Genomic DNA, 57,671 nt, shown 5'->3' with positions numbered 1-57,671 from the left:
CTAGAGCCATCATTATTAACCTCTAAGCGTGGCTCGCTGTCCTTAAACCATTTATCACGATAAAAGCTGTCATACTTGTCGCCGACGAAGGCCGCTAGCAAAGTATCAGCATTTTCAGAGCTGGAAATCGACTGGCTTTGTGTGCTTTGCGCATCTTTAGAAATATTAACCGCTGTTAACGGTGGTGGTGTTTGTGCTTTAACATCAAAGAATTGATGTCCACAGTTTGAACAAACGACTGCCTCACTTGCGTTTTCTTGATTACAGCTATTACAAAGCATCTTATCCCTTAATTTTACTGAACACTGATCATTTTATAATTTTACCTACACTTTAATAATAAGAAAACCAATTAAAGTTGGCACTATTATAGTTAATAAAAACAAATGTTCAATAAAAAACTGGGTCATTTTCGAGTGGCTGTTTTTTCGACCAAAAAAAACACCCAACCAAGTTGAGTGTTTTTTGCTATCGCTACGCTAAACCGAACGAATAAAAAATAAACCATATATCAATGCAAAAAATTTGAGTAGCTAGGAAAACGGGTGCTAGCGCTCCAACATTAACCCACTACTTCTTCTTTTCGGCACGTTTTTTCTCGATTAATGCTTGAGCTGTCGCATTTTGCTCCCACCACCCTCCCATTTCTTGCCAGTATAAATATGCCTGCTCTTTACCACCGATTTCTATACCATAACTATTATCAATACCACGTGGTTTAGGATGGCGTTTTTTGAGTATTTCATGAGCCACTTCAGGTAAGTTATCTTGCGCGATAACCCATTCTTTTTCAGCTTTGTCCAGCTTATCTTGATAGCAGTAAGCCAATACTTTTCCAAAAGCAATATTGGCCAGCATATCCTCTGGATAATCGTCACAGATTTGAATGATTTTTTGGTATTGCTTGGTAAGCATATACAGCTCTACCAAGCGTTCGCGTATGCCCAAATTGTCATTAGGGCACACTTGTAATAGCTTTTCGCCCTCTGCGCAGGCCAACTCAAAACTACCATTATCGGCATATACATTGGTTGATTGAAACAGTGCACGCAAAAAGGGACGGTTTTCCATGATGCCCCAAGGCAGCTTACTTTTTTGCCAATTGAATTTTTTGGGAAAGTATTCTAAATAAAGTCGCATACATTCACGGCTACTTAGTAAGGCTAAAAAGCTATCGTCATGCTCCTCACATAAAAAAGCCAAGTTAAAGTAAGCATCAGGGTCATTTATACTTTCTAATACTAGAAATTGCGCAATCTCACGAGCCACTTCATAACCATCACGCTCCAAAGTCATTTGAATAACCTGAAATGAGGTCGGCGGCTGGTCATCAAAGTCTTGCATAATTTCATCTTGAAACTTGGTCATCACTTCGTGCATGATGTCATCAATATCGCGACCTGCTTTTATTTCTGCGTCAACGAAATTTTTTACTTGGTTTTTTAAGTGGCTACTTTCATTATCGTTAGCTGATTTATTTTTAGGAAATTCAATAATCGACTCTTCAAACATCCATTCATCTTGACCGACATGAACTAATTTCATAGCTTATTGCTCCTTTTTGCATCCTATTTTTATATCACATTACAAAGATGTGAGCTATTCCCACTCAATAGTAGCAGGCGGCTTGCTCGACACATCATAAGTCACGCGTGATACTTCGGCAATTTCATTCATAATACGATTCGATACCGTTTCAATCAAATCATACGGCAGATGGGCAAAGCGCGCAGTCATAAAGTCTACCGTTTCAACCGCACGTAGCGCAATCACCCACGCATAGCGGCGACCATCACCGACCACACCGACCGATTTAATCGGTTGGAAGACCGCAAACGCTTGCGCGGTCTTCTCATACCAGCCTGATTTTTCTAACTCTTCCATAAAGATAGCATCGGCAGCACGTAAGATATCGGCAAACTCTTTGGTCACTTCACCAAGGATACGCACGCCTAAACCCGGTCCTGGGAACGGATGGCGGTTGATCATTTTTGCTGGTAAACCAAGGGTAATACCCAGTTTACGCACTTCATCTTTAAACAAATCGCGTAATGGCTCAACCAATTCAAAGGCCAAATCATCTGGCAAACCGCCAACATTATGATGGCTCTTAATCACGTGAGCTTTACCTTGATGCGACTTCGCTGATTCGATAACGTCAGGATAAATAGTGCCTTGTGCTAAAAACTCGATGACTTTGCCATCGCTTTGCTCGCTGACTTCACGCGCACTGTTAGCAAAGACGTCGATAAAGGTTTTACCAATGATTTTACGTTTGGCCTCAGGATCAGACTCGCCAGCCAATGCATTCAAGAATAACTCTTCGGCATCAACGCGGATGACTTTTACACCCATATTTTCGGCGAAGATTTGCATCACCTGATCGCCTTCGTGTAGACGCAGCAACCCAGTATCGACAAACACACAAGTCAGCTGATCGCCGATGGCTTTATGCAATAATGCCGCCACGACGGAGCTATCCACCCCGCCTGAGAGACCGAGCAATACTTGCTTGTCACCGATTTGTTTTTGTAATTGTTCGATACGCATATCGATGATGTTATCAGGCGTCCAGCTGCCCGCGCAGTCACAGATTTGATGGACAAAACGTCCTAGCAATGCCTGACCTTGGGCGGTATGGGTGACTTCAGGATGGAACTGGAGACCATAATATTGCTTGTCATCATTGGCCATAATGGCAATCGGACAGCTTGGTGTACTGGCAACGATGTCGAAGCCTTCAGGCGCATCAATCACTTTATCGCCATGACTCATCCACACATTGAGCTTACCTGCTGCGTCTTCGATACCGTCTATAAGGGTAGATTTGCCGTCGATATTAATGGTCGCTGCACCAAACTCATGGACATTACTGGCGTGAACTTGCCCGCCAAAACGCTCTGCCATTGCTTGCATACCGTAGCAGATACCTAATACCGGTACGCCTAAGTCAAATACGGCGTCATTGATACGTGGGCTGTTTTCTGCATGCACGCTCTCAGGACCACCCGATAAGATGATACCTTTTGCGCCAAAATCTTTGATGCGTTGGGTGTCGATATCAAACGGGAACATCTCACAGAATACGCCTGAATCGCGTACACGGCGGGCGATTAGTTGGCTATATTGTGAGCCAAAATCAAGAATTAAGATGCGATCTTCTTTGATAGTAGGTATTGCAGGAGTGGCAGCGGCAGTGGTCATAAATCGATGTCCATCAAGAAAAAATTAGTGCCCTATTTTAACAAGTTTCGGCAGTCTATTGGTTATAAAAATACGCTAATCTACCAACTAACCCAAAATCGTCTCAATAAATTATTCTAAAAACCTACTTTATTTCACTTTCATCGCTCTTTGTTTTATATTGCTCTCTAAGTGAGAAATATAAACTTGTAAAATTGAGGCAGTACACCAATCGTCGTTGACTAATGTACAGAAAACAGTTACTTATACTGTGATACGTTAAACAAGTAACCCGGTAATTTTGGATACTGCACTGACCATCAAATGGTCGGTATTCAAAGTGTTTCTAGTTCAAGCACAGTTATAATCATAATAAATCGACAGGTATGTCCCTATGAGCAAAATCAAATCTCTTATTCGTAAAAACGCTAAGCCTGCCAATACCAACAATCCTATATTAGATAACGTCGCAAAAAGTGATGCGTCCATTAACATGACCGCCAACACGCCGATAGAGCAAACGCGTTGGAATGGTTGGGGCAATGTCAATATCAATAAAAAAGTGTCGTCACACGGTGCCAAGCTGATTAAATCCCACATTGGTAAAACCAAGAAACTAAACTCTGTCAGCTTGCAAGAGGTACTCAAAACCGTACCCAAGTCACGCTTGCCTGCTGCCATGACTAAGCTAGATACAGTATCTATCGATAATGAGGTCAGACTCAGACATGCGCGTGGACAAAGCTTTCCTGACTGGATAGCCATGCACGGTGGCGACTTTGAAGTCTTCCCTGATGGCGTCGCGCATCCGCAATCGACCGCTGATGTCGAGACCTTATTGAAACTGGCTCACGACCACGACCTTATTGTTATTCCCTTTGGCGGTGGTACTTCAGTAGTTGGTCATATTAATCCACAAAAGGGGTCACGCCCCGTATTAACCATCGCCATGAGCAAGATGGATCAGCTTATTGATTTAGATAACGAGAGCCAAATTGCTACCTTTGGCGCAGGCACACAAGGACCAGCGGTCGAAGCACAATTGGACGCACACGGTTATCGCTTGGGACATTACCCGCAGTCTTGGGAGCTATCGACCCTCGGCGGCTGGATTGCCGCGCGCTCTAGTGGTCAGCAGTCATTAGGCTATGGGCGTATCGAGCAAATGTTTGCTGGTGGGACACTTGTGACGCCAAAAGGTGTCATTACTATCGCTGATATTCCTGCCTCATCAGCAGGCCCTGATTTGCGTGAAATGATGATGGGCACTGAAGGCCGCGCTGGTATTTTTACCGAAGTCAAAATGCGCGTGCAACCGCAGCCTGAAGAAGAGGTTTTCAAAGTGGTGTTTTTACCGAATTGGGAAGCGGGTAAAGAAGTGCTCAGACAAGCGGTGCAGAGTAATATTCGCCTGTCTATGCTACGTTTAAGTAATGCGGTCGAAACCGACGCCCATCTACATTTAGGTACGACGCCTAGTCAGTTTTTAGCGATTAGTACTTATCTTAAAGCGCGCGGACTCAGCTCAGAAAAAGTCATGCTCACTTATGGCGTTTCAGGCGATAAAGCGCAGAATAAATTAGCACTTACCCAGTTTAAAAAACTGTTAAAACAGCAAGGCAGTGTTACTGGTAAGCTGACCGATGTCATGGGCAGTATATGGGCGCACGGGCGTTTTAAATTCCCTTATCTGCGCGGCACCTTATGGGAAAAAGGCATCATGGTCGATACCTTTGAGACTGCGACCAATTGGAATAATATCGACGAGCAGGTGCAGCAGATGCAACAAGCTGTTCAAACGGCTTTGGCAGATGAAAATGAGCACGTCATGGCCTTTACTCACATCTCGCATGTATATAAACAAGGCGCCAGTCTTTATACCACCTACTTCTTTAGAGCCGCAAAAGACCATGCTAGTACCTTAAGCCGCTGGCAAAAAATCAAACATGCCGCCAGTTTAAGTCTGGCTAATGGCAAATCGACAATATCGCATCAGCACGGTGTCGGTCGTGACCATGCGCCTTACCTTGCTGCCGAAAAGGGTCAGCTAGGTATTCAGGTAACCAGCGATATGCTCAAAAGCTTAGACCCTGAACAGCGTATGAATCCGGGTGTTTTAATCGAAGATTAGTTCTAGTAAACAATAGGTTTTAAAGTCAGGGCTTATTTGCAGTCTTAGCTGAGGTATGTTTAATTTAATATAAGTGCTATACAGCGCGGCTGATATTTATTTTGCGCAGCCTCTGTCGGCGTAGGCACAGCACGCAAGGAAAATTAATACCAGCCGCGCGTCATAATAAAACGCAACTATATTTTAAATAACGCCTATAAATTAAGCAGTTTAGATAGTCTACTTAGCTGAAACTAAATAACCATTAAAATGAGTCTTCTATGAATCAAGCCACGCAACGCCAACAAGCCTTAGCACCTTTATCTCGCCGCTCGTCTCAAGAAGTGCCTTGGGATATGCTGATCATCGGTGGCGGTATTACTGGCGCGGGGATTGCTCGTGAAGCAGCAAGGCGCGGCTTAGCGGTATTGTTAATTGAGCAAAAAGACTTTGCTTGGGGAACTTCTAGCCGATCTAGCAAAATGGTACATGGCGGGCTGCGCTATATTGCCTCAGGTGATTATAAAACTACTCTACTTAGCGTCCGCGAGCGTGAGCGCATGCTCAATGAAGCCGGCGGCTTGGTCAATGAGATGCATTACGTCATGCCACATTATAAAGGCAAGTTTCCACCGCCATGGATATTTAATACCTTACTCAGGGTATACGATAAGCTGGCAGGCAAACGCTACTTTAAATACTTTAAAAAAGATGCCTTTCTAAACCTAAATCCTGGTATCAAGCAAGAGAAGTTTTTGGGTGCCAGCCAGTTTAGTGACGCGGTGACTGATGACTCACGCTTAGTGATGCGGGTGCTAGACGAAGCGATCCATGACGGCGCGTGCGCGATTAATTACCTTAAAGCCGAATCATTAATTACCAATGAGCAAGGCTTGGTCGTGGGTGCTCACCTAGCAGATACCGCATCTGATGATAGCAATAATACTTACGATGTTTATGCCAAAGTAGTGGTCAGCGCGACTGGCGCTTGGGCTGACACCTTACGGATGCAAGCTAGCCAACAGACGGAGCGAACCTTTCATAAGCAAATTCGTCCGTCGCGCGGTAGCCATTTGGTGGTTAGTCAAGAGCGTCTGCCTCTGACGCAAGCCTATACCTTTTTGCATCCTGTCGATAAAAGAGCGGTGTTTGTTTTCCCTTGGGAGAACCGCTCAGTTCTGGGAACCACCGATTTGGATAATCCTCCTTTAGGTGAAGAAGAAGTTGGCATTACTAGCGCAGAGGTGGATTATCTATTAGCAGCGACCAACGATCTCTTTAATCATGCCAACCTAAGCCGAGAGGATGTCATCAGTACTTGGGCGGGCGTGCGTCCGCTGATTTCTGAAGGCGGTGATGGTAAACGCGTCAGCCCTAGTAAAGAAAAGCGCGACCATAGCGTTTGGCTCGATAATAATTTGGTCACCGTCAGTGGCGGCAAGCTGACCACCTTTCGCCTGATTGCCCTTGATGTGCTAAAGGTTTGCCAACAAGTGCTTGCGTTTGATGATGTGGATACTAAAGATCTTAGCTCGTTTAATAGCGAAGTTTTTAGCAATCAAACACCAACCAATACCAAGTTTGCTACCCTACCTGCATCGCTACAACAGCGCTTACAAGGGTTTTATGGTTTACAACTTGATGCCTTATTAGCATTAGCACATGACGATGATTTGGCTTATGTGACCGACAGCAATACTATCTGGGCGGAGATTCGCTTTGCCGCACGTTTCGAGCAAGTCATTCATTTAGATGATTTATTATTACGGCGTACGCGCTTGGGATTGATACTGCCGCATGGTGCAATGACGCCGTTGATTAGTGATAGGCTGAAGCAAATCTGCCAGCAGGAACTGGGCTGGGACGAGCAAAAATGGCAGCAAGAAGTCGATCGCTATCAAGAGTTATGGCAACGCTATTATCATTTACCAGCGGCTTAGCGCTTTTTTATAGGATATTAATAACAAGTGCTACTGGGGTGCTTACTTTGAAAATATAAGTTCCGTAGCCCCTGTCTGCGTAGGTACAGCAAGCAAGGAAAACTTATACCAGTAGCACACTATAATTATAGTATTTTTATTGAGCTATATATCTATTTCCACATAGTTAAGGATGACTATGACCCATAACCTTGATGCCCCTATTTATTTCTTAACCATCGATAATGGTACACAAAGCGTCAGGGCGCTTATCTTTGATCAATTTGGCACCGAGATTGCCAAAGCCCGCGTCCCTATCGAGCCGTACTTTTCAACTGAGCCTAATTTTGCTGAGCAGCATGCCGATTACTATTGGCAAAAATTAAGCGAGGCCTGCCAGCAATTATGGCAAACCTGCGACATTACGCCAGCGCAAATCGCTGGTGTCAGTCTCGCTACTCAGCGCTACACCATGATATGTTTGGATAAAAATAAACAGCCGCTACGCCCAGCTATTGTATGGATGGATTTGCGCCGAGGAGAGCCCCATGACATAGGCTTTCTTAATCCACTCACCAAGGTAATTGGCATGGGCGATCTAGTTAATGAAGCGCAGCAAAAAGCACGCTGTAATTGGCTCGCTCATCATGAGCCGGAGATATGGGCTAAAACAGCCTATTACGTCAATTTATCAGCGTACTTAACCTATCAGCTCATTGATGAACTTATCGACTCCTCTGGTCACGCGCTAGGCTACCTGCCTTATGATTATAAGGCGCAAGCGTGGTTTAAGCCCAATAACATCAAATGGCGACTATTTAATTGCCGATTAGAGCAAATGCCCAAACTCATGCCACCTGGGCAGCACCTTGGTCATATTACTGCTGAAGCTGCTGCCGCCACTGGTATTCTTGAAGGCACAGCAATGATTGCTGCTGCCAGCGATAAAGCCTGTGAAGCTTTGGGTTCCGCTGGACTGGCCGCCGATACCGCTTGCTTAAGCTTTGGCACTACCGCGACCATCAATACCACCTCAACAAATTATGTTGAGATACTCAAGCACATGCCCGCTTATACCGCTGCTGCACCGAATTATTATAATCACGAGTATATGATATATCGTGGTTTTTGGATGGTTAGCTGGTTTAAAGAGCAGTTTGCTCAATATGAAGAACAGTTAGCAAAAACGCAGGGTATCGATACCGAAAAGCTCCTCGATCAAGCGGTCAAAGATATTCCAGCAGGCTGTATGGGGCTAATGATGCAGCCATATTGGTCGCCTGGCGTTCGTCATCCGGGTCTTGAAGGCAAGGGCGCGCTCATTGGTTTTGGCGATGTACACACACGGGCGCACGTTTACCGTGCTATCTTAGAGGGACTGGCTTACGAGCTTAAGCTTGGTTTTGATACGATTGAGAAGCGTACGGGAAAAACTATCAAACACTTGCGCATCTCTGGTGGCGGCTCCCAAAGCGACTCCGCGATGCAGCTGACGGCAGATATCTTTGGCATGCCTGCTTATCGCCCGCATACTTATGAAGCCTCAGGATTAGGCGCTGCCATCAACTGCGCGGTGGGGCTCGGCGTTTATCCCGACCATTTAGCCGCTACTGAAGCGATGACCCATTTGGGTGATGAATTCTTGCCTATTGAGGCCAACGTTCAGCTATATAAACGCCTATATAATGAAGTTTATCTTAAGATGTATGAGCGCTTAAAACCTTTATACCAAAGCATTCAAGATATTACCGGTTACCCAGCTAAATAATATAGTCGATTCAATATAAAAGAGGTACTTTAAAAATAGCGTTATGCTGGGATAAACTTTCCTCACTTGCTGTGCACTTCGCACTCCAAAGGCTTCGCAAAATTTATCCCAGCAGCACTTTATTCTTTTTAAATTGAATCGACTGTATTAAAAGTATCGTCATTTAAGGCAGTGTGCATACGATTCAATCCTTCTATCAATATCGTTTTAGGACACGCCACATTAAAGCGCATTTTTAGATGCCCCTCAGTTCCGTATTTAATCCCTGCACTCAGCTCAACCTTAGCAGCTCTAAGCGCATCATAAAGCATTTGATCGTCTTGACCATAGGCTGAGCAATCTAGCCATATTAGATACGAAGCTTCTGGGCGCATAACCTTAATTTTAGGCAGGTGCTCCTCTAAAAACTGTAGCGTTAATTCAATATTGGCTTCGATATAAGCGAGCGCCTGTGCCAACCACTCACCACCTTGCTCATAAGCGCTACGCATCGCCGTATAAGCAAATAAATTGAGCTCATGCTCGTCACTTAAGCGCTGCTGCTGGTCAATTTTACTCAGTAATGCGCTGTCTTTAGCAAATATCATCGAGCCTTTGATACCGGCAATATTAAAAGTTTTGGTCATCGAGGTTAGGCTCACAACTTTATGCTCATAGTCTTTTGCTAGAGTTAAAAAAGGAATGAATTTGTGACCGCTCAAGGTTAAATCTTGATGAATCTCATCACTAACAATCGCTACATTATGCTTTTTGCAGATGAAAAGTAACGCTTTAAGCTCATCTACTGTCCATACACGCCCGCCCGGATTATGCGGATTACACAACAAATACAGCTTAACTTTATGCTCGACAATCTTAGCTTCTATATCAGCTAAATCCAGATGATATTTACCATCTATTTCCTTTAATGCAGAAGTCACAAGCTGACGATTATTATCCAAAACCTTGGTCATAAAAGGCGTATAAATAGGATCGTTGATGAGTACTGCATCCCCTGCTTCGGTAAATACTTTCATCATCAGCACCAAACTTGGCACTACGCCCGGTGAGAAAAGAATATTCTGCTTATCCAGCCACAAGCCATAACGACTGCCATGCCAATCGATAATCGCTTGATACAACGGCTCGGTCGGAACGGTGTAACCCAATATGCCATGCTGCGCTACTTGCTCAATCGCCGCTAAAATAGGCTGAGCGGTCTTAAAGTCCATATCTGCGACCCATAGCGGAATCGTGTCATCGGTATAATGCCATTTAAACGATCCCGTATGTCGTCTGTCTATTATTTCATCAAAGTTATACAGCACTAGTTTTTTCCTAGAAAATGGTTTTGGCTTAATATATTCAATATAACAAAGTCGTTCTTAACTGTGCAATCAGTCAGCAAAACTATATTACAGACAACCTGCATATAAGCTTCGAAAAACCGACTCAGTAAATACGTGAATGTTATTTAATATAAAACAACTGATTACGAACTTATTAAAGAGTTATTTAGAACTCTCTACTGTCCTTTAAATTCAGCTTCCCTTCTTTCAACCATCGCCATCGCACCCTCTTTCGCATCTTCTGAATGAAACAAATGCGGCAGATAGCCATGAATATTGGCGAGAGCTGCTTTTGCGCCATTACGACTGGCATCTTGCGCTGAGGACAGTAATCCTTGCACGCCAAGTGGCGCGGCTTTGCAAATCTGTTGGGCGATAGTTAGCGCGCGCTTATATTCTTCACCATTTGGCACGACTTCACTGACCAGATTTAGCCTATCAGCGGTTTGCGCATCAAAGTTTTTACCCGTTAATAGATACGGCATGGCTTTTTGCCAACCAGCAGCAGCGACAAAGCGTACCGTCGCACCACCAAACGGCATGATACCGCGCTGCACTTCCATTTGTGCAAAGTTGCAATTGCTACTGGCGATAACCACATCACTATTGAGCATCAGCTCAATCCCAGCGGTAAAGCAAGTCCCTTGTACCGCAACGACAACGGGTTTGCTGCGCAATTTTCCACCAATACCCCACGGATCTATTTCGTCGGCAGCGAACTCAAATGCGCCTTTATCCCATTTATCCTGTAGCTCCATTAAATCTAGCCCAGCGGTGAAGTGCTCACCATGAGCGAATATCAGCGCACAGCGAAGATTGGCATCGTTTTCATAATTAGTGAGTGCCTCAGACAGTTGCTTAATCATATGACTGTCAAAGGCATTGCGCTTATCGGCGCGATTCAGTCCGATTAGACAGATATAGCCATCGGTTTTATAAGTAATGCGATTGTTCGTATCACTGTTAATAGCGTTGTCAGTAATATTATTAACCATATTGTGAGCAGTCATAACTTTATCCTTGTTACAGTATTGATTATCAGTCTGCTTTTAATATAGACATCTCCGCTCTATAACACAAGCCGCGACATCGCCACTATTTTCAGTTGACCTCATTTACGATAATGTGCAACTATTATCCAAATCAAGACATCACTCAGAGCACTTTATGGAATTTTGGCACGGTTTTTTGCTTATCACTAGCGTTCATCTACTCGCTGCCGCCTCCCCTGGCCCTGATTTTGTTTTGGTCTCGCAGCAAACGTTAGCAAAAGGCCGACGCACTGGTTTGATCTGTAGTCTCGGTATTACTTTTGGTTTAGCCGTACATATTATCTATTCGGTGCTAGGACTGGCAACGTTGATTGCCCATTCGCAGCCACTACTGACCGCTATTAAATGGTTGGGCGGCAGTTATCTTATTTATCTGGGGTGGCAAGGTATTCAAGCCAAACCTAAAAAACCAGCAGAGCTAGAAATTCCAGCAGAGCCAATAGATTCAAGCGTTAACGTTTCACCAGACATAATTAACGATCGAACCACGAGTGCTGGTAAAAATAGCGCTAATAAAAAGCTGCCTACTGACACTGAATCGACCGCGGCTATTCTGCGCCGTGGCTTTTTTTGCAATGTCTTTAATCCAAAAGCACCAGTATATTTTGTGGCGATATTCACCCTTGTACTATCACCCAGTATTCCGCTTTGGCAGCTGGCGATTTATGGCGTTTGGATGATGGTTTTACAAATGGCCTGGTTCAGCACGGTGGTGATGTTGCTTTCTATCCCTGCCATTCATCGACGATTTCAGCGTTTTGAGCATTGGATAGACCGCGTATTGGGTACAGCAATGATAGTACTGGGATTAAATCTTATTTTACGTAGTCGATAAGACGTTAGTCACTGGTGAAATCTGCTAAACTGGTTGATTATATTCAAACATCAAAGCCCGATACTATGACCAGTAAGCCTATGAACCGTCGCCCGACCGCCAATAATCACAGAAATCGCTCGCCTGAGACTGCCAAAAAACTCGGCCAGCTGCATCCGCGTAATCCGCATCAGGGTCGCTATGACTTTGCGGTATTGACTCGCGCTCTGCCAGAGCTTGCTAAGCATACCATTACCAATCCTAAAGGCGAGTCGACGATTAACTTCTCGGATCATCAAGCGGTACGTGTGCTCAATCAAGCACTACTGGCGCATTATTATGGTATTAAGTTTTGGGATATTCCAGAAGGTTATCTATGTCCACCGATTCCTGGACGTGCTGATTATATTCACTACATTGCCGACTTATTGGCGCAGACCACCCATGTGAATGCCGATAATACCCCGCCAAAAGGTAAAGAAATCCACGCCCTCGATATAGGTACTGGCGCTAGTGCTATTTACCCTATTATTGGCAGCCAAAGCTATGGCTGGCGCTTTACTGCTAGTGACATCGACCCTATTTCTGTCAACACTGCTGCACTTATTTGCGAATCCAATCCCAAGCTAAAAGCTGCGATCAAAGTAAAATTACAACCTGAGCCTAAGCGTATTTTTGCTAATATCATCGGTCGTCAAGATTACTTTGATGTGGTCGTTTGCAACCCACCGTTTCATGCTTCATTAGAAGAAGCGATGGAAGCCAATAGTCGCAAGCAGCATAATCTGCAAAGACATCGCGGTAAGAACGAAAACGAACAAATCAGTCGACGCTCAACCAAGGCTGGTAATGCTGCGCAAAATCTAAACTTCGGTGGTCAGCACAAGGAACTATGGTCTGAGGGTGGCGAGATTGCTTTTTTAACGAAGATGATAAAAGAAAGTCAGGATTTTGCAGAGCACGTCGGCTGGTTTACCAGCTTAGTGTCGAAGTCTGAAAACGTCAAACCGTTGCAACTGCTATTAAAGCAGCTCGATGTCACGCAAATGCGTATTATTGAAATGAGTCAGGGTCAAAAGAACACCCGTGTGTTGGCATGGCGCTTTGATACTGACGAAGAATAATCAATAAAAACCTTATTAATCGAAGTTTCACGTGAAACAAAAAAGCAGCGCTATAACTCTTATAGCGCTGCTTTTTATTAGGAAAATGAGTTGAAATACGGTAGTTATACCATTCACAAAAATTAGAGTATAGTTAAAATACTTTAAAAAACGCTACGATACTGCTGGTATAGTTTTTTTGTAGCCTCTGTCTGCGTAGGCACAGCAAGCTATAAAAAACTGTACTAGCAGTACGTGATGTATCGATTTTACTTTTCACTGACTATAGTAAGGGAAACGAGTGTAAGTACTAAGCCTTGTAGACTAAACGAGTTTGAAGGGTTTAATCTTACTTTTTGGATTTGGTATTCATTAGCTAAAAAACATCACTTTTAAGCCAATCAAAATAAGCACCAAGCCACCTAATGCTTCCGCTTTATCCTCTAACCACGTACCAGAACGCCAGCCCAAATAAACACCAAACAGCCCAAAAATAGCAGTCACTAGCGCGATAATCAAACAAGCCAACCATGCATTAAGCGCCAACAAATTAAGCGTAAAACCTGCTGCCATCGCATCAATACTGGTTGCTATTGCAAGGGTAAATAGGGTGCGATGATTGATATTGTTGTTTCTATTATTTATGGCGTTAACAGCATCATCTGTGTCGGCTTTTAGGTGCAGCGCACTATCTACCGCATCTTCCCCATCAGCAGTAAACACCTCATAAAGCATTTTACCACCGAGGCTGATAAGTATCATGCCGCCAATCCAAGGCGCAGCAGCAGCCAACCAGCCTAACAGTGCTGCGCCCAATAAATATCCAATTAGTGGCATTACACCCTGCGCGATACCAAAATACAAACCAGCATAAATGGCTAAACGTAGCAAATACTGCTTACTCTGTTTTTTCGATTTAGCCCCTAGCCCAATCGCAACAGCAAATGCATCCATTGCCAAAGCTATAGCAAGTAGTATGACTTCGATCATTTCATTCTTCGCTTCTTTTTGCTTATTGTCATAAGTTTCACGTGAAACGCTACATCAATCTAATCGTTTACCTTTTCCCAAAAACTACGCTTTTTACCATGCTTATCTTTAAGCGTAATGACGTATTCGTTATGAGTCGCAAGTTCATTATAAAGCTTAGAGGATTTACTAATAATCGTATCAAGCTTTGTTAGACGATTGAAGTAGCGAGCTGCGTGACCATAAGCCTTGCTGCGAGAGCTGTCTAGAATATCGTTAAGCAAACTGCGATAAATAACAACTTGAAGTAAATCTGTCTCAGCTGGCAAATCCTTTAACATGCCTGCTAGATCTGTATAATGCACATCAGCAAACTGGCAATGACGGGCAACTGCGACCTCATTGGCAAGCTCAATCTCTCCTATCTCTAGCAGTAGCGATGTTGCGATAAATACATTTTCTTGTTGGTCTGCCAGCTCATAAGCTCTTTTTCGCCACTGAGCTTGCAGAGCAGGACTGGCCGCAGCCATGATAGCTTTTAGCCGCGAAGGGGTTGGTTGTAGCTCAAACGCCTCGCCTAGCACCTCCATGAGCGCATCGGTATCTTTTTGCATGTGGTGTAGGTTACTCAGCCAATCCAAGCGTCTGATCTTATCCATCAAACCATCGCTTTGCCACTCTTCATTTAAGTAGTGTAGTGCCTTATCAAAAGCTCTTTGATTTAGCAAAAATGTTAGCAACTCTTCTAATCTTCGAGGATGAACCGGTCTAGTCTCTTGCATCTCAAAAAAGCTGGTTTCAAAAAAACTCACATCACCTAGCGCCCTTGTTAGATTTTTTATGGCGATCTCAATTACCATTTTTTCATAGTTAATTGAAAAAGCATCATCGCTTAAAGGGCTGTTTTGCCTTTCATTGAGTGTATCTTCATTTGCCTTTTTTGTTTGGATAATCCCGCGCTCTTGTTGGTAATCAGCGATCAATCCACGTATCTCAGGCTCAGATAACAGCTGACCAATATTTTCTAATAAATTATCTTTAGTACCATACTCATTATCATCAGCCAGCGCTTTTACTTTCTTTACCCAAGCGTGACTGAGTATATCGCGCTCATCAACAGCGATGTCCTGCTTTTCTTGCTCATAGCAAGTGTTAGCAACTGTCAACCAAGACAAGGTTAACCTTCTATACACGTCACCAATATAACCGTTCGAGTCATCAGCACGTTCTAAGCTAGCATTAGTAGACTCTATAAATAACTCAAGTAACGTCAAGCATTCTTGTGGTTGCTCAGGATAAAGGCTCATTATGTCACTGGCTAAGTGCTGAAGCTCAGTAGCAAATTCGCTAGACTCCCAGTAATCTACAAACTTCCTTCGTCTTCTAAGTCCTTTTAGGGTAGTGGTTAACTTTTTTATGAGCTTAGGCTTATCTGACTGTAATAGCAGACGCTCAATTTTTTTATCTAGCATTTTATCTACACCATACACATCAGCGACAAAATCAACTAAGGCTGTTTTTGGTAGTTGTGATAAATACTTCTTTTGTTCTGTGTTTAGCATGGTATTTTCCTCACTATCTTATTTACTTTGTTTCACATGAAACAAAAAAAGTCATCCTGCTAGCAGGATGACTTTATAGAATAAACAGGCTAATTTCAAATATTAAATATCCAGATTAGATACCGTCAATGCATTCTCTTCGATGAAAATACGGCGCGGCTCGACATGATCGCCCATTAGACAGGTAAACATATGGTCAGCGGCAATCGCGTCTTCAATCGTCACGCGTAGCATACGACGGTTTTCAGGATCCATCGTCGTATCCCAAAGCTGATCCGCGTTCATCTCACCCAGCCCTTTATAACGCTGCACAGATAGACCTCGACGCGCATCCATCATCATCTGCTGCCATAGATAATCAAAATCACGTACTGGAATATCTTTGGTCGTACCCGCCGATGCTTCACGGCGGATAAAGGCATCCTCTGCAAGCAAGGTATTCCACTCGCTCGATAAGCGCAGCAGCTTGCTGTATTCGCCTGAATTAATAAAGCTAGCATCCAACAAATAATGATGGGCCAACTGATGCACATAAACAGTAATACGTGGGAGCCACTGTGCTTTAGTGGTTAACGTTTCACCATCTACCGCTACTTCAGCCTCTACTTCTGGTTTCATACCCAACAAATCAGCAGCGGCGGCATCCATATTTTTTGGCTGCGGCGCATGAATATTAACCAACTCAATCTCAGGGTTTAAGTCACTACCGAAGCGCTCAAGCTGGGTTTGCATGGCTTCTTTCCATGCTTGCATCGCTGACTTGTCATAAGTCATGTCGGTGCTAAGCTTCGGCGTATGCGTCAAGGCATCTAAAACCACCGCCGGAAAACGAATCTGCAAACGTGCTTTTATCAGCTGCGTTTGGTTATAATCATTGAGTAGTGTTTCTAACGCTTGGCCAGTGATGGCAGGCGCGTCAGCACTGATATGTAGCTTAGTGCTATCAATCGTCGATGACAACAAATACGCTTTTAGCGCTTCATCGTCTTTTAGATACAATTCTTGACGGCCTTTTTTTACCTTATAAAGCGGTGGCTGAGCGATATAAATGTAACCGCGCTCAATGAGCTCAGGCGTTTGACGGAAGAAAAACGTCAATAGAAGGGTGCGAATATGTGAACCATCGACGTCCGCATCGGTCATGATGATGATTTTATGATAGCGCACTTTATCAGGATTATATTCATCTGGGCCGATACCGCAGCCAAGTGCGGTAATCAGGTTACCGACTTCAGCAGAAGACAGCATTTTGTCAAAACGGGCACGCTCAACGTTGAGGATTTTACCTTTTAATGGCAAAATCGCTTGGGTCTTACGGCTACGACCTTGCTTAGCACTACCGCCTGCAGAGTCACCCTCCACTATGTATAGCTCGGATAATGCAGGGTCTTTTTCTTGGCAATCTGCTAACTTGCCCGGTAAACCAGCAATATCCAAAGTAGTCTTACGGCGAGTCATCTCACGTGCCTTACGCGCCGCATCACGCGCACGTGCCGCATCGATAATCTTACCGGCGATTGCTTTACCAGCGCTTGGGTTTTCAAGCAGATAATCATTAAACTTATCATGCATCGCTGATTCGACAGCCGATTTCACTTCGCTTGAGACCAGCTTATCTTTAGTCTGACTCGAGAACTTTGGATCTGGGACTTTAACAGAGACAATAGCGGTCAAGCCTTCACGGGCATCATCGCCGGTTGCGACGACTTTTTCTTTTTTGAATAAGTTTTCACGATCCATATAGCTGTTTAAACCACGGGTCAATGCCGAACGGAAGCCAGATAAATGCGTCCCACCATCGCGCTGCGGGATATTATTGGTGAAACAAAGTACTTTTTCGTTATAAGTATCGGTCCATTGCAACGCCACTTCGACACTGATGCCATCATCTTGTTCACTGACAAAATGAAAGACCTCGTTAATGCCATCTTTGCCAGCATTGATGTAACTGACAAATTCTGACAAACCACCTTTATGCTCAAACTCATGACGCTTATCGATACGCTCATCGGTTAGGACGATACGCACACCAGAGTTGAGGAATGATAATTCACGTAAGCGTTTGGCTAAAATATCGTACTCAAAGATGGTGCCAGTAAATACGTCATTACTGGGGTAAAAGCGGATTTGCGTACCAGTTTGCTCGGTCGCTTCCATCTGTTGAATTTCGCTGTCAGGGACACCATCAGTATAAGTCTGATTGTAATGATAACCTTCACGCCAGATATTCATCTCAAGCGTTTTGGATAGCGCATTAACCACCGAAACACCGACACCATGTAAGCCGCCCGAAACTTTATAGCTATTATCATCGAACTTACCACCTGCGTGCAGTACGGTCATAATAACCTGCGCCGCAGACACGCCTTCTTCTGGATGGATATCGACGGGAACACCGCGACCATTATCCATCACACTGACAGATTCGTCTTCATGGATAATGATATCAATTTGATCACAATGACCAGCGAGCGCCTCGTCAATAGAGTTGTCCACCACCTCAAAGACCATATGATGTAGACCCGTACCGTCATCGGTATCACCGATATACATACCAGGGCGCACGCGTACTGCTTCTAACCCACGCAATACACGAATATCTTTGGAGCTATAATCAGACGGTAACCCTTCAGAAACCACATCTGGTGCAGTAGTTGCTGCCACGTGGTCTGTCGTTAATTGCTCGTGGTCGGTAGGTAATGAATCACTCATGTGCATTCCTTAATCTAGCCGTAATCAGCCGTTTGTTATGAGCGCACCACTACGATGACGCTTTATAACGTTATTTTGGACTTAAATACTTGAGACTTAAATATTGTAGTCAAAACCTTTGATATGCATTATTGGTTAAAACAGGGTTAACCAAAAAATTTGAGTGTTGATATCGACTTAAAAGCAACTTAAGTTCCAGCGTTTCACCTGTCTAACATTGGCTTCTTTTTTTTAAACATTATCAAAGCCAATGGAGTAAATGAAACGTATAACTATCAACTACTTATAAAATTACGGACAATAAAAATCATCCATATAATGCCATCAAATAACTTACTGAAAACAGGACAAAAATAAAGCTCTATTTTAGCATTTTTTTGCCTCTAAGTCACTGTTTACTGAGAGCTTTATCAATACTAAGCGCCCTTTTTAAAATAGTGATTGTTTTGATAAAAAGATGAGATGAAGAACCATAGATTTGAAGGTTTTATAGAAAGAGAAGTGAGCAATGAGAATGCTGATGGTAAAAAACTCTATCAAAAAAACAAAGTACTTATAAAGCTAAAATATCACCTTGTTTCACATGAAACACTTTAGGTTCTGACCATAACTGTTGCACCAAAGGCACAATATCATCGGTCAAACTGGTCATGAATACTTGACACGGCAGCCGTGCTAAAGCCGATAGTAGAATCTGTATCGCCCGACCATCTAATTCTGCGGTGATATCGTCTAATAATACGACTGGTGTGGCTTTTAATTTTGAGTCATTGCTCGGTAAACCCGTATCGCTTTCAGCATTAAGTAACAATGGTAACTGTGACAAGCGTAATGCCGTGATGAGTAACTTTTTTTCACCACGAGACAATACATTAGCGGCCTGCTCTTTTAGGATGGGCAACTTAGTACTTACCTCATTTTTTAACGGCGCACTCGTCTGTGTGTGCTCACGACTCATGTCAACTGCCTCATTCGAGCGCCAATGCACATGAACATCAGCACGATGATTGCCGATACGGGTATAGCCCAATTGCAAATCCTGCTCTAGACGCTCGTTGAGCTGTACGTCAAGCGCAACATTGGTATCATAGCCAGCGTTATAGCTCAGACTCAATTGCTCAGCATAAGCTGGCAATAATTGCACAATGCTTTCAGAAAAATAAGGCTGCCACTCTGTAAATATACGCTCACGATAATGATGGATAAGCGCTGCATGATTACTAAGCCCTCTATCCCATGATTTTAGCTCAGCGAGTTGCACTTGGGTTAAATGACGGGTCTTTTTTAGCAAACTATTGCGCTGTTTTAGCAGTCGTTGATACGCTACCCATTGCGGATGAAAGCCTTGTTTCATGTGAAACACCAACCAATCTAATAGCTGGCGACGACTGGCACTACCCTGCTCTAACATATCCATGGTCGATGGATCTATCAGTAGTGTTGGCAGTTGCTCGGTTAGGATGCTTTGGTTATAAACGGTGGTTTGATTAAGACGTAGAATGGTCGTCGCATCGATTTGCTTTTGAATGGCTAAGGTACTGCCATCAATGAGCTTAGCATAGACGATGGCTGCTGGTTGATGATGCTGAACATAGCGCTTTGGTTGACTATGCCGAAAGCTTTTACCACGGGATAATAAGAATATAGCTTCAAGTAACGAGGTTTTCCCACTACCATTGGCACCGATAATGACATTGCAAGCAGCTGATGATAAGTTGACATAGGTTAAGTTGCGAAGATGAGATATTTGCAGACGTTCAATCATAGTACCGACAGCCGCCTAGTGAGATTGCTGTTTTAATAACAGGCAAAAGTTTGATAAACCAGTTAAATATAGAAGGTTATATTATATAATATAGCACTCGATTTAAGAGTGCTTATATTTATATATAGGGCGTGTTTGATCCTTCGGCGATGGCACTAACAGAGACTGCAAAAGATTTATAACCAATACACTGTATCGTCTTTATAGTGAATCTACTATATACGCATCGGCATAATGACATATTGATGAAACTCATCATTCAGTTGATTGACCAAAACGGAAGCATTTGATTGGCTCATGTGCATTTGCAAATCGCCTTGGATGACACCCAATACATCTTGCAGATATGCAGCATTAAACGATAGCTCCATTGGCTCACCTTGATATTTTGCCTGAATCATCTCCACCGCTTCATCTTGCTCAGCGTTGTTGGCACGTACTTCTACCATGCCATCACTGGCAAAATTAAACACCACACCGCGAGATTTTTCATTACTTAAAATTGCTACACGGCGCAGCACATCGGTCATTTTTTCTTGATTGAATAACGCCAGTTTATCCGTATTGCTTGGCATAACGCGGCGATAATCAGGGAATTTGCCATCTATCAAACGCGCGGTAAAGGTCACCATCAGATTTTCACTGACCTGCCCTGCACTATCCACATCGCCGAACGGCAAACTTACTTGCAAAAACTCACGCCCGAAGCTCAGTGTCACTGCGTTGTCTTGATCACCAAGCATTTTACCTAGCTCAGCGGCCAAGCGTTCAAGCTCAATCACCGCTTTACGCGGCAAGATAGCCTGCATATTTAAATCAGCATTCACATCGATAACACTGCGCGCCAAAGCCAATCGGTGCCCATCGGTCGCGACCGTCGTCAATTGCTGCTGTGACACATCAAACAACATACCAGTGAGGTAATAACGCACATCTTGAATCGCCATCGCAAACTGGGTCTTATGAATCAAATCCGTCAGGCGGCTACGACTGATGGTCAAGGGTGTGATGTTTTCAGGATTGCCCAAACTTGGATAGTCTTCGCTAGGTAATGTCCCCAAGGTGAAGCGGCTTTTGCCACTGGTCAGCAAACAGCGTTCATTTTCTTGAGTGGCGAGATTGACTTGCGCTTGAGCAGGCAGCGACTTACAGATATCTTTCAATTTCGTCGCCGGCAAAGTCGTTGTACCCGCTTCGATACAAGCACCCGCAGGCAATTTCAACGTCGATGTCAGCTCTACTTCTAAGTCAGATGCCGTCAAAATAAGCGCTGACTCAGACAGCTGTAACTTAATATTGCCCAAGATGACCATATTGTGGCGCTTATCCGCCGCCTTGGCTATCAAGTTAATGGCTTTTAGTAACGACTCTCGATTAATCGATAATTGCATGCTTAGTTACTCTTGTTTAAAGGGTTTTCTTGTTTAGATGACTTTTTGAATGGTTATTTTTATAAAATTTAAAATAATGGCTTAATAATACCTTGTCTACTCACTATAATCCATCAATGTCTATGCGCTCGATATGGTCAATATTATAAACCATATCGAGCGACTAAAACACAGCCGTAGCAAAGGCTGCTAACCCGCTTGTAACATCAATGCAAGCGTTTTGTAATCCTTGTCAAACGCTGGATCCGCTGCTCGCAACTCATTAACTTTATCACAAGCATGCATCACCGTCGTGTGATCGCGTCCACCAAATGACTGTCCAATCTCAGGAAAACTATCGCCAGTTAGCTCTCGTGAGAGTGTCATTGCTATTTGACGCGGTCTGGCAATACTGCGCGTACGTTTACGACCCATAATATCTTTGACCGTTACATCATAATATTCAGCGACCACCTTACGAATATTATCCATATTAACGGCCTGTACCCGCATCGCTACGATGTCTTTTAGCGCATATTGCACCATCTCTAGTGTAATTTGTGCGCCCGTCAAGTTAGCGTTGGCAAATACTTGATTTAACGCCCCTTCAAGACGCCTGACATTAGAAACCACATTTTGAGCAATGAATAGGGCGCACTCTTTAGGCAATGTCATGCCATACGAAGCCGCTTTTTTCTGCAGAATTTGTACGCGAGTATCAATTTCAGGTGGATCGACAGCGACCGTTAAGCCCCAAGAAAACCGCGATCTAAAACGTTCATCAAACTCCGTCATTTGTGATGGATGACGATCAGAAGCCAAAATCAGCTGTTTGTCACCACTAGTAAAATCAGCAAATAATGTCAAAAACTCATTACTGCTTTTAGTCTTTCCTGCTAATACATGAATATCATCTACAATTAATAAATCTACTTTTTTTATTTTCTTTTTAAAATCTTCTATTTTATTATTTCTTAAAGAATAAACTAATTGATTAATAAATTTTTCAGAAGTGAAATAATAAAAACTTTGATTATTTTTTAAATAGCGATGTGCTACAGAATGCATTAAATGCGTTTTCCCCAACCCAGAAGGCCCGTATATAAATAGTGGATTGTGGCGATTTTTTGATTGGCGCTTACCAAGCTCATAACAGGCTTTGTAGGCCAGGTTATTGGACTTACCAGTGACAAATGTCTCAAAAGTAAAATCAGGGTTTAGATAGCTTAAAGATTTGGCATCAGCAGAGTCGATTAACTCTGCATGCCGCATATTGGCATCAATATCTGCTTTTGCATTGTTATGATGAATGGTTTCAAATTTATGATCAGCAGGGGGAGGGGAGGGCTTATCCTCTGTAAACAAAGACCCTGACTGTGGTTGGCTATTATCGCCTGTGTCACGTCCAGCGTTATCGACGCGAACCACAACTTCTTCGATACTTCCTTGACTGTGCTTAGCGACCAACTGCTGAATATCTTGCAAATGATTTTTTTTAATATAAGTCACAAAGTAATCATTAGGAGCAAGAATAATAAGAGTTTGTGCTTCTTGATGGGCAGACAAAGGTCTCAACCACATGGTAAATACATTGTCTTTGACGTTGTAACGCAAGTCGTTTAGACATCTATCCCAAATATTTGCTGTGTCTATCATGAAAAATACTAACCCTATAAACTAAAATAATAGATGTGCCTAAGTGGTATAAACCTCTTATCTAACACTAAATACTGCCCATCATTATTCAGCCAAAACTACCTTGGCAAAATGATAAAAAACCATAGAGTGGGCAGGGGTTAATCTAACACAGAAGCCTGTGGATAACACCTTGTTTTTTGTGGATAAGGCTGTGGATAGTTTTGTGGATAAGTTTATTACTCGAGTTATCCATATTTAGCCCACAGGTTATCCACAGGCTTACCCATAGTCTAGTCTTTTGATAATAAAAAGAAATTTAGACTTAACCACAGATAATAAGCCTCCCAATAACAACAATATCTATATATATTAATCAATTATTATTATGGATTTCGTTAAATTCTGTGGATAACTTTCAAGAAGTCGATAAAAAGTAACTAAGATGAACCGATAACTACAAGCAATAAATATCAAATAAAAATAAAGAGTGTGGAACAAACTTACTTCTAGCAGAGTAAAAACACACATCAACAAACAAATCCAATTCGTTTATTGACCAATATATTATGGAATGGTATAATCCTCCGCTATTACGAATTTAGTCCATTATTTTGACAGGTGAGTTATGAAACGTACATTCCAACCAAGCGTGATCAAGCGTAAACGTACTCACGGTTTCCGTGCACGTATGGCAACTAAAAAAGGCCGTCAGGTCTTAGCTCGTCGCCGCGCTAAAGGACGTCATCGTCTTACTGTATAATCAGTAGATTGCGATAAGCATGGCTAGTAGTGCTTGTTGTGTATCTATTGTTTATTGGTAGATTGCGATAGTCAATCATCACAACTGACACGTAGCCATATATCAAAAGCGCCCACATAGGCGCTTTTTTTGTCTCTATATTTTGCTATTATTCTAATATTGTTATTAGCTTTCATACTAGGTTGTACTATGTCCAATACTGTCTCAGCGATACCTACCGCCCGCTTCACTAAAGAGCAACGCTTGCTAACGCCTAACGCCTTTCGTGAGGTGTTTGATGCGCCTGAGCGTAAGCTGCATCAAAGCCATCTCATGGCCTTTGTACGAACCAATACGCATGACCAACCACGAGTAGGTATGGCTATCACTAAGCGTAAAGTACCTACCGCGGTCGCTCGAAATCTCATTAAACGGCAGATACGTGAGCAGTTTCGAATAAGATCTTCTATCTTAGAAAATAAAGATATTGTTTTCATTGTTAAAAAATCTATAAAAGAGTTAGACAATAAAGAATTGAAAAAACAAATAAATAATATTTTTAAAAAAATAGAAATTAAATAAAATGAAAGTTTTATTAAAAGATAAAAATAATTTTTTAAATAAGTCTATTGTTTATTTGATTATCTTTTATCAAAGAGTAATAAGTCCAGTAATACCTGCTCGTTGTCGTTATTACCCAACATGCTCGAATTATGGCAAACAAGCTTTGGCATGGCACGGTGTTCGAGCGGGGGGTTGGTTGTTATTAAAGCGTATTGGTAGCTGCCACCCTTTAGGTGGACATGGCGTTGATTTTGTGCCGCTACCTTTAGCTTCTTATGTTTATCAATACGTACCTTTTACTACTTCATTAAATATGAGTCTTCAAGGTATTGGTGTTTATCGAGACAACAAAAGCTATGTTTCACGGCTAAATTATTTGATGAGTTTGACATAATGGTAAGAGTCTCATGGCGCTGGTATCAGGTCTATTAAGTTACCCACAAGTTATCCACACTCTTGGTATCATTTAAGGCAGAATTTTAGTAAAATAATGCACATTTTATGTAAATGACTAGCAATATAGTTGTCAGATATCAAGATAACTTTGTTGTATGGTCACGACACATGCCCTAATTTTTCATTCCCTAATTTTTTAATCTAGGAAAGGTTTATGCAAAAGATATTTCGGGTGATGATCATCATTGCGATGCTAATCACCGCTTATCTGCTGATTTTGGCATGGCGAGATGATTATGCCGATGCGCCAGCGGTAGATGCAGTGCCAGAAACCACCTCTTCAGTAGGTGCTGACATTCCTTCTACCACCGGTGCAGCAGGTGATATTCCGTCACAGACGCTACCTGTTGATAATGGTGCAGTCGATATTGGTACGGTGACGGCTACTCCTGCTAAAGATGCAGGTCTCATCACGGTAACCACCGATCGCTATGATATAAAAATTAATCCAGAAGGCGGTGATATTGTTTATGCTGCTCTCAAGCAGTATGACGCGACACTCGATAGTGATAAACCTTTTGTATTGTTAGAAAATAACAGCAATCGTGTGTACGTGGCTCAATCTGGTCTAATCGGTCAAAATGGTATCGATACGGCAGAAGGCCGTGCTAATTATAGCCATACTGCTAATAATTACGTGATGGAAGAAGGTCAACAAACGTTGTCTGTACCGCTTACTTATAAAAAAGATGGCGTGACAATTACCAAGACCTTTACCTTTACTGAAAATAAATATCCGATTGATATTAGCTACCAAATTCAAAACGCTTCTACCAACGCGTGGCAAGGTCAGATGTTTGCGCAGCTAAAACGCGATGACAGTAAAGACCCTGGCATGTCAGATAAAGGCGCACTGAGCATGGCGACTTATTTAGGCGGCGCTTGGGGTACACCTGACGATCCTTATAATAAGCTAAAATTTGGCAAGTTCAGCGATAGTGGATTGGCCACGTCCAGTGATAAGGGTTGGGTCGGCATCGTACAGCACTATTTTGTCTCTGCATGGACGCCTGAAAACTTTACGGGTAAATTCTTTAGTCGTGAAACGGGAAATGATTACTTTATTGGCTTTAATAGCGAAGTAGTCAATGTAGCTCCAAGCAAGCAAATGACGTTAAACGCGACACTGTATGCCGGTCCAAAGGTACAGTCTGAGCTAAAAGATGTGGCAGTCGGCCTTAATAAGACCGTCGATTATGGCTTGTTATGGCCAATATCGAAGATATTATTTGCTATCTTGGATGGTATTCATAAGGTTATCGGTAACTGGGGTTGGTCAATTATTGGACTGACTGTTTTAGTGAAAATTGCCTTAATGTGGTTTTCGAATAAAAGCTACTACTCAATGGCGAAGATGCGGGCTATCGCACCTCGTCTAGCAGCGCTAAAAGAAGAGCATGGCGACGATCGTATGAAGATGTCGCAAGAGATGATGGGCATTTATAAAGAAGAAAAGGTCAATCCGATGGCGGGTTGTTTACCAATTCTTATGCAGATGCCAATATTCTTAGCGCTTTATTGGGTGCTGGTTGAGAGTGTTGAGCTACGTCATGCACCATGGATATTATGGATTCAGGATCTATCAGCGATGGATCCGTGGTTTATCTTGCCACTGCTTATGGGTGCATCGATGTTTACACAGCAGCAGCTTAACCCGCAGCCAGCTGATCCAATGCAAGCAAAAGTGATGAAGTTTTTACCTATTATCTTTACCGCATTTATGCTGTTCTTCCCAGCTGGTTTGGTACTATACTGGACAGTGAATAACTTGTTTAGTATGACCCAGCAGTATATTGTTAATAAGAAAGTTGAAGAAGAACAAAAGCGTCGTACCGTCAAGGTAGTCGATTAACCAGTCTTCAAATAGAACCAGCATTGATAAAACCATCGCGTCAGCGGTGGTTTTTTTATAGCTGGTCTATATGTACTATGGTTGACACTAAATACATTTTTTTTGACGCGTGACTGGTATTAATTTTTGTTGCTTGCTGTATCTACGCTGACAGAGGCTGCAAAAAATTAATACCAATCGCACTGTATTTTTCTATATCGAATTGACTATATAGTCAGCTCAAAATAAAAACGATGCGCTTGTAGTAAAGTAATAAAGTAAATAGTAACGTGCTGTTGCTATCCAAAGTTTGCTTTGTCAGTCTGCGTCCAGCCGTCTATAATGGAGTTTTTAGCTAGTGAGAGTAATTGTGGATTCTTTAGAGAAGCCGTCGACTGCACCTAATTCATCTGAACAGCCCAACGCATCTGGATTGGCCACGATTGCTGCTATTGCAACACCGCTTGGGCGTGGTGGTGTCGGCGTTATACGGCTATCAGGCGCACGCGCACATGACATCGCGTGTAAGCTCACCGGTAAGTCAGAATTTAAACCACGTATGGCCAGTTTTTGCCGTTTTTATCAGGCTGATGGTACGGTCATTGACGAGGGTTTGGTGCTGTATTTTAAGGGACCAAACTCATTCACAGGCGAAGATGTGATTGAACTGCAAGGGCATGGCGGGATGATTTTACAAAACCAGCTGCTAGCACGTGTCTTTGAATTGGGGGCAAAACAAGCGAGTGCCGGAGAGTTTTCTTACCGCGCTTTTGATAATGATAAACTGGATTTGGTACAGGCAGAGGCAATCGCTGACGCTATCGATGCGACCAGCGCTGCTGCTGCAAGTAGTGCGATTCGATCGCTTAGCGGTGAGTTTTCACAAAAGATTAATCAGCTGCTTGAGCAGTTAATTCACCTGCGACTCCATGTAGAAGCGGCTATTGATTTTCCTGATGAGGAGGATGTGGACTTCTTATCTGATGGGGTTATACAAACTCAGCTGGAGCAAACACAAGCCAAGATACAGCAAGTACTAGCAACGGCAAAACAAGGACAGCTGTTACGCGATGGTATTCACGTGGTGTTGGCGGGCAGACCTAACGCGGGTAAATCAAGCTTATTGAATCGTTTGGCAGGACAAGAGCGTGCTATCGTCACCGACGTAGCAGGCACCACTCGCGATACGCTGCAAGAGACAGTGGTTCTCAATGGTTTAACGCTGCATTTGACTGACACCGCTGGTTTGCGCGAGACAGAAGATACGGTTGAGCGCATTGGCATTGAGCGTGCTAGAACAGCAATTACTCAGGCTGATATGCTGCTGATGGTTTATGATGTCACCCGTGATCTTGAAGAGGAAATCACACCCTTACAGCTCGCTGAGCAGCTATTTGGTGAGCTGCCAGAAGCCAAGCGCTTATTAATTATTGCCAATAAAAGTGATCTATTAAGGGACAGTAGTGGCGCACAAATCGACTCTGATTCGCAACTTGAAATAGAAAATCGTGGCTACGAACAAGTTAATGTTTCATGTGAAACAGGCGTAGGTATCGATAATTTAGTCGAAACCTTGTGCGCTAAAGTAGGTTTCCATCCCCCAGAAAACAGCCTAATCGCTCGCACACGGCATATAGATGCACTCAGACGGACGGCGGATTGTTTGGCAGAGGCGCATGAGCAGTTGACCGTCTTTCAAGCAGGAGAATTGGTTGCCGAAAGCTTACGCCAAGCTCAACAAAGCTTAGGCGAGATAACAGGTGAGTTCAGTGCTGATGATTTGTTAGGTAAAATATTTGGTAGCTTTTGCATTGGTAAATAACCCGTTGTATGCTCCATCTTAAAATAAGGAAAATGCTATGCACTGCCCATATTGTAATGCGTCAGAGACCAAGGTTATTGACTCACGGCTTGCCGCGGAAGGTGCTCAAGTGCGCCGCCGCCGCTCATGTAATAGTTGCCAAGAGCGTTTTACTACTTTTGAGATGGTAGAGGTGGTAATGCCTAGAATTATCAAATCGAGCAGCAAAATTGAGCCGTACGATAATGAAAAGCTGCGCCGCTCTATCTTACTACCATTACAAAAGCGTCCTATCACTATTGATGAGCAAGAGGCGATGATTAGCCGTATAGAAAAGCGTGTTAGACAAATGGGAGAGCGTGAAGTAAGCAGCAAGGTTTTGGGTGAAATCATCATGAGTGAGCTCAAAACTTTGGATGATGTCGCTTATGTACGCTTCGCAAGCGTCTATCGTGATTTTCAAGACATTGATGCTTTTCATCAAGAAATCGCCAATATTCGACCCAATGAAAAATAAGCTGAATCCTTTATTTTCTTAGATATAGTAGCTCCACTATAGAATAAACAACGATTACTGGATAAGTTTTGCGCCGCCTCTTTCTGCATAGCTTCTGATAGCTTCTGTCAGTGCCATGGCTGAATGTTCAACACGCCCTAATAACTCTCACTCATTGATTAAGTTAACCCCTATGTCAATTCAAAACCATTCTCAAGACTCGCAAGACCGCTACTTTATGATGCTTGCTATCGAACAAGCCAAGCAAGGCTTGTATACGACTAGACCCAACCCAGCAGTGGGCTGTGTCATCGTCCAAGCAGCAGAGATCGTTGGTCAAGGGTATCATCCTAAAGCGGGAGAGCCGCATGCAGAAGTGTTTGCGCTCACAGATGCTGGAGAGCGGGCAGTAGAGGCAACTGCTTATGTGACCTTAGAGCCATGTAGCCATACGGGGCGCACACCGCCCTGTGCGTTAGCCCTTGTGAATGCTGGGGTGAAACGTGTGGTGATTGCAGGGCTCGATCCGAATCCACAAGTTGCAGGACACGGGGTGAGGGTATTAGAGCAAGCTGGTATTGAGGTAACGGTTGGTGTATTAACCGAGCAAGCAGAAGCATTAAATCGTGGGTTTTTAAAGGCAATGCGCACCCAAATGCCTTATGTGAGGCTCAAGATTGCCACCAGTCTTGATGGTCGCACAGCGATGGCAACTGGGGAATCTAAGTGGATTACCTCCGCTGCTGCCCGTGAAGACGTACAGAAGTTACGGGCGCAAAGTGGCGCTATTATTACGGGTAGCGAAACTGTCATGGCTGATAATCCCCAGCTTAATGTTCGCTCCCATCAACTAGGTATCACCCCCGAGCAAGTTCCCGCTCCCAAGATAGTGGTACTCGATAGACGTCAACGCTTAGCGTATAGTCCACAATCTAACTATCAGTTGTGTCGCAGTACCGAGACGCTGTATTGGCGTGAAGACAATTTAAACGACTTACTTACCGTTTTGGTCAATGAACATAAGTGTTATGACGTGTTGATAGAAGCCGGTGCTAGCGTGGCAGGCAGTTTTTTAAGTCAGCAACTGGTAGACGAGCTGATTGTGTACCAAGCGCCTTGTTTGTTAGGGTCTCAAGCGCGGCCAATGGTGGAGTTTAATCCACTATCTTTGGCTCAACAGCTGCGCTTCGATATTCACTGCCATGAGCAGCTAAGTTCTGACCTAAAAATTACTTTATTACCGCTATAAACCTGTTAGTTATAAACAACTTACTCACAGCTTGGGCATAATGTGGGTTGAATGTGGATAACTAAAAATGCTTAATCAAGGTTTCACATGAAACTGTGCATAACTTTGTTCCACATGAAACAATCGTATCTAGATTTCCATTAAAGATAATAATTTTAATATAAAAATCAGTTACTTAGTCTGATTTTTTAAAGTATGGAGTTTTTAGCTAGAAAAATACTTGTTGTGGATAACTTTACGTAAACCAAGGTTTTAGGGTGCCTTGGGTTGTTTTACGATTACTTATCCACAACTTATCCTATGATAAGCATAAGATAAGCAGACGTTTCACCAAGAAATAGACCATATGCGAACGCTGATAAGAGTTTTAGGGGCTGTATAGAATTCAGCTAAGGAACTGACAGAGACTATTTTTTAGGCAATTCGACGCCAAAAATAGTAAGTTTAGTCATTCTAAGCGCGATAGTTTTGGCTATGAAGTGGCAAAAAATAGTCCTGTTCCTTCGGACTGATGCTAAAATCGCCCCAGACGTTGTTGTAAATCTAGCTAAGGTCTCGACATTACCTTCGATTTACGCCTAGTCTGGAATTATTTTAGCGATCAGCAGTCCTAATAGATGAATTCTATACAGCCCCTAATCAATTAAAATATATTGTTTATAGCAACAATATAACCATGAGATGAGGTCAATATGTTTACTGGAATTATAGAAGGTGTTGGAAAGGTTAAGTCTATGCAGCCTATGGGCGGTGACATACGCTTAACGATAGAGTCTGATGAATTGGATTTTGGCGATGTAAAGTTAGGAGATTCTATTGCCTCAAACGGTATTTGCTTGACCGTCGTCCAACTTGGTAGCGACTATTACTCTGTTGATGTTTCACGTGAAACTATCGCTCGTACCGCCCTAGAAACGTTAAAATCGGGTCATATTGTTAATTTAGAAAAAGCGATGCTACCGACCACGCGTTTTGGTGGTCACATTGTCGCCGGTCACGTAGATGGAGTAGGCGTAGTTAGCAAGCTACAACAGGATGCGCGTTCTATTCATATCGAAATCACCATACCATCAGAGCTGGCGCATTATACAGCCACTAAAGGTTCTATTACGGTCGATGGTATTAGCCTGACGACCAATCTGGTACGTGACAATATTGTCTCTCTAAACATCATCCCGCATACCGCTAAAGTGACCAATATTGCCAAGCATTGGCTGGTAGGCAGCAAGGTTAATATCGAAGTCGATATCGTCGCGCGCTATTTAGAGCGTTTATTAAATAAATCGCAAACGAGTGGTATGAATGCACCAAACCCACAAAGTCAGTTATCTGAGGCATTTTTAGCAGATAATGGCTTTATGAAGTAGATATTGGAGAGATATAAAAACAGGTTATTAGGTCGTGATTAAACTATCGGCAGAACAGATTTTTTCTGTATAAAGTGTTTAGAGGTAGGCAGTTCTAAATAAAATCTGTACGTTGTTAGCCACGTGCTACTGGAGTAAGTTTTTCTTACTTGCTGTTCGCAAGCGTGACAGAGGCTGCGAAAAATTCATTCCAGTAGCACTCGTATTTGTTTTAAAGTAAATTAACTATACAAGCAGCCGCTGCATAAGTTGTGGTTAAGCTTCTATAAAACTCTGTAAAACGACCTCCAATTGCTTTTTATCGATAGGTTTAGCTAAAAAATCATCCATTCCTACTTGGATACAGGCATCGCGATCCTCTTGGGTATTATTGGCAGTTAAGGCGACGATAGGAATATCGTCGCCTTGGGCGCGAATAGCTTGGGTGGCTTGTAGGCCGTCCATGACAGGCATTCGGCAGTCCATCAAAATAAGTGAAATCTCCTGCCGCTGCGTTTCCAATACCTCTAATGCTTGCTGCCCATCTTCTGCCACGATGCTACGATAACCGAGCTTGCTTAGTATTTTGCAGGCGATTTTTTGATTGGTTGGGCTGTCCTCTACTACTAATATAAGGGGTAAGGCTGTTTCAGGGTTAACCGATGGGTTAGCTGATGGGTTGGTTGGTTTACTAACCTCGGCTTTGACAGTTTGTGCTTGTGCCAGTACTTGCCTGACGGGCAAGGTCAAGCGCATCAACTCGGAGATCAGCAAGGCGCTGTCCAAAGGTTTTGTCAAAAAGCCATCGCATTTATCCAACAGTATAGAGGGGATACGGCGTTCGGGTTTCATGCTAAACAGTAGCTTGGGTAATAATATATCAGCAAGCAGCTGATTTAGTATTGGCTGACTGTCGTCACTGGCTGTCGTTTGCTTATTATTACCGGGTTGTGTTTGTACCAACTTGAGCTCGTCTGATTTTGACGCGTCATCTACTGTGATGGCACGGGTGTCACGATATTCGTAATCTAATAGTAATATAGGCGCCAGTGTTTGCACATTTTTCTCAAACTGCTGTATTAACTCTGGTAGGGACGCTAAATCTACAGAAGTATAGATAGTCGCTGTGATAGACAAATGGCTGCACAAGGATTGTAAGTATTCGGCAACCAGTGGCTGACTGACGACTGCCATAAGATGAATGTGGGTCAAATGCGGACTGTGGTGATATACCGATTGATAATTTGGATGACGACAAGGAAGATAAAGGTCAAAACTGCTGCCTTTATCGACAGTACTTTTTAGTTCAATAAAACCGCCTAATAACCGAGCAAAATTATTGACGTTATTTAGGCCCAGTCCAGTTTCGATAGCCTCTTGTTCTACTTGATTCATATCTTGATTGTAATTATGACTGTGATCAAAATAATGAAGCAGCTGACTTTGCTTAATTGCTGTGATGCCGACCCCTGTGTCCTGTACGCTAAAACGCACCCAATAATGGGGTTGGTCTTTTGCTACATTCTCATTGAGAGCGGGTAAGCTATTTTTACCGAGTTGTGGTACTTGATCTTGGCTAATGGTCTCGATAATCAACGCCACGTAGCCAGTAGTGGTAAAGTTGATGGCATTATGTAATAAATTAAGCAAAATTTGACGTAAGCGCACATCATCAGTGTCAATGTAACGCGGGCAGTTGGGGGTAAAAAAGTAAATCAGCTCAAGCCCCTGCTGCCGCGTTTTATCGATGATTAAAGCGTTAACTTCTTGCCCAAGCTTATAGATATCGACAGGTTGGATACTCAGGCGAGTTTTTCTTACCTCAATCTCTTCGATATCCAATATATCGTACAGCGTGGTTAGCATACGCTGACTATTTTTAACCAACACACTCAAAGTCTTATTCTGCTGGATAGACAATGTCTGAGGATCGATCGGTTCAAGCGTGTCGATCATAGTCTCTAGCGGTATGCGTAGTTTATGACCGATGACAGAGTTTAATCCTTTGAATTCCTCAATTCGCTGTTGAAGCTGTTGGTTCTGTTGTTGCAACTGCTCAATTTGATTGGCGAACTCATGAATGCTGTTAAGAAGTACGGTAAAGCCATGAACTTGTCCGTGCTCACCGAACCATGGCGTGATATGCAGCTGGTATGACTGTTGGTTTTGTAATCCGTAGACGGTCACTGTGCGAGTGACACGTAAGTTTGACAATGTTTTTAGCAGTAATTGGGTGGATTCATCCTTACCAGCGAAAAAATCTGTCAATTCATAATGGTGGTGATTTTCAGGTAAGCCTATAAATATTTGCTCAAAGCGTTGGTTAAAAAAGCTGATTTGTCCATGGCGCATAATCATAAGCATCGGTAATGGCGCTTGCTCAACCAAACGCTCCAGACGGTGTTTGAGGGTTTTAATACGTCGATGGTTGTTATGCAACTGATAACTGATACGACTCAGTGCATGACCTAAGCGCAAAAACTCAGCAGTCGACTTATCCGCCATAAATGGTGGTGGCGTGTAAGCTTCCTTTGCCTGACTACCCAAGTTATCGGTATAAAGTAACAACTGCTCCCAGTTGGTTCGGCGGTTTAGCATATAAAGTAAAGCGACGATAAAAAACATTATTGCGGTCATCAGTGGTAGCCAGTAGCGATAAGATAACCAGTCAATATCAAGGGCTTTATGGCGCAGTATAATATGAAGTTTATGCCCACTTTTAAATACAATCGTACCTGCTAAGTTATAGGCAGTCAGTGTATAAGCGCTGTTATTAGAGGTGTTAGAGGGTAACGAGGTGATAACTTTAGGGAAGGTAATGGTTGAAAATGTCGCTTCATTAGGGCGAGTATGGCGGTGGATATAAGTCTGCCCCGATGGCAGCATAAAAACCAACTGATAACTGATACCCTCAAACGTCGGTTTTTCTAGAATTTTTGTGATTTCACTGTTTAAGGGGTTAGCATGCTCAGTGATGTCGTGCTGTAAAGCATAAAAAGTATCAATACTCTGTTGTTCACTGTTCTGTTTCATCTCATGAAACAGCGCAACATAATATAGCAACAGCATGACTGTCAACGTCAAGGTGTAAAATATGAGTAAGCGCTGTAAGGACTGAAACTGTTGCATGAAAACTTGGTCCTATGTCGACATAAAAAATATAGTGGAGTTATAAATATTTTGTCGGAGTAGCTGGCTTGCTGATCTGACTGTGGTTTGTGTACTGTGTTTCTTATGTGGCCTACTTTCTATTATAAAGACAAATGTGGTCATTAGTAACTCCGATTGACGCGGTTACAATCATGGCACAACGTCGTAAACTCACCTATAATGAGTCAATTAACCCTATATAATGCATGATTATGACTACAATTGCTTCTGCCTCTACGCTATCCGCGCCGTCTACTACCAATAACCTTTCTTCTAGCAAGCGTCTAAGGGTTGTGTTTGCGGGCACACCTGAGTTTGCTGCTATCAGTCTTGAGACATTAATCAAGCAGCAAGAGTCACTCAATATAGACATCGTTGCGGTGTATACGCAACCGGATCGCAAGGCAGGTCGCGGTCAAAAACTGGCAGCGTCAGCGGTTAAGCAAGTGGCATTAACTCATGATATCGCTGTTGAACAACCAGTTACCTTTAAAAAATCCAGTACAGAAGGAATGGCGGCGCGGCAGACGTTGCGTAGTTATCAGCCAGATGTGATGATTGTCGCCGCTTATGGGCTGATTTTGCCTATTGGCGTATTGACCACACCGACGCTAGGCTGCCTAAATATTCACGCCTCATTATTACCACGCTGGCGCGGTGCAGCACCGATTCATCGTGCGCTATTGGCGGGCGATGACGAGACTGGTATTACCATTATGCAGATGGACAAAGGGCTAGATACAGGCGACATGCTTTATAAGGTGAGCGCTAATATTGAGCCTGATGATACTGCTGCCAGCCTGCATGATAAGATGGCGGCTCTAGGAGCGACGGCCATTACTACGGTGTTGCAGGACTTGCCAATCTATCAAGCGCAGGCTAGCGCTCAAGATGATAGCCAAGCCAATTACGCTGAAAAGCTGGTCAAAACTGAAGGCGCAATTGACTGGGCACAATCAGCTGCTGATATTGAACGCCAAATCCGTGGACTGACACCGTGGCCGGGTGCTTATACTTTTTTAGCAGGGCAGCGGGTCAAAATTTTAGCCAGCTTGCCTATCAACGCATCACAGCAAACCAATGAGCCTGCTGGTACGGTCATCAGTGTTGGACGCAACGCGATTTTAGTCGCTTGCGGTACTGATAGTACAACGGCTGGTGACAAAGAAACGGCTGGAACTTTAGCCATAACTGACTTACAGTTTGCCGGTGGTAAGCCGATGACTGCCGAGCAAATCTGCCACGGCAATCAGCTAAACGATGGTGATCAATTCACTATAGATACAAAATAATTTAACCTATTCTGTCAACAAACTAACTCGCACAAGACGCCATTTATCATACGTCAAGGAAACCCAATTTAATGAGACAAACCAGCACTGCGCCTAGAAATAATAAGCTCAAACCGTCAAGCAACCTTATTATGAATGGTAGCGTCCGCGTCCGTGTGATTCGTACTTTATTGGCTATTCAAAACGGTCAGTCGCTCGCAAGCGTCCTTGATCCGTTATTAAATAGTTTACATGATGGTGATAAAGGGTTTGCTCATGCGCTATTGCTAACGACATTGCGCCAATGGCATGCGCTTGCGCGTTTACTTGATACGCTAGCGGATAACCCTATTGATGAAGTTGAGGTGCGTACTACCATTCAAGTGGGTTTGGTGCAGTTGCTGTATTTGGAAGTGGCTGACCATGCGGCGATTCATGAAACGGTCGAAGCGGCGAAAGAGATTGAGTTCGCCCATGCGACTGGTTTAATCAATGCCATCTTGCGTAAAGTTGCCAAGAACCCTAGTAAGTTCCGTAAAAAGTGTGATAAAAAACACAGCTTGCCTAATTGGCTTGCCTATCAGCTCAAGCAAGATTGGAGTGAGCAGTATGACGATTTGATGCAGGGCCTACGTCAACCTGCGCCAATGTTTTTACGAGTGAATACAGCAGTTACCTCGGTAGCTGACTATCAGCAAGCACTGGATGGGGCAGAGATTGACGCGGATTTGGTTGAGCTAACGAGTGGTTTCAACTTATCTAACTCGTCGGATACAGCCTCATCTAATAGCATATTAACCAAAGGGCTAAGATTACATCAGAGCACTGCAGTGAATGCCTTACCGCAATTTTCTGAAGGAGCTGCTAGCGTACAAGATATGCATGCGCAACTTGCAGCGCCGCTTATCCATAGCGCGTTACTCAATAAGCTGAGTATTAAAAACGATGATGTAGACGTCGATACAGACACGAATAATAATAACAACGAGGTCCGTATTTTAGACGCTTGTGCGGCGCCGGGTGGTAAATTGGCTCATTGGTTAGAATTAATCAGCTCAAATGATTCAACCTTGTTTCACGTGAAACAAAACGACGAATCAGTACCTTTAGTTTCGAAAGTGAAGCTGACTGCGATAGATAATGAAGCGCCGCGTATCGAGCGTATTCATACTAATTTACAGCGCTTGAATCTAAGTCAGCACGACTTGCAGCAAGCTGAAAAGAATGTCGAGCTCAATATCGTCTGTGCTGACGCGACGACATGGCAAGGGGCAGGCAAGAAAAAGAGTAAACTTGTATTTGACGCTATATTACTAGATTCACCTTGTACCGCGACGGGCGTGATTCGTCGTCATCCTGATATCAGTATCCTGCGTACCGAAGAAGACGTCGAGCAAACCACTTTGCTACAAGCGGATATCTTGCACAATTTATGGCCACAACTTAAAGTTGGTGGTTATCTGTTATATGTCACTTGCTCTATTTTAAAGCAAGAAAACGTCGAGCAGATGCAGGATTTCATGACTTACTATAATAATATAACAGCCGTTGAATTTAGCGATGATTGCAATTGGGGTATCGAGCAGGCTATCGGTCGTCAGTGCTTACCGATTGATAGCGAGAGTGGCGATGGTTTTTATTATGCGTTGCTGCAAAAAACTGCTGAATAAACCGTTTTAAATATTGAATAACCTCATTATAGACAGGACAATCTAATGAAATATATCAGTACCCGTGGTCAGACAGCACCGATGGATTTTAGTGATGTGCTATTGATGGGTCTTGCGCCAGACGGTGGTTTGATGCTACCTGAGAGCTATCCAAATATTGATAGTGCGACGCTTGATAAGTGGCGCACGCTGAGCTACCCACAGCTAGCGATGGCGATCATGCAGCGCTTTGCTACCGATATCCCTACCGCTGATTTGCAAGATATTATTGAGCGTACTTATACCGCAGAGATATTTGGTAGTGCCGAAATTGTCCCTGTGCGTAAGCTTGAAGACAATTTATACGTTTTAGGCTTATCAAATGGTCCAACGCTGGCATTTAAAGACGTTGCCATGCAGTTTTTGGGCAATGCTTTTGAATACGTACTTAAAAGAAAAGATGCACGTATTACTATCATTGGCGCGACCAGCGGCGATACGGGCAGTGCAGCAGAATATGCACTACGCGGTAAAGAAAACATCGAAGTCTTTATGTTGTCACCGCATGGCAAAATGAGCGAATTTCAGCGCGCGCAGATGTATAGCTTAACGGATGACAATATCCACAATATCGCCATCGATGGTATGTTTGATGATTGCCAAGATATTGTTAAAGCATTACAACAAGATGCAGAATTTAAAGCAGCTTATAACTTAGGTACCGTAAACTCAATCAACTGGGGTCGAATACTGGCGCAAATCGTTTATTACTTTAAAGCTTACTTTGCCGTGACTGATAGTAATGACGAAAAAATCAGCTTTAGCGTGCCATCAGGTAACTTCGGTAATATTTGTGCCGGTCATATCGCGCGTGAGATGGGCTTGCCAATTGAGCGTTTAATTGTCGCCACCAATGAAAACGATGTATTAAATGACTTCTTTAACCAAGGTGCTTATCAGCCGCGTCCAACAGAAAAAACCTATGTGACTTCAAGTCCATCGATGGATATCTCCAAAGCGTCTAACTTTGAGCGTTTTGTTTATCTATTGCTTGATAAAGACAGCGCCCGCGTCCATGAGTTGTTTGAAGGGGTCAAATCTGGACAAGGTTTTGATTTACCTGAACTAATGGAAGCGGTTAACACACGTTATGGTTTTGCTGCCGGCAAATCTACCCATAGTGACCGTCTACAAACCATCAAAGCGCTTTATGAACAGCATGGTGAATTGGTCGATCCGCATACCGCTGATGGTATCAAGGTCGCCAAAGAGTTGCAGCGAGAAGGTGAGGTGATTGTTTGTGCCGAAACGGCGCTACCCGTTAAGTTTGCAGACACCATCGTCGAGGCGATTGGTCAAATAGATATTGCTCGCCCAGCCCATACCGAGGGTTTGGAGAGCTTGCCGCAACATGTGGTCGTTTTAGACAACAACGCTGAGTTGGTTGCTGAACAAATTCGCGATTATGTTACACCAAATCCAGCATAAAGCGCTAATAGCCCTGAGCTCATATCTAAAGGAGAAATAAAAGAAGGTTTCCACATAAAGGTTACACTATTGTAATAAAGTGTTTATGATTGTGTTATGGTAGATATAATTGTAATATTAGGAACGGCGTCGGCGAATCAGCAATGTGCTAGACGCTTTTTAGGAATAATACCAGCCAATTACTGAACAGCTGCCCTCTAAACGTCATCATAAACAACTTGTTAAGTCCGTAAAGTGCTTGATGCTTTATTACTGCTTGCTCAAACAAGTACAAAGCCTCGAGATTAATCGACTTAAGTAAGCGTTATTGTGGCGATAATAGCGGTACATATTGTGGATATAACAATGAAGATGAGCTTAAAAAAAATAGCAAAAGCGCTGTTGATCACGACGTTTAGCAGTGCCATGCTAATGAATGCTGCCCACGCTAATAATCCACCCCCAACCATTAAAGCAGATGCACCCAATCGCTACATCGTCAAAAAAGGCGATACTCTGTGGGATATCTCAGGCCGTTATTTAGACAGTCCGTGGCGCTGGAAAGAGATTTGGGCAACCAATAAGCAAATCAAAAACCCCAATCTTATTTATCCCAATGACATTCTTATTTTATGTGTGATTCAAGGCAAAACACTCATTGGAGTAGATACTGGCGAGGGCTGTGCTGGGGTTGAAAAACAACTCACTGGCGATGTGGTGGCTAGCACAGTAGCCGTTACCTCCACTGCCAACAGTATACCGCCGATTCCATGGTCTGCTATTCAGCACTGGTTGGATAAGACGATCATCGTCAATCCAGAAGATTTCAACACCACGCCATATATTTTAGCTTCCAAAAACCGCAACTTAATCACCGCAAGTGGCGATAAGATTTATGCCAAAGGCGTCCCACTTATCGTCGGTCAGCGCTATGGTATCTACCGCGAGGGCGAGCTATATGTTGATCCTAAAACGCAAGAAGTGATCGGTTTAGAAGTCACGCAAGTGGCGACTGGTTTGGTTACCTCGACAGAAACCAACGGTGTCACCAGTTTGCAGCTTACGGATAGTTATGGCAAAGAAGTACGTGAAGGTGATCGCGTATTTGTCGAGCTAGATAACTCTATCCCGCCAGTATTTTATCCAGCACCTGCGTCGGTTAGCCGTGGTGGTATGATTGTCCGTGTCATGGACTCAATCAGTTCAGCGGCAAAAGGCAGTGTGGTTGCTATCAATCTAGGTAGTACGCATGGCGCGAAGCCTGGTGATGTATTGATGGTTTATCAAAAAGGGCCATTGGTGCGCGATATCCGCGATAATGATACGCCTGTACGCTTGCCAAATGAGCAAAGTGGTATGGTGATGGTGTTTAATACTTTTGATCATATTAGTTATGCTTATGTGCTAAATTCTGAGTTGCCGTTAAACGTCGGCGATAAGCTGTTACCACCGCCTTATCTATAAGCTCATACAAGGTTTTTTTAAATTGACCACACTCAGCCCGCCCAAACGAGACAAACGACGATGACAGCAGTCACCTCTTCTTTATCAGACGATCAGCGCGCCATACTGGCGCTGTGGTATGAGGTGAATGCGTCATTATCTGCGTATCATAAGCTGATTACTGTTTTTGGTGGTGCACCACTGGCTTGGGTTGCTGGCGTAGAAGCATGGCGACAATTGGGTATTCACCATACCCATCTGGCCCGTCATGAACAGCCAGAGCAAACGCGTGCCAATATTGATAAAATCCAGCAAGCATTGCTAGATAAAAAATACGGTCTGTTATTCGCCGATCAGCCTGACTATCCTGCACAACTCTCGCAAATCTACGACCCACCGCCATTATTATTTTATCGTGGCAATAAATCTCGTCTGCATCAAGCGCAAATCGCTATCGTTGGTAGTCGAAAACCCACCGCACATGCACAAAAAACCACCTTTGATATGGCACAGTATTTAGCACAAGCGGGTTATATAATCACCAGTGGTCTTGCGATGGGTGTGGATAAACGGGCACATTTAGGCGCGCTAGCACAGGCTGAGTCTGAATACCAAGGTCGTACTATTGGCGTCATGGGTACGGGTATCGATGTCAATTATCCCAATCATCATGATAAGTTGTTTAGCCAGATTATCGAGCAAGGCGGTTGTATCATTAGTGAGTTGTTGCCGCACACGCTGCCGCACAAGCACACATTTCCGCGGCGCAATCGTTTGGTCGCTGGACTAAGCCTCGCAACGATTGTGACCGAAGCGACCATTCAAAGCGGTTCGCTGATTACCGCTCGCTTAACTTCTGAGCAAGGCAAGCAAGTCTTTGCGATTCCTAGCCATATTGATAATAGCAATGCAGAAGGTTGTCATCACTTGATACGTGAAGGCGCGACTTTGGTTTATCATCCGCAGCAGGTGCTCGAGGACGTCAATGCTCAGTTGGGTTATGAAAGTTATTCTCATGAATCAAAAGATACTGTGGATAGTATAGATACTACCGAATCTAATAGCTCTCAAACGAATCATAGCCAAACTGCTAAACATACCAATAAAGATAAAAGTACCGCCATAGTCGCTAACCTGCCACCACCTTCTAATATCAAATCTGCTCCTAAACCTATCGTTGTACCTGAGCATTTAACCCTCGTTTATGAACAGCTTGATTGGCATGGGCAGGATTTGGATGCGCTTATCGTAACTACTAAGCTTGCGCCACCACAATTAATTGGACAGCTGATGGAGCTTGAGTTACTGGGTACGATCAGTGTGCAGGGCGGACGCTATCTGCGGGTCTAAAGCCACATCCTCTCTAACTTTTCATTTTTTTGCTTATCATTTCTGAGTATTTAAGCCCAGCACAATGTTGGTATAGTTGAGTCACTTTAAAACTGATTCAGGTGCTACTGGAATAAGTTTTTTGCAGCCTTAGCTATCCTAGTCTTTCTTTATCCTGTGTTATTATAAGCGCTTACACTTTATCTTTCTAAACATTCAAATTATGAGCCAATCTGCACCATTCATCACGGATTCCGTCATTCAAGCTGCTAAGTGGCTCAAAGAAGGGCAGCTGCTCGCTTATCCAACCGAAAGCGTCTGGGGTGTCGGTTGTGACGCTTATGATAAAGAAGCAGTTCAGCGTATTTTAGCCATTAAACAGCGCCCACAAGCCAAAGGTATGATTGTTATTACCGATAGTGTAGAGCGGCTGGCACCTTTATTAGACCCGTTAAATGAGGCGCAACTCAAACCTATTCTAAAAAGCTGGCAGATAGATAGTGAGCATATAGATCTAAAATATAAGCAAGCCCATACGTGGTTGTTACCTATCCCGCAGATACTGACGACCATTATTCCTCCTTGGATAATGGGGCAGCACCAGACGATAGCCGTGAGAGTGATCGCTCATCCTATTATCCGTCAACTGTGTCAACAGCTAGTCAGTACTCAGAACCCATTCGGGTTGCTGATCTCGACGAGCTGTAATCCATCAAGTGAACCGCCTGCGATGACTTTTTCTGAAGCGTATTCTTATTTTGGCGAGCAAATCAGCTACTTGCAAGCTGAGACATTAGGCTATACCTTACCGAGCCAAATTCGTGACGCAACCACTGGTTTAATTGTTCGTTAGAGCACAGCAATCCACTAAGCAATAAATATTATTCTTTTATTTCTGTCTTGACAGAAATAAAAGAATAGCGCAGTATGAATGATTAGGGCGTGTCCTCATTTTAAAAATGGTGATAAAAATGAGTTAAATTGCAGTTAAACAAGGAAAATAGTGCAGATAATATCGGGATACTAGCCAACTATTTGACGATGTTTAGCCATTTTTAGCCCATTTAGGTATTATCGTTTAGATTGAGGACACGCCCTAAGATAACCAAATTATTCAAGATAGTGAGTAAATAATAATCATGAAACTAAATCCTGTGACCGAAAAATTTATCTTACATTGGGGCGAAATGGGCTCGCAGTGGGGGGTCAATCGCACCATGTCACAGATTCACGCGCTGTTATTTATTATCGGTAAACCGCTAAATGCTGAAGAAATAACCGAAACACTTGGCGTTGCGCGCTCTAATGTTTCAAACAGTATTAAAGAACTACAGCACTGGGGATTAGTACAAAAGATCTCGATATTGGGTGACCGTCGTGATCACTTTACGACCAATACCGACGTTTGGGAGTTGGCGCGTATCATCGTCGTTGAAAGGCAAAAACGTGAACTGGAGCCAACGGTACAGTTTTTACAAGAGTTGATGGACAGCCCTGAGTTTGAGCATGAGAATAGTGAAGTCAAAGCACGCATTCGTGAGACGCAAGAATTCGTTGAGACCGTGACTACTTGGTCTTCTGAGATGCTTAGACTACCGACAAGCGCACTCAAAAAGGTATTGAAGTTGGGCGCTAGCATTAAAAAGGTCTTACGTTAGTGGTGCGTTAATAGTGCCATAGCTTATTTAAAAGAAAAAATTTATAAATTTATTTCTGTTATGACAGAAATTTATGTAACAGATTGAGGTTTTATTAGCTCTTTTCATAGTAATAACAAATGGATGTGGCATATGAAAGCGAATAACACACAGGGTAATAAAAGCATAGCGATTAAAGATGCGATCAATGCAGTGCAGTGGCAAGACTTGCGCCAGCTAACTCGCGGTCAAATTGCCTATAATATTATTTTGCCTTATCCATTTTTATTGCTGTCATGGTGGTTTGCCAGTCAGTCTTGGTATGTACTAGCGTGCGGCGCGTCTTATTTATTCTTTGCCACGGCTTTTCGCCAAGCTCATGATGGCTATCATCATAGTTTGGGTACAGGAAAACGTACGACGACTGCCATACTATTATTGCTTAGCGTGCTGTTGATGACCAGCTTGCACAGCATTCGAGCCACCCATATGGAGCATCATCGTGACCCATTGGGCGACAATGACATTGAGGGCAGTCTGGCAAAAATGTCGTGGTGGCGAGCGATGTTAGGTGGTGTCACGTATCGACTAAATATCTATCGTCAAGGTTTACGTCTGAGCAGTCGCCGTAATCAGCGTATTGCGTATTTAGAGTTTGGTTTGATTGCTGTGGTCGTCTTGGTTGCTCTTGTATTGACCGCATTTACTATTCCTGCTCTTGCTATGTTGGCGCAAATATTGATCTATCACCTACTGACCATGACATTGGCCAATGCCAGCGTCGGTATCATTGCGGTGTGGGGTGTGCATCATGATTGTGATGAGACCATCGCCCGCACCGAGCGTAATCCATTAGTCAACTTGCTGACCTTCAATTTACTCTATCATGTAGAGCACCATCTATTTCCTGCTGTGCCATCCAATCATTTACCGGAGCTTGCCAAGCGTTTAGATGCGGCAGCGCCACACCTGACCAAAGCGCACGTATTGCCAAACATGGCTACTGTCATGGAATTTATTAATAATCGTTGGAATAAATTAAAAGACAAATATCAAAATAATAACAATAGTGACTGTCCTATTCGTAAGCATTTTGCTTAGAGTAATAAGCAGAATAGACAAAGTCAAAATACTTATCCACTAACTATTCACAGTAACTTCATTAGCACTACCAATGCACTATTTATACTAAATAAACAGCTAATATAAATAGGAGAAATATAATGAATAATAGTTTGGATGCTTACCCTCATTTAACCGTGATGATTTTGTTTGCAGGTATTGGTAGCGTGGTTGGCGGATTGATTGCTGAGCTGGCTTTATTGTTTATCTTTCGAGAGGCCAGTTTTGCCCAAATTGGTTATCAGCCATTGTTATATGTTGGTTTGCTGGGTTTTATTCCTGCGTTATTAACGGGCATTATCATCGCCAGCCAAAAGCTATGGCGCGAGGATCATAAAAGTATACGCACGACTTTTTTGATTGGGTTTATAACCTCAGCTATTTATATGGGTGCAATCGTCTTATATTTAGGCATCAACTCATGGATAGAAGTTGGTGTGCTGTTGGCTTTTATGGGTATCGTTGGTGTTTTTGGCGGCATTAATTCAGCCATTGCTGGCTGTATAGCTTTACCAAAAGCATGTAAAAGTGGTTTTGATATCAGCGCTAAAAAAGTAGACGATGGTTATGATAGTTTAAGTTTTACTAAATAATAAATATGATAGTTAATATCATACAGGGAGTAGGATATGAATATTTTAATCAGCGGTGGCTCAGGGTTTTTGGGTAGTGCCTTTAGTAAAGAGCTAATCAAGCGTTATCAGCAGGTGGGTAAGGAGCTACATATCACTTGGCTGACGCGTGATAGCAGTCAGACACATCCGAGCGATATCGAAATGATGACTTATGATGAGTTGGCTAATTCGGATAACAGCTTCTATGTGATTATGAATCTAGCGGGTGCAGGGATAGCGGACTCGCGTTGGAGCGATGCACGTAAAGAGCAATTGCTCGCCAGCCGTGTTAAGCCTACTGAGTCGCTATTGGCCTTTATTGCCCGTACCAATCATAAACCTAAGCTGCTGCTTAGCGGCTCAGCCATTGGTTGGTATGGCACCCAAGGTGATAAACCGTTGACCGAAAGCAGTGAATTTAAAACAGATTTTTCACACAAACTATGTGATGACTGGGAGCAGCTAGCATTGACGGCAACCGAATATAGCGTGCCTGTAGCTATCGTCCGTACAGGTGTGGTTATCCATCCTGAGGGTGGTATGCTCGGCAAACTATTAACCCCATTTAAAATGGGCGTCGGTGGGCAGTTGGGTGATGGCAAGCAAATCATGAGTTGGATAAGCCGCGAGGATTGGGTAGGGGCAGCGATATTTATTATTGAGCAGCATTTGGCTGGCAAGGGCGCTGATAATGGTATTAATACTGGGCAAACGACTAGCGCAACCACATATGATAATACTTTGCAGACCACTAACGATACAACAGCGGTCGTCTATAACCTCACGTCGCCCAATCCAGTGACCAACCATACCTTTACCAAAATACTGGGTGAATGGTTACACCGACCAACTTTTTTTACTTTACCTGAGTTTTTACTTAAGCTAATGTTTGGTGAGATGTCAACGCTACTGATTGATGGACAAAAGGTGTTGCCGCAAGCATTACAGGGCGCAGGTTATGAGTTTAAACAGCCAACGTTGAAGCAAGCGTTAGAAGAGCAGGATTCTTAAATCATTAAATGGATGTTTCATGTGAAACAAGTGGGTTGATACATTTAGTTCACCTCAGAGTATTAAGACGACAATAATATGGTTTCTAAAAATAATAAAGCTTCAAAATTAACGCTAGAAAAGCAAAGTAATATAAAGTCTTACCCTTGGTTAAGAATCCTTATAGGGTTTGGTTTACTTGGTGGCTGGGTAGGAGCCACTATTGCAAGCCTGATATTAACTCTATTTGTGGATCTTGGGACAGAATCATGGCTAGATTTTGATTTCCAGTTCTTTATAGAAAATATGTTTAGGGGTCTTGCTTTTAAAGTGATAGCCGGCCTACTACCAGCATTGATAACAGCAGGCATTGCCATTTATCTAAAACTGTATCTTAGAACGTTTAAAAACTGGCTTGTATTAGGCTTACTTGGTTTTATTGCAACTATTCCATTTAGCATAATTGCGTTGACGATGGCTGAGACAATAGATTTTGAGAAATTTTTATTTGCTGTGTTGGTGGGTTTATCTGGGTTATTTAGTGCTCTTATATTAGGCGGCTTAACCATTCCTAGGTTTCAAAAAAAATAAGACTCCAGTTTTTGAAAAATTAGAAAACTCTATGAATAAAACCAGACCCAATTATCCTAAAGGAAAAATTATAAACCAATATGCACAATTTGGAGGGGCACTAGGTGGAACATTTCTCTGGTTGACCATAGCAGTACCTGATGTCTTGTTTAATGATCATGATTTCGGTGCGCCCGAAGTACTGAATATTACTAACGTCTATCTCATCACTGTATTTAATATAGTTTGGCTACTAGGGTTTGCGCTGATTTTCTATGTGGTCTTTGGATTTATATTAGGACTGTTACCTTCGTTATTTACAGGCTGGATTCTTGCGCAAGTAAATGCTTACCGTAATTATAAAGGCCTTCTTATATCTTTAATTACTGGTGGTTTTATGGGCTTTGCCTTTCTATCAGCGACAGAGCTACCTTTTATCATTCAGGTTTTGACTGGTGGTGTCAGCGCTTTAATCCTAGCATTATTTGCCCTACCTAAGGCATGAATGGGCAAGGCTAGATATCTACAACTACACATTTAGGTGTTAATGAGATAATAAGCTTTAAGGTTTTTTAACTGTGATGTTAGCTCTATCAGGGTTGTTTAGCTCCACTGTAATAGGTGGTGTTACAGTTCCTAAGTTTCATGTGAAACCTAAATGGAGGTATGTATGAGTGACATTGAGATCAGCGCTACAGCCACTGTAACCAACTATCCTAAAGGTAAGGTGATAGGAGTTTATGGATTGCTAGGTGGAGCGATAGGCGGTCTGATTGTCTTCTTATATATGATTGTGATGTTTGTAATTGACGGTAATATTTTCAGCCAAGAGTTAACAGATATTTTCAAAATGCTATTAGCTTCTATTGTAGGCGGATTCTTTTTTGGGTTAATACCCTCTCTTATCGCTGCATTAATTACCACTAAGTTTAAAATATACTTTGATTTAAAACTAGAAGAAATAGTATCGTTATTTTTCATTGGACTGTTTAGTGCTTTTATATATATAGTTTGGTTCACTGTAGATAAAGAATTTATGGATGCTGTAGTGGGGACTATCCTATTTTGCTGTGTTGGTGGAACTAGCGCAGTCATCATAGGATGGTTTGCACTTCCGAAACACAAATAAAATTAATAGATTTTCATTGATGAAGTTTCTGTGGAAAAAAAGACACGATATTCAGAACATCAAATTTTTAACGTAAGATAGCATCATCTTTATTTAACTAGATTTACTTATGTGGCTTTTTATCGTTTTTACGCAGTTGCTCGCTATTATGACTAGCATTATTCTTTGGTGGTTAATAAAGCCAAGAATGACTGCTACTAAAGTTGCGCTGATATCTGTTGTCTTTATTATTAATAATATCGCTCTCCTTTATGGCTTGAGTGAGTTTTGGTACGAGCGTTTTCACGTCTATTTGGTTATCAGTATTTTGCAAGGCTTTATGTTTTATGCCGCTTTAATAACGGCTGTGCTTGCAGGGGTTTATGCTCTAATACTTAAACAAAAGCCACGACCAATAACCATTCGTGTGTTTGCAATGGTGGTTTATATCAGTATCGTGAGCCTCGCTATATTTAATGCCTACTCACCCGAGGTACATCGATTGACAGTTACGACAACCAAACCTCTCGATAAGCCAATGGAGATCGCATTGGTTTCTGATACGCATCTGGGCAGATGGTTTGGTAATCGGCAGATAGATAAAATGGTTAAGCTGATTGATAAGCAAAGTCCAGACGTGGTGGTCATCGCTGGTGATATTATGAATGACACCACTATTGCTTACGATAATACCAATATGCATGAGCAGTTATCAAAACTAAAAGCACCGCTTGGCGTTTATGCGACGTTGGGTAATCATGACTATCTAGGCTATGATGAACAAATAGCACAGGCTATTGAGGCTGCTGGTATCAAAGCCCTTGATAATGAGAGTGTGTTATTAAACGATGCAGTATGGTTGATTGGGCGCTCGGACGATGTGGATCTAACCAGACTGTCAGCGGATGAGTTACTAAATCAAGTGGATGCCGATAAGCCAGTGGTGTTTTTAGAGCATCGCCCTTCGATGATGGATGAAGTCAGTGCTTTACCAGTGGATTTGCATCTGTCTGGGCATACTCATGGTGGGCAGATATTTCCATTAACGATATTAATGGACTGGTTCTCACCATTAAATTATGGTGCCAAAAAAATAGCCGATACACAGTTTTTGGTAACCTCAGGCTATGGTATCGGTGCAGTGCCTTTTAGACTAGGTACGCGTTCTGAGGTTTGGATAATTACCTTACAGTCGGCAAAATAGCTCTACATAATTTACGCTGTAAATCTCTATCGGCACGCCAATCTGCTAGGAAACCTCATGCGTTACGCATTTATTATCACCATTATTGTGCTGTTGCAGCTTTTTAGTTTAGGAGCGGTACTCAGCTTACAGTGGTGGTTACAGCCTTGGATTGTTTCAATTACTATACCGCTATCACCGGCTATGGTGTGGGTAGTGGTTTTTGCCATTACCAATAGCCTGTTGCTGTTGAGCGTCAGCAAAATATTTTCTAATAGCTATCGCTGGATAAGCGCTTGGATGTTAGTGATGCACTTTATAATGCTCACCGCTTTATCGACCAGTTTACTATATGGCGGTTATTGGCTCTTAAATAGCTGGTTCGGTATTACGCTTATTGATGGAGAAATACTTACTATTGGGTTACGCATTTTTGCGCTGGTTTTCTTTGTAGCGTTGTTTATTTACGCCCTATATAGCGCTTATGTGCCGGTTGTGCGTAGGCTGTCTATTAGTATTGATAAGCCTATGGCTAAGCCATTACGCATTGCTGTAGCCAGTGATTTACATTTGGGCAGATTGTTTGGTAATAGTGCGATAGATAGGCTACATCATCTTATTATAAAAAATAAAGCCGACATACTGCTGATGCCGGGCGATATCATGGATGACAATACGCAAGCATTTGCTGATTATAAGATGGCAGGAAACTTGGCTGAGTTATGTAAAATCTTGCCATATGGCGTCTATGCTACTTTAGGCAATCATGATTTATATGGACACGAGCAGCCGATTAGTGAAGCGCTGTGCAATGCAGGCGTGCAACTGTTAAATGATGAGGTGAAATGTCTCATGCACCAAGGACAAGCACTTTGGTTAGTAGGACGTTTTGATAATCATAAACGTCAACGTGTGGCGACCACTGAACTGATGGCGCGCGTCGATAGTACCAAACCTATTATTATGCTCGATCATAGACCTAGCGATATTGCTAAGCATAGTCAGCTACCGATTGATTTACAGGTTTCAGGACATACTCATAACGGACAGATATATCCAGCCAACTTTATCGTCCATGCTATCAATCGCTTGGGCTATGGTTATGAAGCCATTGGCAAAGGACACTTTGTCGTCTCCTCAGGTTATGGTTTTTGGGGTATTCCGTTTCGACTGGGCTCGCGCTCGGAGATTTGGCTAATCACTTTGAATGGTAAGAATGAAGATAAATTTTAAAAAAGTAATGTTTAAGAAAGTAATATCTAAATAGCACTATTCTGTAATATAAATAAACCAGCACTCTTTTATGCAATAGACCCTAATAACTATGCCGCTAATTGCGACTGGGTATTGATAACATCGCGCACAAAGCTCGCAAAACCTTTAATGATATCGCCTGTTTCTTGTCCAATCCCCTGATGAATACTCATAAAATGAATAAAACCATGGGGCGCACCAAGTACGGTATAAGTCTCAACAGGGACATCATGCGCTTTCAATTGTTTTGTATAGGCAAAAGCTTCATCACGCAGCACATCCAGTTCAGCGGCGACAATATAAGTCGGGCATACTTTACTATTGTCACCAAGCATGGGGCAATTAAGGATATGTTGGCGTGGCAATGGGCTGTGATCAAAACATGCGGCATCAAACACCGCCACGTCAGCATGATCTAATAGTAGACCCTCACCATACAATTCCCAGCTTGGATAATCTGTCTCGATATCCGTCACTGGATATAAAGGCATTTGCGCAAGCGGACTGGGTAAGCTTTTTAATAATTCAAACATATCTTGACCGTCCATACTCAAATCTAGCCAAGCGTCTTCAGTGGGTGCGGCGAGCTGCTGCGCCATCAACGTCGACAATCCACCACCAGCACTATCACCAGCCAGCACTATCCGAGATGGCGTTGCCCCCAGCGATTGACAGTTTTCAGCCAGCCATGCATAAGCAGTAATACAATCTTGCAAGGCAGTTGGTGCAGGGTATTCAGGCGCTAAGCGGTAATCGACGCTGACCACTGGCCAGCCAGCCTGCTCACAAACCGCATGACAAAACTCATGATGGGTATCGACGTCGCCGATACAAAACCCACCACCGTGAAAAAACAACATAACCGTTTCGTCGGGGTTATGAATCGCGCATTTTTTAGTATTTATCCCATAAGAGCGTTTACTCGCCTGATAACAACGAACAGTCATATCGCCATCGTCAGCATTAGCGATGGTCTTATCTTCCCAGCTAATAGGTGTGTCGCCTTTTTTGGCACAACGCATTAGGCTGCTAAGTGTATTAATACTGGCTTGCTGCCATACTCTTGGCGATTGCATAGCGACAGCATCCGCCGCAAACCTGTCACGCAGCTCGTGCATGGGCGTTAGCTCTAAAGGTGTTTTAAGGTTGCTGTTTACGGCTAGTATCAAACGCAAATGAGCGTCAGCATGCAGATATTGCTTTGAGCTGGGTCCTTTGAGATAGCTCACCAAGCTTTCTAATACAGGCGTTGGCAGGCAGCCCAAACCTTTCATCGCATAATGCAAGGTATGTGACTGATAGTTTATCATCGGACTGTAGCTAAGCATTTTTTCTGTAATGCTCAAACGCTTTTCTTCTGCACTATTTTCTTTTATGCCCTTATCTACGGTATCCGTATCTACTTGAGCGGATGACGCTAAATTTTTTGGCGTTAGGTTCGTCGATGTTAAGTTCATCGTCATCAACGCTTTATTAAGTAGAGTGTTGATTGATAGTACTGCTGAATTAGACATAACACCCTCATTATTGGTCGTTAATATTTGATCAATGACCGTTAGTAGCTGTTGTAATAGGTCAGCGTAAATCTAACGTAAGTTGCAATATTTGTAACAATAATAAATTAATCATCAATAAAGTTGAGTGGTGTTTGGTAATGGCTTAGATAGTAATGGTAAAGAAATTGGAATAAGTGACGGTTTTTTGTACGTTTTTTTAGCAGATACCTATATTAGCTGACAGCAAAAGAAACCTTATAAAGAGAATTTAGATGATATTTCGATAACATTTGTTATAAATGCAAAAATTCCTTAGCTTTAGGCTTGAAATTTGACCCCATCACCTTTATTAATCAGCTATCGAAGCGTATTAATAAAAACAATCAGTGACTGTTATTAAGAAACTAATAAAGTATTAAGCATCTAATAAAGGCGCAAGATGACCAACAAATAGCGTGGCTCTTGTGTCCTGCATTAACCGTTCTTATTAAGCATTACTAAGTATTATTAAACATTATTAAAATTCTAAGGAGTTATCATGAGCGAGCAAAACCAAAATCAAGAGCCTGTTGATCAAAATGTGACCCATGACAATATTGAGCATAGCGACAGTATTTTAGAAGAAACCATGAAAGAGTTTGATCCACAAAACAACGAAGGCGAAGAAGCGACTATCGAGAATGAAATTAACCTTGATACCTTTGCCGCCCGTATTAAAGAGCTAGAAGGTGAAGTTAAACAAGCCAAAGAAGGCACTGCTCGTGCCAATGCTGAAGCTTATAATGCGCAAAAACGTATGGAGCAGGAAACAGATAAAAGCAAAAAATTCGCGCTGCAAAAGTTTGCAAAAGAGTTGTTAGAAGTCGTCGACAACCTAGAGCGTGCTATCGAAAACGCCCATGCAGATGATCCTGTTACTGAAGGCGTAAAACTGACCCATAAAGCGTTATTAGACGTGTTAAATAAAAATGGTGTCGAAGTGGTTGAACCACAAGGCGAAAAATTTAACGCTGACTTACATGAAGCGGTAGGTATCGACCCCGATGCGCCAGCTGATACGGTTGGTACAGTGTTGCAAAAAGGCTATAGCTTAAACGGTCGTCTATTGCGTCCAGCAATGGTACGTGTTGGGCAATAGTATTTAAGATAGTAGTATTTAAGACAATTCAGCTTAAAAACTAATACCGCGGGTATTAGTATTTAAAAAAGAAGTCTTTAACAGTGCTAAACCTTATTAGAAGTAAGGGTTTTCACAAAAAATCACATAAAAGGCATTATTTACGTGGTTATTGACTTGAAAAAACGACCACGTAAACCTATATAAAGCAACAAGTGACCCGCTAGAGACAATTTCTAAGGTCTGATGATATAAATATTTTTGTTTAAAAATAAATTAGGAGCAATTAATTATGGGTAAAGTAATTGGTATTGATTTAGGTACAACTAACTCATGTGTCGCAGTGATGGAAGGCGATAAAGTTAAAATTATCGAAAACGCTGAAGGTACTCGTACCACACCATCGATTGTCGCTTATAAAGATGACGAAATCCTCGTTGGTCAGTCAGCCAAGCGTCAAGCAGTGACCAATCCAAGCAACACCTTATTTGCAATCAAGCGTTTGATTGGTCGTCGCTTTGATGACAAAGTTGTGCAAAAAGACATCGGTATGGTGCCGTACAAAATCGCCAAAGCGGACAACGGTGATGCGTGGGTAGAAATCAATGGTAAAAAATTAGCACCACCACAGGTATCTGCTGAAATATTGAAAAAGATGAAAAAAACTGCCGAAGACTATCTTGGTGAAAGCGTGTCTGAAGCGGTCGTTACTGTACCTGCTTACTTCAATGACTCACAACGTCAAGCTACTAAAGACGCTGGTAAAATTGCTGGTCTAGATGTAAAACGTATCATTAACGAACCAACGGCTGCTGCACTTGCTTATGGTATGGACAAAAAGCAAGGCGATAGCACTGTTGCCGTTTATGACTTGGGTGGTGGTACATTTGACGTATCAATCATCGAAATCGCTGATGTCGATGGTGAGCAGCAATTTGAAGTACTAGCGACCAATGGTGATACATTCCTTGGTGGTGAAGACTTTGACTCAGCCTTGATTGACTTTTTAGTCGCTGAATTCAAAAAAGACCAAGACGTTAACCTAAAAGGTGACTCTCTGGCGATGCAGCGTCTAAAAGAAGCGGCAGAGAAAGCAAAAATTGAGCTATCAAGTGCCCAAAGTACTGAAGTGAACTTGCCATATATCACCGCTGATAGCAGTGGTCCTAAGCATTTGGTCGTCACGATCAGTCGCTCAAAACTTGAGAGCCTAACAGAAGAGCTAGTACAACGTACAATGGGCCCATGTAAAACTGCCCTAGAAGATGCTGGTCTAAAAATTGGCGATATCGATGATGTCATCTTAGTTGGTGGTCAGACTCGTATGCCATTGGTACAGCAAAAAGTACAAGAGTTCTTCAGTCAAGAGCCACGTAAAGACGTGAACCCTGACGAAGCAGTAGCCGCTGGTGCAGCGATTCAAGGCGCGGTGTTGTCTGGTGATAAAACTGACGTACTATTGCTTGATGTGACGCCATTGACGCTAGGTATCGAAACCATGGGTGGTGTTATGACCCCAGTTATCGAGAAAAACACCATGATTCCTACCAAGAAATCACAGGTATTCTCAACGGCAGAAGACAACCAGCCAGCCGTAACCATTCAGGTTTATCAAGGTGAGCGTAAAATCGCCAACCAAAATAAACAGCTTGGACGTTTTGATTTAACGGACATTCCACCAGCACCACGTGGTCTACCACAAATCGAAGTGAGCTTCGACATCAACGCTGACGGTATCATGAATATCTCAGCAACTGATAAAGGTACTGGTAAAGCGCAAAGTATCCAGATTAAAGCAGATTCTGGCTTGTCGGATGAAGAAGTCGAGCAAATGGTTCGTGACGCAGAAGCAAACGCTGCGGAAGATGAGAAATTTGCTAACCTAGCGCAAGTGCGTAACGAAGCAGATGGTCGTATCCATGCGGTACAAAAAGCGCTAAAAGAAGCGGAAGATAAAGTCACTGAAGATGAAAAATCAACAGTAGAAGCAGCGGTCACTGAGCTTGAAACAGCGGCGAAAGAAGATGACCATGACGATATCAAAGCCAAACTTGAAGCCTTAGATAACGCTTTCTTACCAATCAGCCAAAAGATTTACGCTGATAGTGGTGCGGGCGCAGAGGGTATGGATCCAAGCCAGTTCCAAGAAGGCGCTGAAGGCGCAGCGGATAGTAGCCAAGCCGACGATGATGTCGTTGATGCTGAGTTTACTGAAGTAGACGAAGACAAAAAGTAAGGCTATTAATAATTAGTTAAATTAACAAGCTGTTCAATTAGAAAAACGCATCCTTCGGGGTGCGTTTTTTTATGGTTGTTATTTATAAAAGATAACCTACCACTCTATATCTTGTCTTTACGGTTTAAACGCACTCACTATCAGTACTTCGTAAGTCAAATTAACGATAGGCTGCCCAATATCATCTTGCGCTGAAAAATGTTGCCAATAATCTGACTCAAACTGTTGCAAGCGTGCTTTTGTCCACCTAAAGGACTGGGTATTGCTGGAGTTTATTTGAGTACGATTCGTCGATACGCCCGTCAGTTTCATATGTTTTAAGACAGCGTAGGGACTGGAAAACGGTAACTCAAAACGCTGGGTGAACAGTTTGATTTTCTCAAATCCAGCATTGACGAGTGCTAATTGCCACTCATCAATGTCTGGATAATCGAGTCCTTGACCAGTCAAACGCTTAATCTGCCAAAAATTATTTGGCGTAAAAGTGTTAAATAGCAGTTGACCGCCCGCTTGTAAGCGTAACGCTGACTGTGCGACGAAACTTAAAGGCTTATCAAACCACTGCACTGCGTTAGCACTGATTATCAAACTATGCTTTGCTACCAAATCCATGGTTTCAGCATCACCGATCTCTATATCGGCAGTTGGTAATATTGATTGCAGTGTATCGGTCTGTTCAGCGCATAACTCATTGATCAGCCAATGCTGGCTTTGTATCTGTGCAGCTATTAAACGGGTCATTTGACCGGTTCCTGCACCGACTTCCAACACACTATCTTGCTGCGCATGTGCAATATTGGAGGATAAGTATTGACAGACTTGCTGCTGAATATTGGCATGCTGGTCATAGTCGCTGGCATTGGCAAAATGACGAGCGATGGTTTTTTTTCTGGTGCTAAATGTATCCGTTTTGGCGAGTGTTTTCATAAGGTTTATTATATCCAAGTGAGCCAGTTATCAATCGATAGTAGCGCTGACATCTCTATTACAGAACAGCGTCATAACTGTCTTATCAATTGCTCGCAGTCTTTATTTGTTAGCTTGGCATTCATGACCAAACGGATACGCGCCGTGTTTGCAGGAACGGTGGGTGGCCTGATAGGCATCGCGTAAAAACCTGCTGCTTGCAACTGTTGTGCTTTGGCAAGAGTGCTGGCGTTATCACCCAATATGTAAGGCACAATGGGTGACTCATAGTTTGGATATTGAATAGTTGGAGAGACACGGTGTCGTTGGACGATGGCTCGACTAAGCTTGGTAGACAATTGCGCTAAATGCGCACGTTGGTCATTTAGCGTTGGCATTTTTGCTAAAATAAACCGTGTCCATGCGTGATTGATAGGGGGTAATGCAGTACTAAAAATGAGCGGACGCATGGTGTTAATCAGCCATTGCTTGACGATGTCATCACACATGATATAAGCACCTACTGAGGCAAAAGCTTTACCAAAAGTACCGACCAAATAGTCAATATTAGCCAATGTCTGTGTTTCTTCTGCGAGTCCCAAGCCTGTATCACCCAACACACCAATGGCATGAGCCTCATCGACATACAGCTCAATGCGAGCATCTTTGGCTTTTAATTGTACCAGTTGACATAAATCAGCACGATCACCATCCATACTAAAGATGCTTTCAGTGACAACAATAATGCGCTCAATGTCTGGATTTGCTTGCTTAATAAATGTAGCCAAATGCTCATAATCATTGTGACGATAACGGCGATAGGTAACCAGCTTGCTTTGACTTAGACGCAGACCATCGATAATACTGGCATGTACTAGCTTGTCAGCCAGAATAAGCGTTTTGACTGGCAAGGCTGTTAGGGCTGGTAATATGCCAAGGTTGGCATGATAGCCGCTATTCAATACCAACACCGACTTTGAGACAGAGGTATCTTGTTTGTCCACCGCGGTTTGATACCATTCCTGCAACTCAGACTCTAGCGCTTGCAGTTGTGCATCACTTCCAGTGAGCAAGCGTGAGGACGTCGCACTCATTTTAGGTGTTTGTGCGGCTGATAGGAGTCTTATTTGGTTGAGAAATTCGTTTTGTAATTCAGTGTCGCCGCCTAAGCCAAGATAGTCGTTACTGGTAATATTGAGTAAGGTCTTACCTTCGCTAATAACGTATGGCCCATTATGTTGAAGGTTGGGTAGTTGACGATATTGTTGGGTGGCTTTGAGTGCTATAAGCGCTTCTTGTAGGCGACTATTTATAAGTCCAGTCATTACTTTTACCTTAAAATATTCGTTATCGA

The 57,671-nt window shown here is 42.8% G+C and carries 45 protein-coding genes (1 of these 45 running past the window's edge); 30 read left to right on the top strand and 15 right to left on the bottom strand.

From position 1 onward, the window contains the following. The 3 genes from ACT3TU_RS03475 to guaA form a co-directional block, all read right to left on the bottom strand. Positions 1–281, bottom strand: the 5' portion of a protein-coding gene (locus ACT3TU_RS03475; protein ID WP_192522751.1) for a DUF2628 domain-containing protein. The gene continues 406 nt to the left of window position 1, outside the view; the window shows 281 of its 687 coding nt (coding positions 1–281); its start codon is at positions 279–281; its stop codon lies off the left edge, out of view. Positions 282–570: 289 nt separating this feature from the next. Next, entirely contained in the window at positions 571–1,545 is a 975-nt protein-coding gene (locus ACT3TU_RS03470) for a hypothetical protein (protein ID WP_192522752.1), read from the bottom strand. Positions 1,546–1,599: 54 nt separating this feature from the next. Beyond that, positions 1,600–3,204: a glutamine-hydrolyzing GMP synthase gene (gene guaA / locus ACT3TU_RS03465; RefSeq protein WP_192522753.1), complete on the bottom strand. Its 1,605-nt coding sequence runs from the start codon at positions 3,202–3,204 to the stop codon at positions 1,600–1,602. A gap of 373 nt (positions 3,205–3,577) precedes the next feature. Here guaA and ACT3TU_RS03460 point away from each other — a divergent pair, with 373 nt between their 5' ends. The 3 genes from ACT3TU_RS03460 to ACT3TU_RS03450 all read left to right on the top strand — a co-directional run bounded on the left by ACT3TU_RS03460 (position 3,578) and on the right by ACT3TU_RS03450 (position 8,980). Then, on the top strand, positions 3,578–5,314 hold the full coding sequence (locus tag ACT3TU_RS03460; protein ID WP_192522754.1) for an FAD-binding oxidoreductase: 1,737 nt from the start codon (positions 3,578–3,580) through the stop codon (positions 5,312–5,314). A 260-nt stretch (positions 5,315–5,574) separates the two neighbouring features. Beyond that, complete coding sequence (locus tag ACT3TU_RS03455) at positions 5,575–7,233, top strand: glycerol-3-phosphate dehydrogenase/oxidase (protein ID WP_192522755.1); 1,659 nt, start codon at positions 5,575–5,577, stop codon at positions 7,231–7,233. Between the two features lie 178 nt (positions 7,234–7,411). Then, positions 7,412–8,980, top strand: a complete 1,569-nt coding sequence (locus ACT3TU_RS03450; protein WP_192522756.1) for an FGGY-family carbohydrate kinase — start codon at positions 7,412–7,414, stop codon at positions 8,978–8,980. Positions 8,981–9,108: 128 nt separating this feature from the next. Here the strand turns inward: ACT3TU_RS03450 and ACT3TU_RS03445 are convergent, their stop codons facing one another. Then, positions 9,109–10,287, bottom strand: a complete 1,179-nt coding sequence (locus ACT3TU_RS03445; protein ID WP_192522757.1) for a MalY/PatB family protein — start codon at positions 10,285–10,287, stop codon at positions 9,109–9,111. A gap of 197 nt (positions 10,288–10,484) precedes the next feature. Continuing rightward, complete coding sequence (locus ACT3TU_RS03440) at positions 10,485–11,303, bottom strand: crotonase/enoyl-CoA hydratase family protein (protein ID WP_192522788.1); 819 nt, start codon at positions 11,301–11,303, stop codon at positions 10,485–10,487. A gap of 172 nt (positions 11,304–11,475) precedes the next feature. On the opposite strand from ACT3TU_RS03440, the gene ACT3TU_RS03435 reads away from it, so the two are divergent. Then, on the top strand, positions 11,476–12,195 hold the full coding sequence (locus ACT3TU_RS03435; RefSeq protein ID WP_192522758.1) for a LysE family translocator: 720 nt from the start codon (positions 11,476–11,478) through the stop codon (positions 12,193–12,195). 65 nt (positions 12,196–12,260) lie between these two features. Then, positions 12,261–13,298 carry a 23S rRNA (adenine(1618)-N(6))-methyltransferase RlmF gene (gene rlmF / locus ACT3TU_RS03430; protein ID WP_192522759.1) on the top strand — a complete coding sequence of 346 codons (1,038 nt, stop codon included), beginning with the start codon at positions 12,261–12,263 and terminating at the stop codon, positions 13,296–13,298. Positions 13,299–13,649: 351 nt separating this feature from the next. Here the strand turns inward: rlmF and ACT3TU_RS03425 are convergent, their stop codons facing one another. The 6 genes from ACT3TU_RS03425 to dnaA form a co-directional block, all read right to left on the bottom strand. Continuing rightward, on the bottom strand, positions 13,650–14,267 hold the full coding sequence (locus ACT3TU_RS03425; RefSeq protein ID WP_192522760.1) for a manganese efflux pump MntP: 618 nt from the start codon (positions 14,265–14,267) through the stop codon (positions 13,650–13,652). 59 nt (positions 14,268–14,326) lie between these two features. Continuing rightward, positions 14,327–15,808 (bottom strand): DUF6880 family protein, encoded by a 1,482-nt coding sequence (locus tag ACT3TU_RS03420; RefSeq protein WP_192522761.1) that lies wholly within the window; start codon positions 15,806–15,808, stop codon positions 14,327–14,329. 102 nt (positions 15,809–15,910) lie between these two features. After that, positions 15,911–18,520 carry a DNA topoisomerase (ATP-hydrolyzing) subunit B gene (gene gyrB, locus ACT3TU_RS03415; RefSeq protein WP_225735235.1) on the bottom strand — a complete coding sequence of 870 codons (2,610 nt, stop codon included), beginning with the start codon at positions 18,518–18,520 and terminating at the stop codon, positions 15,911–15,913. A 553-nt stretch (positions 18,521–19,073) separates the two neighbouring features. Next, positions 19,074–20,285, bottom strand: a complete 1,212-nt coding sequence (recF, locus tag ACT3TU_RS03410; protein ID WP_192522762.1) for a DNA replication/repair protein RecF — start codon at positions 20,283–20,285, stop codon at positions 19,074–19,076. A 215-nt stretch (positions 20,286–20,500) separates the two neighbouring features. Continuing rightward, positions 20,501–21,676 (bottom strand): DNA polymerase III subunit beta, encoded by a 1,176-nt coding sequence (dnaN, locus tag ACT3TU_RS03405; RefSeq protein ID WP_192522763.1) that lies wholly within the window; start codon positions 21,674–21,676, stop codon positions 20,501–20,503. A 189-nt stretch (positions 21,677–21,865) separates the two neighbouring features. After that, a complete protein-coding gene (gene dnaA / locus ACT3TU_RS03400) occupies positions 21,866–23,311 on the bottom strand; it encodes a chromosomal replication initiator protein DnaA (RefSeq protein WP_192522764.1) in 1,446 nt (481 codons plus the stop codon). Positions 23,312–23,918: 607 nt separating this feature from the next. On the opposite strand from dnaA, the gene rpmH reads away from it, so the two are divergent. From rpmH to ACT3TU_RS03360, 8 genes are all read left to right on the top strand, one after another. Beyond that, entirely contained in the window at positions 23,919–24,053 is a 135-nt protein-coding gene (gene rpmH / locus ACT3TU_RS03395) for a 50S ribosomal protein L34 (RefSeq protein WP_007394757.1), read from the top strand. Positions 24,054–24,242: 189 nt separating this feature from the next. Next, entirely contained in the window at positions 24,243–24,614 is a 372-nt protein-coding gene (gene rnpA / locus ACT3TU_RS03390) for a ribonuclease P protein component (protein WP_444784025.1), read from the top strand. A gap of 1 nt (position 24,615) precedes the next feature. Then, complete coding sequence (gene yidD / locus ACT3TU_RS03385; protein ID WP_192522766.1) at positions 24,616–24,990, top strand: membrane protein insertion efficiency factor YidD; 375 nt, start codon at positions 24,616–24,618, stop codon at positions 24,988–24,990. A gap of 216 nt (positions 24,991–25,206) precedes the next feature. After that, positions 25,207–26,904, top strand: a complete 1,698-nt coding sequence (gene yidC, locus ACT3TU_RS03380) for a membrane protein insertase YidC (RefSeq protein ID WP_192522767.1) — start codon at positions 25,207–25,209, stop codon at positions 26,902–26,904. A 412-nt stretch (positions 26,905–27,316) separates the two neighbouring features. Then, the gene (mnmE, locus tag ACT3TU_RS03375) at positions 27,317–28,705 is read left to right on the top strand and encodes a tRNA uridine-5-carboxymethylaminomethyl(34) synthesis GTPase MnmE (RefSeq protein ID WP_192522790.1); all 1,389 of its coding nucleotides are present in this window, start codon (positions 27,317–27,319) and stop codon (positions 28,703–28,705) included. A 37-nt stretch (positions 28,706–28,742) separates the two neighbouring features. Continuing rightward, positions 28,743–29,201 carry a transcriptional regulator NrdR gene (gene nrdR, locus ACT3TU_RS03370; RefSeq protein ID WP_192522768.1) on the top strand — a complete coding sequence of 153 codons (459 nt, stop codon included), beginning with the start codon at positions 28,743–28,745 and terminating at the stop codon, positions 29,199–29,201. Between the two features lie 172 nt (positions 29,202–29,373). Continuing rightward, the gene (ribD, locus tag ACT3TU_RS03365; RefSeq protein WP_444784024.1) at positions 29,374–30,429 is read left to right on the top strand and encodes a bifunctional diaminohydroxyphosphoribosylaminopyrimidine deaminase/5-amino-6-(5-phosphoribosylamino)uracil reductase RibD; all 1,056 of its coding nucleotides are present in this window, start codon (positions 29,374–29,376) and stop codon (positions 30,427–30,429) included. Positions 30,430–31,121: 692 nt separating this feature from the next. Then, entirely contained in the window at positions 31,122–31,796 is a 675-nt protein-coding gene (locus ACT3TU_RS03360) for a riboflavin synthase (protein WP_192522770.1), read from the top strand. A gap of 255 nt (positions 31,797–32,051) precedes the next feature. Here the strand turns inward: ACT3TU_RS03360 and ACT3TU_RS03355 are convergent, their stop codons facing one another. Beyond that, positions 32,052–34,904 carry a response regulator gene (locus tag ACT3TU_RS03355; RefSeq protein ID WP_192522771.1) on the bottom strand — a complete coding sequence of 951 codons (2,853 nt, stop codon included), beginning with the start codon at positions 34,902–34,904 and terminating at the stop codon, positions 32,052–32,054. Between the two features lie 233 nt (positions 34,905–35,137). Here ACT3TU_RS03355 and fmt point away from each other — a divergent pair, with 233 nt between their 5' ends. The 15 genes from fmt to ACT3TU_RS03280 all read left to right on the top strand — a co-directional run bounded on the left by fmt (position 35,138) and on the right by ACT3TU_RS03280 (position 50,541). Then, entirely contained in the window at positions 35,138–36,217 is a 1,080-nt protein-coding gene (gene fmt, locus ACT3TU_RS03350; RefSeq protein WP_192522772.1) for a methionyl-tRNA formyltransferase, read from the top strand. Between the two features lie 71 nt (positions 36,218–36,288). After that, positions 36,289–37,866, top strand: a complete 1,578-nt coding sequence (locus tag ACT3TU_RS03345; protein WP_192522773.1) for a transcription antitermination factor NusB — start codon at positions 36,289–36,291, stop codon at positions 37,864–37,866. Positions 37,867–37,911: 45 nt separating this feature from the next. Next, entirely contained in the window at positions 37,912–39,333 is a 1,422-nt protein-coding gene (gene thrC / locus ACT3TU_RS03340) for a threonine synthase (RefSeq protein WP_192522774.1), read from the top strand. A gap of 345 nt (positions 39,334–39,678) precedes the next feature. Continuing rightward, positions 39,679–40,776 (top strand): LysM peptidoglycan-binding domain-containing protein, encoded by a 1,098-nt coding sequence (locus ACT3TU_RS03335; RefSeq protein ID WP_225735236.1) that lies wholly within the window; start codon positions 39,679–39,681, stop codon positions 40,774–40,776. Between the two features lie 60 nt (positions 40,777–40,836). Further along, positions 40,837–42,105 (top strand): DNA-processing protein DprA, encoded by a 1,269-nt coding sequence (gene dprA, locus ACT3TU_RS03330; protein WP_192522776.1) that lies wholly within the window; start codon positions 40,837–40,839, stop codon positions 42,103–42,105. Between the two features lie 202 nt (positions 42,106–42,307). Next, positions 42,308–42,937 (top strand): L-threonylcarbamoyladenylate synthase, encoded by a 630-nt coding sequence (locus ACT3TU_RS03325; protein WP_192522777.1) that lies wholly within the window; start codon positions 42,308–42,310, stop codon positions 42,935–42,937. 286 nt (positions 42,938–43,223) lie between these two features. Further along, positions 43,224–43,742 carry a GbsR/MarR family transcriptional regulator gene (locus ACT3TU_RS03320; RefSeq protein ID WP_192522778.1) on the top strand — a complete coding sequence of 173 codons (519 nt, stop codon included), beginning with the start codon at positions 43,224–43,226 and terminating at the stop codon, positions 43,740–43,742. A gap of 132 nt (positions 43,743–43,874) precedes the next feature. Next, the gene (locus ACT3TU_RS03315) at positions 43,875–44,822 is read left to right on the top strand and encodes a fatty acid desaturase family protein (protein WP_192522779.1); all 948 of its coding nucleotides are present in this window, start codon (positions 43,875–43,877) and stop codon (positions 44,820–44,822) included. A 122-nt stretch (positions 44,823–44,944) separates the two neighbouring features. Continuing rightward, positions 44,945–45,436: a hypothetical protein gene (locus tag ACT3TU_RS03310; protein WP_192522780.1), complete on the top strand. Its 492-nt coding sequence runs from the start codon at positions 44,945–44,947 to the stop codon at positions 45,434–45,436. A gap of 36 nt (positions 45,437–45,472) precedes the next feature. After that, a complete protein-coding gene (locus ACT3TU_RS03305; protein WP_192529146.1) occupies positions 45,473–46,468 on the top strand; it encodes a TIGR01777 family oxidoreductase in 996 nt (331 codons plus the stop codon). Positions 46,469–46,546: 78 nt separating this feature from the next. Beyond that, positions 46,547–47,038, top strand: a complete 492-nt coding sequence (locus ACT3TU_RS03300) for a hypothetical protein (RefSeq protein WP_192529147.1) — start codon at positions 46,547–46,549, stop codon at positions 47,036–47,038. A gap of 31 nt (positions 47,039–47,069) precedes the next feature. Then, positions 47,070–47,522, top strand: coding sequence for a hypothetical protein (locus tag ACT3TU_RS03295; RefSeq protein WP_192529148.1), 453 nt, complete (start codon positions 47,070–47,072; stop codon positions 47,520–47,522). A 165-nt stretch (positions 47,523–47,687) separates the two neighbouring features. Beyond that, complete coding sequence (locus tag ACT3TU_RS03290) at positions 47,688–48,146, top strand: hypothetical protein (RefSeq protein WP_444784023.1); 459 nt, start codon at positions 47,688–47,690, stop codon at positions 48,144–48,146. Between the two features lie 187 nt (positions 48,147–48,333). Then, positions 48,334–49,329, top strand: coding sequence for a metallophosphoesterase (locus tag ACT3TU_RS03285; protein ID WP_225735366.1), 996 nt, complete (start codon positions 48,334–48,336; stop codon positions 49,327–49,329). Positions 49,330–49,386: 57 nt separating this feature from the next. After that, positions 49,387–50,541, top strand: a complete 1,155-nt coding sequence (locus tag ACT3TU_RS03280; protein WP_192529636.1) for a metallophosphoesterase — start codon at positions 49,387–49,389, stop codon at positions 50,539–50,541. An 89-nt stretch (positions 50,542–50,630) separates the two neighbouring features. Here ACT3TU_RS03280 and ACT3TU_RS03275 read toward each other — a convergent pair whose 3' ends face one another. Beyond that, positions 50,631–52,076, bottom strand: a complete 1,446-nt coding sequence (locus ACT3TU_RS03275; protein ID WP_192529637.1) for an alpha/beta hydrolase — start codon at positions 52,074–52,076, stop codon at positions 50,631–50,633. A gap of 520 nt (positions 52,077–52,596) precedes the next feature. Here ACT3TU_RS03275 and grpE point away from each other — a divergent pair. Together grpE and dnaK are read left to right on the top strand one after the other, a co-directional pair. Further along, positions 52,597–53,196 carry a nucleotide exchange factor GrpE gene (gene grpE, locus ACT3TU_RS03270; protein ID WP_192524769.1) on the top strand — a complete coding sequence of 200 codons (600 nt, stop codon included), beginning with the start codon at positions 52,597–52,599 and terminating at the stop codon, positions 53,194–53,196. A gap of 271 nt (positions 53,197–53,467) precedes the next feature. Then, entirely contained in the window at positions 53,468–55,411 is a 1,944-nt protein-coding gene (gene dnaK / locus ACT3TU_RS03265) for a molecular chaperone DnaK (RefSeq protein ID WP_192524770.1), read from the top strand. A gap of 117 nt (positions 55,412–55,528) precedes the next feature. Here dnaK and ACT3TU_RS03260 read toward each other — a convergent pair whose 3' ends face one another. Together ACT3TU_RS03260 and ACT3TU_RS03255 are read right to left on the bottom strand one after the other, a co-directional pair. Continuing rightward, positions 55,529–56,338, bottom strand: a complete 810-nt coding sequence (locus ACT3TU_RS03260; RefSeq protein WP_192524771.1) for a methyltransferase domain-containing protein — start codon at positions 56,336–56,338, stop codon at positions 55,529–55,531. Positions 56,339–56,409: 71 nt separating this feature from the next. Continuing rightward, positions 56,410–57,642 carry an 8-amino-7-oxononanoate synthase gene (locus ACT3TU_RS03255; protein ID WP_192524772.1) on the bottom strand — a complete coding sequence of 411 codons (1,233 nt, stop codon included), beginning with the start codon at positions 57,640–57,642 and terminating at the stop codon, positions 56,410–56,412. Positions 57,643–57,671 lie beyond the last annotated feature (29 nt).

Origin of the sequence: Psychrobacter sp. AOP3-A1-26 (genome assembly GCF_052378235.1) — a bacterium.
Taxonomy (GTDB): Bacteria; Pseudomonadota; Gammaproteobacteria; order Pseudomonadales; family Moraxellaceae; genus Psychrobacter.
The sequence above is the reverse complement of the archived record's forward strand: the minus strand, read 5'-3'. Positions and strand labels throughout refer to the sequence as shown.

Coding starts and splice junctions, on each gene's coding strand:
- gyrB (WP_225735235.1), bottom strand. CDS start 18,520: ATGAGTGATTCATTACCTACCGACCACGAGCAATTAACGACAGACCAC.
- ACT3TU_RS03320 (WP_192522778.1), top strand. CDS start 43,224: ATGAAACTAAATCCTGTGACCGAAAAATTTATCTTACATTGGGGCGAA.
- ACT3TU_RS03325 (WP_192522777.1), top strand. CDS start 42,308: ATGAGCCAATCTGCACCATTCATCACGGATTCCGTCATTCAAGCTGCT.
- dprA (WP_192522776.1), top strand. CDS start 40,837: ATGACAGCAGTCACCTCTTCTTTATCAGACGATCAGCGCGCCATACTG.
- ACT3TU_RS03455 (WP_192522755.1), top strand. CDS start 5,575: ATGAATCAAGCCACGCAACGCCAACAAGCCTTAGCACCTTTATCTCGC.
- dnaA (WP_192522764.1), bottom strand. CDS start 23,311: ATGATAGACACAGCAAATATTTGGGATAGATGTCTAAACGACTTGCGT.
- dnaK (WP_192524770.1), top strand. CDS start 53,468: ATGGGTAAAGTAATTGGTATTGATTTAGGTACAACTAACTCATGTGTC.
- yidD (WP_192522766.1), top strand. CDS start 24,616: ATGAAAGTTTTATTAAAAGATAAAAATAATTTTTTAAATAAGTCTATT.
- rnpA (WP_444784025.1), top strand. CDS start 24,243: ATGTCCAATACTGTCTCAGCGATACCTACCGCCCGCTTCACTAAAGAG.
- ACT3TU_RS03450 (WP_192522756.1), top strand. CDS start 7,412: ATGACCCATAACCTTGATGCCCCTATTTATTTCTTAACCATCGATAAT.
- rpmH (WP_007394757.1), top strand. CDS start 23,919: ATGAAACGTACATTCCAACCAAGCGTGATCAAGCGTAAACGTACTCAC.
- ACT3TU_RS03310 (WP_192522780.1), top strand. CDS start 44,945: ATGAATAATAGTTTGGATGCTTACCCTCATTTAACCGTGATGATTTTG.
- ACT3TU_RS03285 (WP_225735366.1), top strand. CDS start 48,334: ATGACTGCTACTAAAGTTGCGCTGATATCTGTTGTCTTTATTATTAAT.
- ACT3TU_RS03345 (WP_192522773.1), top strand. CDS start 36,289: ATGAGACAAACCAGCACTGCGCCTAGAAATAATAAGCTCAAACCGTCA.
- ACT3TU_RS03280 (WP_192529636.1), top strand. CDS start 49,387: ATGCGTTACGCATTTATTATCACCATTATTGTGCTGTTGCAGCTTTTT.
- ACT3TU_RS03425 (WP_192522760.1), bottom strand. CDS start 14,267: ATGATCGAAGTCATACTACTTGCTATAGCTTTGGCAATGGATGCATTT.
- dnaN (WP_192522763.1), bottom strand. CDS start 21,676: ATGCAATTATCGATTAATCGAGAGTCGTTACTAAAAGCCATTAACTTG.
- ACT3TU_RS03360 (WP_192522770.1), top strand. CDS start 31,122: ATGTTTACTGGAATTATAGAAGGTGTTGGAAAGGTTAAGTCTATGCAG.
- ACT3TU_RS03470 (WP_192522752.1), bottom strand. CDS start 1,545: ATGAAATTAGTTCATGTCGGTCAAGATGAATGGATGTTTGAAGAGTCG.
- ACT3TU_RS03290 (WP_444784023.1), top strand. CDS start 47,688: ATGAGTGACATTGAGATCAGCGCTACAGCCACTGTAACCAACTATCCT.
- guaA (WP_192522753.1), bottom strand. CDS start 3,204: ATGACCACTGCCGCTGCCACTCCTGCAATACCTACTATCAAAGAAGAT.
- yidC (WP_192522767.1), top strand. CDS start 25,207: ATGCAAAAGATATTTCGGGTGATGATCATCATTGCGATGCTAATCACC.
- ACT3TU_RS03435 (WP_192522758.1), top strand. CDS start 11,476: ATGGAATTTTGGCACGGTTTTTTGCTTATCACTAGCGTTCATCTACTC.
- ACT3TU_RS03460 (WP_192522754.1), top strand. CDS start 3,578: ATGAGCAAAATCAAATCTCTTATTCGTAAAAACGCTAAGCCTGCCAAT.
- thrC (WP_192522774.1), top strand. CDS start 37,912: ATGAAATATATCAGTACCCGTGGTCAGACAGCACCGATGGATTTTAGT.
- recF (WP_192522762.1), bottom strand. CDS start 20,285: ATGATTGAACGTCTGCAAATATCTCATCTTCGCAACTTAACCTATGTC.
- ACT3TU_RS03355 (WP_192522771.1), bottom strand. CDS start 34,904: ATGCAACAGTTTCAGTCCTTACAGCGCTTACTCATATTTTACACCTTG.
- grpE (WP_192524769.1), top strand. CDS start 52,597: ATGAGCGAGCAAAACCAAAATCAAGAGCCTGTTGATCAAAATGTGACC.
- ACT3TU_RS03300 (WP_192529147.1), top strand. CDS start 46,547: ATGGTTTCTAAAAATAATAAAGCTTCAAAATTAACGCTAGAAAAGCAA.
- ACT3TU_RS03260 (WP_192524771.1), bottom strand. CDS start 56,338: ATGAAAACACTCGCCAAAACGGATACATTTAGCACCAGAAAAAAAACC.
- ACT3TU_RS03275 (WP_192529637.1), bottom strand. CDS start 52,076: ATGTCTAATTCAGCAGTACTATCAATCAACACTCTACTTAATAAAGCG.
- ACT3TU_RS03305 (WP_192529146.1), top strand. CDS start 45,473: ATGAATATTTTAATCAGCGGTGGCTCAGGGTTTTTGGGTAGTGCCTTT.
- ACT3TU_RS03315 (WP_192522779.1), top strand. CDS start 43,875: ATGAAAGCGAATAACACACAGGGTAATAAAAGCATAGCGATTAAAGAT.
- ribD (WP_444784024.1), top strand. CDS start 29,374: ATGTCAATTCAAAACCATTCTCAAGACTCGCAAGACCGCTACTTTATG.
- ACT3TU_RS03255 (WP_192524772.1), bottom strand. CDS start 57,642: ATGACTGGACTTATAAATAGTCGCCTACAAGAAGCGCTTATAGCACTC.
- ACT3TU_RS03295 (WP_192529148.1), top strand. CDS start 47,070: ATGAATAAAACCAGACCCAATTATCCTAAAGGAAAAATTATAAACCAA.
- ACT3TU_RS03335 (WP_225735236.1), top strand. CDS start 39,679: ATGAAGATGAGCTTAAAAAAAATAGCAAAAGCGCTGTTGATCACGACG.
- nrdR (WP_192522768.1), top strand. CDS start 28,743: ATGCACTGCCCATATTGTAATGCGTCAGAGACCAAGGTTATTGACTCA.
- ACT3TU_RS03440 (WP_192522788.1), bottom strand. CDS start 11,303: ATGGTTAATAATATTACTGACAACGCTATTAACAGTGATACGAACAAT.
- fmt (WP_192522772.1), top strand. CDS start 35,138: ATGACTACAATTGCTTCTGCCTCTACGCTATCCGCGCCGTCTACTACC.
- rlmF (WP_192522759.1), top strand. CDS start 12,261: ATGACCAGTAAGCCTATGAACCGTCGCCCGACCGCCAATAATCACAGA.
- ACT3TU_RS03420 (WP_192522761.1), bottom strand. CDS start 15,808: ATGCTAAACACAGAACAAAAGAAGTATTTATCACAACTACCAAAAACA.